Annotated in this window: 47 protein-coding genes (1 of these 47 running past the window's edge); 29 read left to right on the forward strand and 18 right to left on the reverse strand. The window is 51.4% G+C overall.

Annotated features, from left to right (window positions below; genetic code table 11):
- The first annotated feature begins 549 nt into the window (after positions 1–549).
- From C7A19_RS06115 to C7A19_RS06165, 11 genes are all read left to right on the forward strand, one after another.
- On the forward strand, positions 550–804 hold the full coding sequence (locus tag C7A19_RS06115; RefSeq protein ID WP_069363473.1) for an OadG family transporter subunit: 255 nt from the start codon (positions 550–552) through the stop codon (positions 802–804).
- Positions 805–836: 32 nt separating this feature from the next.
- Positions 837–2,627, forward strand: coding sequence for a sodium-extruding oxaloacetate decarboxylase subunit alpha (gene oadA / locus C7A19_RS06120; protein ID WP_077484410.1), 1,791 nt, complete (start codon positions 837–839; stop codon positions 2,625–2,627).
- A 9-nt stretch (positions 2,628–2,636) separates the two neighbouring features.
- Positions 2,637–3,767: a sodium ion-translocating decarboxylase subunit beta gene (locus tag C7A19_RS06125; RefSeq protein ID WP_069363475.1), complete on the forward strand. Its 1,131-nt coding sequence runs from the start codon at positions 2,637–2,639 to the stop codon at positions 3,765–3,767.
- Positions 3,768–3,950: 183 nt separating this feature from the next.
- Positions 3,951–4,907 carry an NADP-dependent oxidoreductase gene (locus tag C7A19_RS06130; protein ID WP_116644447.1) on the forward strand — a complete coding sequence of 319 codons (957 nt, stop codon included), beginning with the start codon at positions 3,951–3,953 and terminating at the stop codon, positions 4,905–4,907.
- 62 nt (positions 4,908–4,969) lie between these two features.
- Positions 4,970–5,392, forward strand: a complete 423-nt coding sequence (locus tag C7A19_RS06135) for a YqaA family protein (protein ID WP_116644448.1) — start codon at positions 4,970–4,972, stop codon at positions 5,390–5,392.
- A gap of 10 nt (positions 5,393–5,402) precedes the next feature.
- Positions 5,403–8,252 carry a pitrilysin family protein gene (locus C7A19_RS06140; protein WP_116644449.1) on the forward strand — a complete coding sequence of 950 codons (2,850 nt, stop codon included), beginning with the start codon at positions 5,403–5,405 and terminating at the stop codon, positions 8,250–8,252.
- A gap of 96 nt (positions 8,253–8,348) precedes the next feature.
- A complete protein-coding gene (gshA, locus tag C7A19_RS06145) occupies positions 8,349–9,926 on the forward strand; it encodes a glutamate--cysteine ligase (RefSeq protein ID WP_116644450.1) in 1,578 nt (525 codons plus the stop codon).
- Positions 9,927–9,940: 14 nt separating this feature from the next.
- Complete coding sequence (locus tag C7A19_RS06150; protein WP_116644451.1) at positions 9,941–10,558, forward strand: hypothetical protein; 618 nt, start codon at positions 9,941–9,943, stop codon at positions 10,556–10,558.
- Positions 10,559–10,587: 29 nt separating this feature from the next.
- Positions 10,588–11,106 carry an S-ribosylhomocysteine lyase gene (gene luxS / locus C7A19_RS06155; RefSeq protein ID WP_116644452.1) on the forward strand — a complete coding sequence of 173 codons (519 nt, stop codon included), beginning with the start codon at positions 10,588–10,590 and terminating at the stop codon, positions 11,104–11,106.
- Between the two features lie 302 nt (positions 11,107–11,408).
- Positions 11,409–12,455 carry a substrate-binding domain-containing protein gene (locus C7A19_RS06160; RefSeq protein ID WP_116644475.1) on the forward strand — a complete coding sequence of 349 codons (1,047 nt, stop codon included), beginning with the start codon at positions 11,409–11,411 and terminating at the stop codon, positions 12,453–12,455.
- Between the two features lie 3 nt (positions 12,456–12,458).
- Complete coding sequence (locus tag C7A19_RS06165) at positions 12,459–15,014, forward strand: LuxQ periplasmic sensor domain-containing protein (protein WP_116644453.1); 2,556 nt, start codon at positions 12,459–12,461, stop codon at positions 15,012–15,014.
- Between the two features lie 144 nt (positions 15,015–15,158).
- Here the strand turns inward: C7A19_RS06165 and C7A19_RS06170 are convergent, their stop codons facing one another.
- On the reverse strand, positions 15,159–16,445 hold the full coding sequence (locus tag C7A19_RS06170; protein ID WP_077484424.1) for a CNNM domain-containing protein: 1,287 nt from the start codon (positions 16,443–16,445) through the stop codon (positions 15,159–15,161).
- A gap of 106 nt (positions 16,446–16,551) precedes the next feature.
- Positions 16,552–17,349 carry an inner membrane protein YpjD gene (locus C7A19_RS06175; protein WP_077484426.1) on the reverse strand — a complete coding sequence of 266 codons (798 nt, stop codon included), beginning with the start codon at positions 17,347–17,349 and terminating at the stop codon, positions 16,552–16,554.
- Positions 17,350–17,530: 181 nt separating this feature from the next.
- On the opposite strand from C7A19_RS06175, the gene ffh reads away from it, so the two are divergent.
- The 7 genes from ffh to C7A19_RS06210 all read left to right on the forward strand — a co-directional run bounded on the left by ffh (position 17,531) and on the right by C7A19_RS06210 (position 23,266).
- On the forward strand, positions 17,531–18,913 hold the full coding sequence (gene ffh / locus C7A19_RS06180) for a signal recognition particle protein (RefSeq protein WP_077484428.1): 1,383 nt from the start codon (positions 17,531–17,533) through the stop codon (positions 18,911–18,913).
- 205 nt (positions 18,914–19,118) lie between these two features.
- The gene (gene rpsP, locus C7A19_RS06185; protein ID WP_069363486.1) at positions 19,119–19,367 is read left to right on the forward strand and encodes a 30S ribosomal protein S16; all 249 of its coding nucleotides are present in this window, start codon (positions 19,119–19,121) and stop codon (positions 19,365–19,367) included.
- A gap of 28 nt (positions 19,368–19,395) precedes the next feature.
- Positions 19,396–19,923, forward strand: a complete 528-nt coding sequence (gene rimM, locus C7A19_RS06190) for a ribosome maturation factor RimM (protein WP_069363487.1) — start codon at positions 19,396–19,398, stop codon at positions 19,921–19,923.
- A 25-nt stretch (positions 19,924–19,948) separates the two neighbouring features.
- On the forward strand, positions 19,949–20,704 hold the full coding sequence (trmD, locus tag C7A19_RS06195) for a tRNA (guanosine(37)-N1)-methyltransferase TrmD (RefSeq protein ID WP_077484430.1): 756 nt from the start codon (positions 19,949–19,951) through the stop codon (positions 20,702–20,704).
- 28 nt (positions 20,705–20,732) lie between these two features.
- Positions 20,733–21,086 carry a 50S ribosomal protein L19 gene (gene rplS / locus C7A19_RS06200; protein ID WP_046074125.1) on the forward strand — a complete coding sequence of 118 codons (354 nt, stop codon included), beginning with the start codon at positions 20,733–20,735 and terminating at the stop codon, positions 21,084–21,086.
- A gap of 218 nt (positions 21,087–21,304) precedes the next feature.
- A complete protein-coding gene (locus tag C7A19_RS06205; RefSeq protein ID WP_116644454.1) occupies positions 21,305–22,729 on the forward strand; it encodes a carbon starvation protein A in 1,425 nt (474 codons plus the stop codon).
- Positions 22,730–22,876: 147 nt separating this feature from the next.
- On the forward strand, positions 22,877–23,266 hold the full coding sequence (locus C7A19_RS06210) for a DUF2799 domain-containing protein (RefSeq protein WP_116644455.1): 390 nt from the start codon (positions 22,877–22,879) through the stop codon (positions 23,264–23,266).
- 19 nt (positions 23,267–23,285) lie between these two features.
- Here the strand turns inward: C7A19_RS06210 and btsR are convergent, their stop codons facing one another.
- Entirely contained in the window at positions 23,286–24,002 is a 717-nt protein-coding gene (gene btsR, locus C7A19_RS06215) for a two-component system response regulator BtsR (RefSeq protein ID WP_116644456.1), read from the reverse strand.
- Positions 23,999–25,696 carry a sensor histidine kinase gene (locus C7A19_RS06220; protein WP_116644457.1) on the reverse strand — a complete coding sequence of 566 codons (1,698 nt, stop codon included), beginning with the start codon at positions 25,694–25,696 and terminating at the stop codon, positions 23,999–24,001. The genes btsR and C7A19_RS06220 overlap by 4 nt, the downstream gene beginning before the upstream one ends.
- Before the next feature lie 179 nt (positions 25,697–25,875).
- Here C7A19_RS06220 and C7A19_RS06225 point away from each other — a divergent pair, with 179 nt between their 5' ends.
- Both C7A19_RS06225 and tyrA read left to right on the forward strand, forming a co-directional pair.
- Complete coding sequence (locus C7A19_RS06225) at positions 25,876–26,952, forward strand: 3-deoxy-7-phosphoheptulonate synthase (RefSeq protein ID WP_116644458.1); 1,077 nt, start codon at positions 25,876–25,878, stop codon at positions 26,950–26,952.
- A 3-nt stretch (positions 26,953–26,955) separates the two neighbouring features.
- The gene (tyrA, locus tag C7A19_RS06230) at positions 26,956–28,089 is read left to right on the forward strand and encodes a bifunctional chorismate mutase/prephenate dehydrogenase (protein WP_116644459.1); all 1,134 of its coding nucleotides are present in this window, start codon (positions 26,956–26,958) and stop codon (positions 28,087–28,089) included.
- Between the two features lie 74 nt (positions 28,090–28,163).
- Here the strand turns inward: tyrA and pheA are convergent, their stop codons facing one another.
- From pheA to C7A19_RS06250, 4 genes are all read right to left on the reverse strand, one after another.
- Positions 28,164–29,348 (reverse strand): prephenate dehydratase, encoded by a 1,185-nt coding sequence (pheA, locus tag C7A19_RS06235; protein WP_116644460.1) that lies wholly within the window; start codon positions 29,346–29,348, stop codon positions 28,164–28,166.
- A gap of 259 nt (positions 29,349–29,607) precedes the next feature.
- Positions 29,608–29,958, reverse strand: coding sequence for a ribosome-associated translation inhibitor RaiA (raiA, locus tag C7A19_RS06240; protein ID WP_046074133.1), 351 nt, complete (start codon positions 29,956–29,958; stop codon positions 29,608–29,610).
- Between the two features lie 394 nt (positions 29,959–30,352).
- The gene (gene dapD / locus C7A19_RS06245; protein WP_069363496.1) at positions 30,353–31,384 is read right to left on the reverse strand and encodes a 2,3,4,5-tetrahydropyridine-2,6-dicarboxylate N-succinyltransferase; all 1,032 of its coding nucleotides are present in this window, start codon (positions 31,382–31,384) and stop codon (positions 30,353–30,355) included.
- A 221-nt stretch (positions 31,385–31,605) separates the two neighbouring features.
- The gene (locus C7A19_RS06250) at positions 31,606–31,914 is read right to left on the reverse strand and encodes a YebG family protein (protein ID WP_077458969.1); all 309 of its coding nucleotides are present in this window, start codon (positions 31,912–31,914) and stop codon (positions 31,606–31,608) included.
- An 83-nt stretch (positions 31,915–31,997) separates the two neighbouring features.
- Here C7A19_RS06250 and C7A19_RS06255 point away from each other — a divergent pair, with 83 nt between their 5' ends.
- From C7A19_RS06255 to recD, 5 genes are all read left to right on the forward strand, one after another.
- Positions 31,998–32,681, forward strand: coding sequence for a DNA-3-methyladenine glycosylase I (locus C7A19_RS06255; protein WP_116644461.1), 684 nt, complete (start codon positions 31,998–32,000; stop codon positions 32,679–32,681).
- 134 nt (positions 32,682–32,815) lie between these two features.
- Positions 32,816–36,196: an exodeoxyribonuclease V subunit gamma gene (gene recC, locus C7A19_RS06260; RefSeq protein ID WP_116644462.1), complete on the forward strand. Its 3,381-nt coding sequence runs from the start codon at positions 32,816–32,818 to the stop codon at positions 36,194–36,196.
- Between the two features lie 515 nt (positions 36,197–36,711).
- Positions 36,712–38,958, forward strand: coding sequence for a CehA/McbA family metallohydrolase (locus tag C7A19_RS06265; RefSeq protein WP_069363500.1), 2,247 nt, complete (start codon positions 36,712–36,714; stop codon positions 38,956–38,958).
- A gap of 151 nt (positions 38,959–39,109) precedes the next feature.
- Positions 39,110–42,703 (forward strand): exodeoxyribonuclease V subunit beta, encoded by a 3,594-nt coding sequence (gene recB / locus C7A19_RS06270; RefSeq protein WP_116644463.1) that lies wholly within the window; start codon positions 39,110–39,112, stop codon positions 42,701–42,703.
- Positions 42,700–44,538: an exodeoxyribonuclease V subunit alpha gene (gene recD / locus C7A19_RS06275; RefSeq protein ID WP_116644464.1), complete on the forward strand. Its 1,839-nt coding sequence runs from the start codon at positions 42,700–42,702 to the stop codon at positions 44,536–44,538. The genes recB and recD overlap by 4 nt, the downstream gene beginning before the upstream one ends.
- A 15-nt stretch (positions 44,539–44,553) precedes the next feature.
- Here the strand turns inward: recD and argA are convergent, their stop codons facing one another.
- The gene (gene argA, locus C7A19_RS06280) at positions 44,554–45,879 is read right to left on the reverse strand and encodes an amino-acid N-acetyltransferase (protein WP_069363504.1); all 1,326 of its coding nucleotides are present in this window, start codon (positions 45,877–45,879) and stop codon (positions 44,554–44,556) included.
- Positions 45,880–46,112: 233 nt separating this feature from the next.
- Here argA and C7A19_RS06285 point away from each other — a divergent pair, with 233 nt between their 5' ends.
- Positions 46,113–46,469, forward strand: coding sequence for a DUF2850 domain-containing protein (locus tag C7A19_RS06285; RefSeq protein ID WP_069363505.1), 357 nt, complete (start codon positions 46,113–46,115; stop codon positions 46,467–46,469).
- Positions 46,470–46,498: 29 nt separating this feature from the next.
- Here the strand turns inward: C7A19_RS06285 and C7A19_RS06290 are convergent, their stop codons facing one another.
- On the reverse strand, positions 46,499–46,723 hold the full coding sequence (locus C7A19_RS06290) for a hypothetical protein (RefSeq protein ID WP_069363506.1): 225 nt from the start codon (positions 46,721–46,723) through the stop codon (positions 46,499–46,501).
- Between the two features lie 235 nt (positions 46,724–46,958).
- On the opposite strand from C7A19_RS06290, the gene mltA reads away from it, so the two are divergent.
- Positions 46,959–48,041, forward strand: a complete 1,083-nt coding sequence (gene mltA, locus C7A19_RS06295; protein WP_077599271.1) for a murein transglycosylase A — start codon at positions 46,959–46,961, stop codon at positions 48,039–48,041.
- A 78-nt stretch (positions 48,042–48,119) separates the two neighbouring features.
- Here the strand turns inward: mltA and C7A19_RS06300 are convergent, their stop codons facing one another.
- The 3 genes from C7A19_RS06300 to C7A19_RS06310 form a co-directional block, all read right to left on the reverse strand.
- The gene (locus C7A19_RS06300; RefSeq protein WP_069363508.1) at positions 48,120–49,091 is read right to left on the reverse strand and encodes a TAXI family TRAP transporter solute-binding subunit; all 972 of its coding nucleotides are present in this window, start codon (positions 49,089–49,091) and stop codon (positions 48,120–48,122) included.
- Positions 49,092–49,234: 143 nt separating this feature from the next.
- Positions 49,235–50,062 (reverse strand): 3-keto-5-aminohexanoate cleavage protein, encoded by an 828-nt coding sequence (locus tag C7A19_RS06305; protein ID WP_116644465.1) that lies wholly within the window; start codon positions 50,060–50,062, stop codon positions 49,235–49,237.
- Between the two features lie 40 nt (positions 50,063–50,102).
- Positions 50,103–51,428, reverse strand: a complete 1,326-nt coding sequence (locus C7A19_RS06310) for an aspartate aminotransferase family protein (protein WP_116644466.1) — start codon at positions 51,426–51,428, stop codon at positions 50,103–50,105.
- A gap of 99 nt (positions 51,429–51,527) precedes the next feature.
- On the opposite strand from C7A19_RS06310, the gene C7A19_RS06315 reads away from it, so the two are divergent.
- Positions 51,528–52,445, forward strand: coding sequence for a LysR substrate-binding domain-containing protein (locus C7A19_RS06315; RefSeq protein ID WP_162300252.1), 918 nt, complete (start codon positions 51,528–51,530; stop codon positions 52,443–52,445).
- A gap of 32 nt (positions 52,446–52,477) precedes the next feature.
- Complete coding sequence (tcdA, locus tag C7A19_RS06320) at positions 52,478–53,293, forward strand: tRNA cyclic N6-threonylcarbamoyladenosine(37) synthase TcdA (protein WP_116644467.1); 816 nt, start codon at positions 52,478–52,480, stop codon at positions 53,291–53,293.
- Positions 53,294–53,300: 7 nt separating this feature from the next.
- Here tcdA and C7A19_RS06325 read toward each other — a convergent pair whose 3' ends face one another.
- The 5 genes from C7A19_RS06325 to C7A19_RS06345 all read right to left on the reverse strand — a co-directional run.
- The gene (locus C7A19_RS06325; protein ID WP_077659553.1) at positions 53,301–54,080 is read right to left on the reverse strand and encodes a transporter substrate-binding domain-containing protein; all 780 of its coding nucleotides are present in this window, start codon (positions 54,078–54,080) and stop codon (positions 53,301–53,303) included.
- A 38-nt stretch (positions 54,081–54,118) separates the two neighbouring features.
- A complete protein-coding gene (locus C7A19_RS06330; protein ID WP_116644468.1) occupies positions 54,119–54,910 on the reverse strand; it encodes a transporter substrate-binding domain-containing protein in 792 nt (263 codons plus the stop codon).
- Between the two features lie 106 nt (positions 54,911–55,016).
- Entirely contained in the window at positions 55,017–56,840 is a 1,824-nt protein-coding gene (gene phaC / locus C7A19_RS06335) for a class I poly(R)-hydroxyalkanoic acid synthase (protein ID WP_116644469.1), read from the reverse strand.
- A 79-nt stretch (positions 56,841–56,919) separates the two neighbouring features.
- The gene (locus tag C7A19_RS06340) at positions 56,920–57,267 is read right to left on the reverse strand and encodes a phasin family protein (protein WP_046074153.1); all 348 of its coding nucleotides are present in this window, start codon (positions 57,265–57,267) and stop codon (positions 56,920–56,922) included.
- 58 nt (positions 57,268–57,325) lie between these two features.
- On the reverse strand, positions 57,326–57,671 hold the final stretch of the coding sequence (locus C7A19_RS06345) for an acetyl-CoA C-acetyltransferase (RefSeq protein WP_077484470.1). Its footprint extends 866 nt past the window's final position; 346 of the gene's 1,212 nt are visible here — the last part of the coding sequence; the start codon falls outside the window, past its right edge; its stop codon occupies positions 57,326–57,328.

Consider the following 57,671-nt stretch of genomic DNA (forward strand, 5'->3'; position numbering starts at 1 on the left):
CTACGAACCAGGCGGTCGGAGGTTCGAATCCTCCCGGACGCGCCATTTTGCTCGCTTCTCTGCCTTATCGCATACCATCCTTCGTTTACTTCTATCGCTTCGATAGTTATCGTTGACCTCTTCATGTCTCTCTGCGTTTCTTTTATATCTCCCTTTACGTTTTGATTGCTTGTCTGTCACGTTCAGTGCGTCGTTTGGACAGTTGATACAAATAATCACGATAGGAAAAAGGTTTTTTCCAAAAGTGCGATAGTCTGAAAATTGGTATCGTTCCCCATTTTATTCGGTGCTCGCGTCAGTGGCCCTCGGCCCTGTATTGACGGTAATTGTATATAAACACTTAGTTTGTTTGGTTTGATCGCGAAGTGGCTAAAAATGCCCATTGGTGGGCGTTATGAGGTAACAAAAACGCAATCGCCAGATTGTCATTGATACGAATTGTTAGTATTTTGAACGCCGTTGATGAGTTTGCCACCAAAATAAATGGATAATAATGGGGGCAATCACTGCTTAGAAGTAAGCAATAGTGAGTGTGACAAGGAAGAAACCATGGATTTAGGCCCGCTTTTAGAACAGGCAACGATGCTGATGTTAACCGGCATGGTTGTGGTATTTGTATTTCTTTCGATATTAATTTTTTTGGTCCGCCAACTGGAACGTTTTGGTGACCCTATCCCCCCTGCCGCGGCGAAAGCAGCCGCTCAGCCCAAAGCCCAAGCAGCACCTGACGTATCGCAGCCTTCACCGGATGTGATTGCCGCGATCACTGTCGCTGTTCAGCAGTACCGCCAACGTCACCGTTGAGTGGCCAGGCACATATAAAAAAGGAGTTTGTTATGTCTACGCCGTTAGCTATTACCGATGTGGTATTGCGTGATGCCCATCAGTCGTTGTTTGCCACACGTCTGCGTTTGGACGATATGTTGCCGATTGCCGCCGAGCTGGATCAAATTGGTTTTTGGTCACTGGAAACCTGGGGTGGGGCGACCTTTGATGCTTGTATTCGCTACCTGGGTGAAGATCCTTGGGTGCGCTTGCGAGAGCTCAAAAAAGCGATGCCAAATACGCCGATGCAGATGCTGTTGCGTGGTCAGAACCTGTTGGGTTATCGCCACTACGCCGATGATGTGGTACACAAGTTTGTCGAGCGCGCACATGCAAATGGCATGGATGTGTTCCGGATCTTTGATGCGATGAACGATGTGCGCAACTTCCAAGCAGCGGTGGGCGCGGCGGTGGAAGTCGGTGCGCATGCGCAAGGCACCATCTCTTACACCACCAGTCCCGTGCACACCATGGACACCTGGACAGACTTGGCCAAACAGTTGGAAGATCTTGGCTGTCACTCGTTGTGCATTAAAGACATGTCTGGTTTGCTAAAGCCTTATGAAGCCCATGAGCTGGTGAGCCGTATCAAAGCGGCGTGTGATATCCCCCTATCCTTGCATTGTCACGCCACCACGGGATTATCGACGGCCACCGCCGTCAAAGCGGTTGAAGCGGGCCTAGATGTGCTCGATACCGCCATTTCTTCAATGAGCCAAACCTACGGGCATACGCCGACTGAAACCGTGGTCGCGATGCTCGAAGGCACTGAGCGTGAAACGAACCTCGATCTGAATAAGCTTGAGTCCATTGCCGCTTATTTCCGCACCGTGCGTAAAAAATACGCGCAATTTGAAGGGCAGCTTAAAGGCGTCGACTCACGTATTTTGATTGCACAAGTGCCCGGCGGCATGCTGACCAATATGGAGAGCCAGCTTAAAGAGCAGGGGGCGACCGACAAAATGGACGAAGTGTTGGAGGAAATTCCCCGGGTCCGTGAAGATTTAGGCTATATCCCCTTAGTCACCCCGACTTCGCAAATTGTCGGCTCTCAATCGGTGATTAACGTGCTGACCGGTGAGCGCTACAAGAGTATTACCAAAGAGACGGCTGCATTACTCAAAGGGGAGTATGGAAAAGCCCCCGCGCCGGTTAATGCAACACTCCAGGCTCGCGTGTTAGATGGCGAAGAGGCAATCACCTGTCGCCCTGCTGATAAGCTGGAGCCGGAAATGGACGCGCTGACTCAAGCACTGACCGACAAAGCCGCGGCCGAGAATGTCACTTTAGCGGATCAGACCATTGATGATGTGCTGACGTATGCCCTGTTCCCGCAGGTGGGGTGGAAATTCTTACAAAACCGAGGTAACCCTGAAGCGTTTGAACCAGTACCAACCGGGGAGCCAACACCTGCACCCGCCGTACCTGAGCAATCAGGCAGGGGTGACGTGGAAACCTACAGCGTGCGTGTTAACGGTCAGGTCTATCAGGTCGATGTAGGGCCAGATGGGGCGCTGGGTGATATTCAGCCAGTGAGTCAGGCGCCAGTATCGACGAGTGCGCCAGCCCCTCAAGCTGCGCCAAGCAACCTTGAGCCGGTGACGGCCCCTCTGGCAGGGAACATTTTTAAGGTGATGGTCACCCCAGGGGAGCATGTCCAGGAAGGCGATGTCCTGATCATCTTGGAAGCGATGAAGATGGAAACCGAGGTGCGAGCTGCCCATGCGGGCACCGTCCAAGACGTACAAGTGAAAGAAGGCGATGCTGTGACCGTCGGCATGCCGTTATTGCACTTAGGATAAGAGGGCAGCATGGAAGGATTAATGATCCTGTGGTCGGAAACTGGACTGGCAAACTTCCAGTGGCCACAGTTGGTAATGATTGCCGTGGGCTGTCTATTGCTCTTTTTGGCGATTCGACGTGGGTTTGAGCCACTGTTGCTCCTACCTATCGGTTTTGGCGCCATATTGGCGAATATACCCAATGCCGGTTTTAACGAGCCAGGCGGCCTGCTCTACTATGTCTACCATGTCGGGATTGATACTGGCGTATTCCCCCTGCTGATCTTTATGGGGGTGGGGGCGATGACCGATTTTGGCGCGCTGATCGCTAACCCGCGCACCTTGTTGCTCGGTGCCGCGGCACAGTTTGGTATTTTTGCTACCTTGTTTGGGGCCATTTTACTTAACTTGGTGCCAGGCATGGCGTTTAGCCTCCAAGATGCCGCTTCCATTGCCATCATTGGGGGCGCGGATGGGCCGACAGCTATCTTCCTCGCCAGTCGATTATCACCGGATTTGCTCGGCGCCATTGCCGTCGCAGCCTATAGCTATATGGCGTTGGTACCCATTATTCAGCCACCTATCATGAAGTTGTTTACCTCTGATAGCGAACGCAAGATTGAGATGAAGCAACTCCGTCATGTGTCGAAGACAGAGAAGGTCCTGTTTCCGCTGGCAGTGCTGATGATGACCATCTTGTTCTTGCCCTCGGCGACCCCGCTGGTTGGTATGTTCTGTCTTGGCAACTTGATGCGAGAGTGTGGCGTGGTGGACCGTTTATCGGGCACGGCGCAAAATGAGCTGATCAACATTGTCACCATTTTCCTTGGTCTGGCGGTAGGCTCCAAATTGGAAGCCGATAAGTTTCTTCAGTTTGAAACCTTAGGGATCTTGGTATTGGGCGCCGTCGCATTTAGCATCGGCACCGGAACTGGGGTATTAATGGCCAAAATCCTTAACCGCTTTAGCCGCGATCCTATCAACCCATTGATTGGGGCAGCCGGTGTATCAGCCGTTCCGATGGCGGCCCGAGTGGTTAACAAAGTAGGACTCGATGCCAACCCGCATAACTTCTTATTAATGCATGCGATGGGACCCAATGTGGCCGGTGTGTTGGGCTCTGCGGTCGCGGCCGGGATTTTGCTGGCTTTGGTCGGCTAGCCTTCAGTGATTTGATACCGAATCGATAAAAAGAAAATAGCGGTAGGCATTGAGTCTGCCGCTTTTTTTGTTAAGACTAGAGGTTTACGCTTTGCAATGGCTCTGTGCTTTATCTCGTCGTCAAGGCGAATACTATTAATAGATACGCCAGCATAAGCACAATGGCATGCGAAAGGAGTCAATATGTCGAATAATCTCTCACTTGCAATCACTGAATTTGGTGCACCAGAGGTACTTACCCCAGTCAACCGTTCGATTCCGTCGCCCTCTGAAGAGCAGGTGTTGATTCAAGTAAAAGCGGCTGGGGTTAACCCCATTGATGCAAAAACGCGAGCAGGGCTTGGTTGGGCTGCTGAGCATAATCGCGATCATTTGCCTTGGGTGCCTGGCTATGACGTTGCCGGGGTAGTGGTGGCGAATGGCACCAATGAAAGCAAGTTTGATGTGGGGGATCGTGTCGCTGGGATGATTGGTTTTCCCACCGAAGGCGGGGGATACAGCCAATATGTGGTCGCCGATGCTGGCTTGTTGTCAACCGTGCCGCCGAGTGTGCCTATGGTGGATGCCGCCGCAGTGCCATTGGCAGGGCTGACGGCTTGGCAAGCACTTGAGCATGGTAAACTGGCGCGTGACGAAAAAGTATTGATTTTAGCCGGCGCCGGCGGCGTCGGGCACCTTGCGGTACAGTTAGCCGTTCGTCTCGGGGCCCAGGTTTTTGCCACGGCTTCTGAAAACAATCATGCCTTTTTACGTCAACTGGATGCGACACCGATCGATTACCATCAACCGCATTGGGCTACCGCCAATGGTGAATTTGATCTGGTGATTGATTTGGTGGGAGGAGACACCGCCATTGATGCATTAGCAGGCCTGAAAACAGGTGGGCGTATTGTCACCGTCCCCACTAATACGCGCGATACCATTACCTCCGCGGCTGCCGAGCGAGGGCTGAAGGCGACAGGTATGTTGGTTGATCCAAATACTTGGCAGACTCAGCGCTTGCTCGACATGCTTGATCAGGGCGATCTGAAAATAGATATCGCGGCCGTCTACCCGCTTGAACAGGGCGCACAGGCGCACAAAGCGTTAGAAACAGGTCATACACGTGGTAAGCGTGTGTTGGAAATGCCCTCGGCTTAACCATTCACCCCGGGGGAGCGCTTTGTCGTAGGCGCTGAACCAATGATACTGCATGAGGTCGAATGGACGATTGGATGCTGCTGGCAACCTTATTTGCCACCAGCTTTTTAAGTGCGACCTTATTGCCTGGTGGCTCTGAAGCCAATCTGGTGTATTTATTAACCCAGCACTCATTCGTGGATGGGATCGCTGTGGCGATTGCCACGGTCGGCAATACGCTCGGTGGTATGACCAACTACGCCATTGGGCGTTGGCTGCCCGATTATCAACCGCGTCAATCATGGCACCGCCGAGCGCTCGCTGGGCTGCAACGCTATGGTTATGCTGCCTTGCTATTAAGTTGGGTTCCGATTATGGGTGATCCGCTTTGCGTGGTGGCCGGTTGGCTGCGCCTTCGCCAATCTTGGTGCTGGCTGATTATCTTTGTTGCAAAAGCATCGCGCTACCTAGTGATTGTGATTTCATTTCGTTGGGTAGCCGGTTAGGAATGATTCTATGCCACGTTTATTGCTCGCCACATTTTTCTTATTATCTGTCTTGTCAGGGTGCCAACTGACTGGCTCTTCACCCACTCAAACGCCTGAGGGCATTACGTGGATCAAAACTGTCTCGCCCCCAGCGGGCAGTGCCCAAGTTCCTTATCAACAATTTAAATTAGATAATGGACTGACGGTGCTGTTGCATGAGGATCACTCCGACCCTCTTGTCAACGTTGATGTGCGTTATCACGTGGGCTCTGCCCGCGAGGAGCCGGGGAAATCTGGCTTCGCACACTTTTTTGAGCATATGATGTTCGAAGGCTCAGAGCATGTGGACGATCACGGCAAGCGCATAAAAGAAGTAGGGGGCTATAACAATGGCTCAACCAACCGTGACACCACCCAGTATTACCAGACCGTGCCGGCTAACGAGCTTGAGCGTGTCCTTTGGCTTGAATCTGATCGCATGGGCTTTTTGCTCGATGCGGTCTCTCAACGCAAATTTGAAGTGCAGCGTGACACGGTGAAAAACGAACGCGCATTTCGGATAGACAATGTTCCTTATGGCCGTGTAAACGAGACGATTAATCAAGCACTCTACCCTGAGGGTCACCCATACTCATGGCCGGTGATTGGTTACGTTGAGGACCTTAACCGTGTCGATGTCGGCGATCTCAAGCAATTCTTTCTGCGCTGGTATGGGCCGAACAATGCCACCCTCACCATTGGTGGCGACATCGATATTCAGCAAACCCTTGCTTGGGTGAAAAAATACTTTGGTGATATTCCTCAAGGCCCATCAATACCAGAGGCGAAACCTCAGCCCGTCACGCTGGACGGCCCTCGCTTTGTGACATTGGAAGACAAGGTCTCGCAACCGGTATTGGTAATGACCTTTCCTACCAGTGTGCCTGAGACGGATACCACGACGCGCTTGGGCGTGCTAGCCAATGTGTTGGGGCAAGGGCGTGACAGTGTGCTTTATCAATCCCTCGTGCAAACGGGGCAGCTATTAAGTGCAGGCGCATCGCATCAGTGCGGTGAGCTGGCCTGTACGTTTGAGATCTACGGTGTCGGCCGCCAAGGCCAATCACTGGCTGAGATCCGTACCTTGTTAACGCAAACTCTGACGCAGTTTGAGGCGAAAGGAGTCAGTGACGAGGATATCGACCAAATCCAATCCATGGTGGAAGCCGATAATATCTTTGCGCTGCAAAGTGTCGACGGCAAGGTCTCACAGCTGGCCAGAGATTATACGCTCTACGGTGATGCAAACCGTATGAATCAGCGCCTTTCACGCCTTAATGCGGTGACCCCTGACAAGGTGATGGAAAGCTATCGGCAATGGATAAAAGGTCAGCCCGCAGTGAACACCAGTGTGGTCCCCGTTGGGCGGACGGATTTGGTGGCGGCGCCAGCGAATTTTATCTATCAACGTCCAGATTATGGTCAGGCACAGACGCAAAACCCGCACGACACGTTAGCGCGACGTGATACGCCAGAAGACTTCGATCGCACCCAGATCCCGGCTCCGAATGGGAGTGTCACGGTGAATGTGCCACGCATTTATCGGGCGGACTTAGACAATGGTATTCACCTGGCAGGCACAGTGAGCCGCGAGACACCCACGGTCACCTTGCAGCTTCGTTTACCCGCCGGCACCTTGATGGAGCCTAACGATCAGCGAGGCATCGCTCACTTAACGGCCACCATGGTGACCGAGGGCGCGGCAGGTATGTCAGCCGCCCAGCTGACTCGAGCGCTAGACAAGCTGGGCAGTCAAGTCAATGTCGACGCAGACAGTTACCAAACACAAATCACGGTAACATCACTGAAAAAGCATCTGGGTGAGACCCTGAAACTGGTCAATAAAACCTTGCGCTCGCCGACCTTTGCAGAAAAAGATTTTGATCGTGTTAAAACCCAGTTATTGGAGGGCATGGCCTCTCGCGCTGATGATGCCGGTTGGTTAGCTAGCCAAGCGACAAACCAGCTGTTATATCAAGATGCCACCTTCCGTGCCCCAGAGGGAGGTGTCGCGGAAGATATTGCAGCGATGACACTTGATGATGTGAAACACTTCTATCGCCAGCACTACGTATTGCAAGGCAGCCAATTGATTGTGGTGGGTGATCTTTCGCGTGAACATGCGATCAATCTCGCCAACCGGATCACGCCGTGGCAAGCGCAAATGCCACCGACGGCTCAGGTGGCGCGTGCCGTTCCGAAAGACTACGACCAGGCACAAATTTGGCTGGTGGATAAACCGCAAGCCCCCCAAACCAGTATTCGTATGGTGCGCCATGGTATGCCCTACGATGCCACCGGCCCGATGTTTAAAACCCGCTTAGCCAACTTTAATTTAGGGGGCAATTTTAATGCGCGCCTGAATCAAAACTTGCGTCAAGATAAAGGTTATACCTATGGTGCGCATAGCGGTGTTTATGGAGGCCGGCAGACAGGCACCATAGAAGTCAGTACCGATGTGCGCGCTGATGCGACACACGATGCGATTAAAGCGCTATGGCAAGAAATGGCGCATGCACAAGAAAATGGCTTTTCCGCACAAGAATTGGCTTACTTACGCCAATCGAGTGGTCAGCGTGATGCGCTGCGTTATGAAACGCCATGGGAAAAAGCAGGCTTGATCGCGCATATTGAGGCCTTTGATTTAGACGACAACTACCGTGAGGCACAAAAAGCCTTATTGCAATCAATCACATTGCAACAGCTGAATGCCCAAGCGACACGTTGGTTTGATCCTAACGACTATCAAATTATTGTGGTCGGGGATGCGTCTCGCCTTAGCGATAGCTTACGTCAACTTGGCTTGCCAGTGCGCAGGTTAGCGCTTGATTATCGATAAGCCTATTTGGATAAACTTACTCCGCTGCGTGATGGCTTTTGAGCAATAGCTTGTTTATATTGACCGCCACGCAGCTTAAAAAATAAGAGATACATTTTGACTGACTTTACCCAACGGTTAGCGCGTTTAGCGCAAAACCCAGATGCCTTAAAGGGGATTGGCCGCGGATTGGAGCGCGAGGCATTACGCATTACGCCAACAGGCCACTTAGCGCAGACGGCGCATCCAGAGACACTTGGATCGGCGCTGACACACCGTTGGATCACGACGGATTTTGCGGAATCGCTGTTGGAGTTTATTACGCCTGTTAACACCTCGGTGAAAGGGATGCTGGATGAGTTGCAGGACATCCATCGCTTTACCTATCAGCAAATGGGCGACGAACAATTGTGGCCCATGTCAATGCCATGCGTGGTGGCATCGGAAGACGATATCACCTTGGCGCAATACGGCAGCTCAAATATCGGCCGCATGAAGACCTTGTATCGCCAAGGGCTCAAGCATCGCTATGGCAGTGTCATGCAAGTGATCTCAGGAGTGCACTTTAACATCTCTTTGCCTGAGACATTTTGGCAGCATTTGTACCACTCAGACACGGTAAGCCAAGCGTCAGTCACCCAAGGGTACTTTGATCTTATTCGTAATTATTACCGCCATGGTTGGATGATCCCTTATCTATTTGGTGCGTCACCTGCTTTATGTGGCTCGTTTATCAAGCATGCGGAAAGCCAATTGCCCTTTGAGCATATGCCGTCAGGGACGTGTTACTTACCTTATGCAACGTCGCTGCGCTTGAGTGACTTGGGGTATACCAACAATGCGCAAGCGGAACTAAAAATTGGCTTTAACACCCTAGAGCAATATCTTGAAGGTTTAAGAAACGCGATTCGTACCCCCTCACACGCGTTTGCCAAGCTAGGTATTCGTGATGGCGAGACGTATCGTCAGCTCAACACCAATGTGCTGCAAATTGAAAACGAGCTATATGCCCCCATACGCCCTAAGCGGAATGCCGAAAGCGGTGAAAAGCCGACCGAAGCGCTTGAGCGAGGCGGTGTCGAGTACATCGAGGTCCGCTCTTTGGATGTGAACCCATACAGCGCGGTGGGGATTGAAGAGGATCAGATTCATTTCCTTGATCTGTTCGTCGCCTGGTGTGCCTTGTCCCCCTCTGAGCCGATGACTGATCCTGAACTCAATTGCTGGCGTGACAATTGGAACAAAATTGTACTCGAAGGCCGCAAACCAGGGTTAACCCTGACCACAGGATGCGAAGGCGAGACCCTCACGCAAGCAGAGTGGGGATTACAAGTAATGGGTGAGCTTAAGCAGTTGGCGAAAGTGATGGATCAAGCCGTTGGGGATCATCGTTATGAGACCGTCTGTGACAAGATGATCACCTGCTTTGATAACCCAGAGCTCACACTATCTGGCCGTGTTCTCGCTGACGTGATAGCGCAAGGTGGAATTGGCGGCCTAGGGCTAAGCCTTGCGCGTGACCACAAAGCGGCGCTAGCGGAGGTGCCTTACAATATCCACAGTGATGCCGACTTTTTACAAGAAGCCAAACAAAGCGTTGCGCGTCAAAAAGCGGTAGAAGACAGTGATACACAAAGCTTTGAAGCGTTTTTGAATGCTTACTTTAAAGATGTGCCCATGGCTGAAAGCTGGTAATTGGACGGACGACGATGAGCAGGAAGCGCTTTTCCCGTCATATTGGTGCACTTTTCACCGTGGTGATGGTATCAGGATGTGCCACACCACCGCCGGATAATCCCAACAACCTCTGTGCGATCTTCGACCAACACCCCGACTGGTTTGAAGCGGCGGTGGATATGGAAGAGGAATGGGGGACGCCCATCCAAGTGGCTATGGCGTTCGTAAAGCAAGAGAGTGCATTTGTGCATGATGCTTTGCCCCCGCGTGATTATGTGTTAGGCATCTTGCCGTGGGGGCGAGTGAGTAGTGCTTATGGCTATGCGCAGGCGCAAGACCCGGCTTGGTCTGATTATCAAAAAGCCACAGATAATGGCGGCGCCCGTACTGACTTTGCCGACGCGTTACAGTTTATTGGCTGGTATACCGATGCAACCTACCGCCAACTCGGGGTGTCAAAGTGGGATGTGTATCGCCAATATTTGGCTTACCATGAAGGTAGAGGTGGATTTCAGCGCGGCTCGTTTGAGGGGAAACCTGGGTTAAAACGCGTGGCGCGCAAAGTCGAACAACAAGCAAAGGACTACGGTTGGCAGCTAAAAGGTTGCCGACAACGACTCGAGGATAATCTGAGCTGGTGGCTATTTTAAGGGTCGCCGCGAGGAACAAAGGAGGTAAGATGCCACTATTAGATAGTTTTACGGTTGACCATACGCGCATGCATGCACCGGCTGTGCGCATTGCAAAAACGATGCAGACCCCCAGCGGTGATACGATTACCGTCTTTGACCTTCGTTTTTGTCGTCCTAACGAAGAGCACTTGACGGAAAAAGGGATCCACACGCTCGAGCACCTGTTTGCTGGGTTTATGCGTAACCACCTCAACAGCGACAAGGTGGAGATCATTGATATCTCGCCGATGGGGTGTCGTACAGGCTTCTACATGAGCCTGATTGGTGAGCCCCAAGAGCCTGAGGTGGCGAAAGCATGGGAATTGGCGATGGAAGATGTGCTGGTTGTTCCGTCGCAAGACAAGATCCCTGAGCTTAACGAGTATCAATGCGGGACGTATGAGATGCACTCACTTAACGAGGCGAAAGATATCGCGCGTGCCATCATCGATGCCGGGGTGACCGTGAACAAAAACGATGATCTTTCCCTACCTGAGTCCATGTTACAAACGTTGCGTGTCGACTAGCGCGTCTCTGTTTTTGAACGCTAACGGCAGCCCCTATTGGGCTGCCGTTTTTGTTGGTATTGATGGTTTTTCCCTTTTTGTCTTGATTGCTAGATAAATGCTTGGGAAGTGTAGGCGTTGTTGCATCTTTTTTGCCTCATCAAGCACGCTTCTCGCTTTTCTCGCTGCGTCGGTGCACGGGTTTCGCTAAGCTGGCACTGATTCGGAAACAAAAGGGCTGTGGGATAAAAGTGAGTTTACGCACTAGACATCTAAATGACGCGATCCGTTTTTGCCGTTGGTTAACTGGGCTCACCTTGCTGATGGTGATGCCGAATGCCCACGGATCACTCAATGGTTTTTGGTCTTATGATGAGTATCTTGCCCTGCACCCGGAGCAAAAAAGGCTAACCACCGAATTGGATGCGCTCGTACAGCGTGATCCCGTGCCTTTTTTAGGTGCCATGGAGCCGATAAAAATCTCAGTGGTGGTGCCAGGCGAGCAAATATCCGATTACTGGCAACGTAATGTACGTGCCTTCGAGCGGCGGCTGAATGCGCTCAATATCCCATATGAGCTTCAGGAAGTGACGACGCGCCCCAATACTGATATTCGTGAGCAAAGTGCCTCGTTGTATGCGGCGTTACGTGATGGTGCCGATTATCTCATTTTTACCTTGAACAGTGTGCGCCACCGTAAATTTATTAACCATGTGTTATCCCAGAACCAAACCAAGCTTATTTTGCAAAATATCACCACGCCCGTAAAAGCGTGGCAAGACAATCAGCCGTTCTTATATGTGGGGTTTGATCACCAACGTGGTAGCCGTGCATTGGCAAGCTATTACCAAGAGCGATATCCTGAAGGCGTGAACTATTCGGTGCTTTATTTTTCGCAAGGTTATGTCAGTGATGCACGGGGAGATACCTTTATTGAGGCCATGAGCTCGCACGGTGATAGCAGCTTGCTGTCTGCTTATTACACCAAGGGTGATCAAGAATCGGGTTACCAAGCGGCGAAAGCGATGCTAAATAATAATCCACAGCTCGACTTTATTTATGCGTGTGCAACCGATGTCGCGTTTGGTGCCATCCAGGCCTTAGATGAATTGGGTCGTGATACGGTTGGCCTCAACGGCTGGGGCGGTGGCTCGGCAGAACTCGACGCGATTGCCGCCGGTCAACTCGATGTGACTGTGATGAGAATGAATGATGACACAGGTGTCGCCATGGCCGAGGCGATCAAGCGTGATATTGAGCATCAACCTGTGCCTGTGGTCTATTCTGGGCGGTTTGAAGTGGTTACTCGCTACGATGATCCTGAGCGAATAAAAGCGCTCAAAAAACAAGCATTTAGATACTCGGACTAAAAAATGGCCATATCGGGATCGCCGAAGCTGTCACTGTCTCAATTACTGACCCGTTTGATCGTGGTCTTCTTCCTCTTTGTGACGGCCGGGGTGTATATACAGAGTTATCAGCTGACGTTGGCGGGGATTAATCAAGAAATCACCCGTACCCTGACGCAGACGTCTCGTCTGCTGCAAAATGTGTTTGATAGTCGCTTGACCTCGTTGCAAATTCATCAAAATACCAATGCCGCGAGTATGACACTGCAATCAATGGTGGCGAATGAAGACAGTGCTGCCTTAGATGATTACTTTATCGAGCAAGAACAGCAAGACGTGGCCAATACCCCCGATTTTCGCTTTATCGCCAAAGACGACCGTGTGCTGTGGCATGACGGTAGCAGCCTCTTTCATGGTATTGATCGTGAGCAGTTAGAGCAGCTACGCCTCCAGTTAAGGGGGATTAATCGGTGGGCGTTAACCACCATCACCACAGAGATGGAGCAGAGCTACCTGTTAATGCGACGCACACCGATTGTGTTTCAATCTAGCGGCAAGCTGGGGGGCTACTTATATGTGGTGGTGATGCTTAATGGCAACTTCTCGTTTGTCAAAAGTTTGCAGCGCGCCAGTGGTACGCAAGCGGTGTGGTTGTCTGCCGATAACGTCACTCTCGCCTCGACGCTGAGCAGCAACGATGATATTGGCCGCGATCTCACGCTTCCCGCGCCAGGCGAGAGTCAAGCATTTCGCCACTATTTAGTCAGCCAAGCCAAGTTACGCATTGCCGGTGAGCCTTCAAAAATTACGCTGCTGTCGGCACAGCAAAATGACAATGTGGTGGCATTGCAGCGGCAAATGGGGATTAACCTGCTGCTGACCACGATGGTGATTATCGTGGCAGCGATCTGGGTTAATCGATTTGTGCAAACGCGCATCGCAGATTCACTGGAAAAGTTGATGCGTTATACCCAAGGCGCGCGCTCTCGACAGCGCACCTTGCCCTTTGCAGGATCGGATATTGAAGAGTTTAACCATATCGGTAAAACCTTGGAGTCCACGTTTGATGCCTTGTATGAAAAAGAGCGCTCCCTCCAAGACCTGTTTGATTATGCCTTGTCACCCATCATCGTTTGGGACACCCACTTTGACATTACACGGATTAACCCCGCGGCCAAACTAAAGCTTAACTATGACGAGCAAATCCATGCCTCGAGTTGGCTCTACGACCAGTTTATGTATGCGATTACCCCGCACCTACAACGCGCATTAAACGGGACGATTTTAAAAGGGGTGAACATAGAGATTGATCGTCGAGTGTATCGTTGGAATCTGGCGCCGTTAATGGTCGACAACCAAGTGAAAGCGGTGATTGGGCAGGGGCAAGAAATCACTTCTTTGATTGAGGCGGAACAACAAAGCCAACGCGCTAAAGAGGCGGCAGAAGCCTCTGCCCGTGCCAAGTCTGAGTTCTTGGCTAAGATGAGTCATGAAATTCGAACGCCGCTTAATGGTATCTTAGGGATTACCCAAATATTGAGTGATAAGGCAAAAGAAAAAGAGCAAAAAGATCTTTTAGGGAGTCTCTATCAAAGTGGTGAGCACTTACTAACTGTGCTAAATGATGTGCTTGACCTTTCCAAAATTGAACAAGGAAAGATGACCATCGAGCACGACGACTTTTATCTGCAAGATATGGTTCGTACCGTTGAGAATATCTATACCCCGATTTGTGAGAGTAAACAGATTGCATTGACCATTGATGCCCCCGTCGCGGGTGACACCATGGTGTACTCTGATCAATCACGTCTGACTCAAATCCTATTCAACTTGATGAGTAATGCGGTGAAGTTTACCCATGTCGGCAAGGTGGGGATGACCATCAAATTAGTCGAGTCGGGTGAGCAAACAAGCTTACATATAGAGATCACTGACACGGGCGTGGGTATGAATCAACAAGCGCTAGCATCCTTGTTTGACCCTTTTGTACAAGCCGACTCCAGCGTCACGCGGACATACGGAGGCAGTGGCTTGGGCTTATCTATCGTGAAAAGCTTACTCGACTTGCTGGGGGGGGAGATTGATGTGACCAGTGAGCCGGAAAAAGGGAGTCGCTTTATGGTCACTGTGCCTGTGACCGTGACACACGCTAAACCTGCACAAGCCGTCGAGGCTGATCCCTTTGATCCGGCGTCTTTGGGCATTGAGCGGGTGTTGCTGGTCGAGGACAATAAAATCAATGCCATGGTGGCTCAAGCGTTTTGCAACAAATACCAGATTGATGTTGATTGGGTGAAAGATGGGGAGCAGGCTCTCGAACGTCTCCAACAAGCGCCCTATGATCTGGTATTAATGGATAACCATATGCCGAATCTTGGCGGCATTGATGCGACCAAAGCGATTCGTCATACGTTAGGGCTCCGCGTCCCCATCTATGCGTGCACGGCAGATGCGTACGGTCATGTTCATGAGGCCTTTTATCAAGCGGGTGCCGATTATGTGATTGTGAAACCCATCAAAGAGGCTAGCTTTATTGAAGCATTACGGCATTACACCTCTACGGAAAACAGCTCTTCATGATGGCAGTGGTAACGGGCGATTAGGTGATGACCTAAAAAGAGGCAAGCACAAAAAAGGTGGGGAAGGCCCCACTTTTTTGTGCGTTCATCTCATGGCTTTTTCAGGGTGCTAGTGCCGTGATATAGCTGATGCGAAGGTGCTCAACTAGCTGTTTACACTCGCTTGTGGTTGCTTGGCCGGTAATACCTTAACTTGCTTAATCATATTGTCTGCAACGTCAACAATTTCAATATGATGGCCATCAATCTCTACACTTAAGCGGTTGTTAGGAATATCTTCTAGGTGCTCGAGGATAAGGCCATTGAGGGTACGCGGCCCATCGGTTGGTAGGGCCCAATTAAGGCTCTTATTCAAGTCGCGAATATTGGCGCTGCCCTCAATCAGATAGCCACCGTCGGTCAGTGGCGTAATTTCTTCTGCCAAGCTCGGTGACAATGAGGTGGTAAATTCACCGACGATCTCTTCAAGGATATCTTCCAAGGTCACCAAACCGATCATGTCGCCATACTCGTCAACGACCAAACCAATACGTTGCTTGTTGCGTTGGAATTTCAACATCTGCACGTTCAGTGGTGTGCCTTCCGGAATAAAGTACACTTCGTCGGCGGCGCGCAGCAGTGTTTCTTTATTAAACTCGTTTTTCTCAACCATTAAGCGGTACGCTTTGCGCACGCGCAGCATGCCAACCACTTCGTCGATGGTGTCGCGATAGAGTACCATCCGTCCATGCGGAGCATGCGTGAATTGGCGCATGATCGACTTCCAGTCATCATTGATATTAATCCCGGTGATTTCATTACGCGGTACCATAATGTCATCCACGGTCACTTCTTCTAACTCAAGAATCGACAATAGCATATGCTGGTGGCGGCGCGGGATCAGACTCCCGGCCTCATTAACAATAGTGCGCAGTTCTTCGGTACTTAAGCTGTCTTTGCCATCAGCCTTGGCGCCTAACCCCAGCATCCGTAAAAAGCCATTGGTTATGAAGTTCACGAAACTGACCAACGGATAGAACACTTTCATCAGAATGGTCAGCACAAAGCTGCTGATAAAAGAGACCCGTTCCGGGTAGAGGGCGGCGAGCGTTTTAGGGGTCACCTCCGCGAAGACCAAAATCACCATGGTTAGTACCCCGGTGGCGATTGCAATACCGGCATCACCGTACAGGCGCAAACCTAAAACGGTGGCGATCGACGAGGCCAGGATATTGACCAAGTTATTGCCGATCAGGATTAGACCAATCAATCGGTCTGGCCGAGTGAGCAGTTTTTCGACCCGCTTAGCGCCGCTATGGCCTGATTTAGAAAGGTGGCGTAACCGGTAGCGGTTAATGGCCATCATGCCTGTCTCAGACCCGGAAAAATAACCGGAAATGACGATAAGCAATACCAAAAGGGAAATTAAAATTCCCGTCGATATGTCGTCCAACGAACTGTTCCTTACGTTTGTTTGAAGATCAGAGCCTACGCTCGAGTGTACACTACTGCCACGCGCCTATGGGGCTGTTTGCCCTTTGCCATATGCGCGCACTGTCTTACCCCGCGATCAGGATCTCACGGACAAAACGGCTGCCAAAATAGGCTAAAGTGAGTAGAAAGGCGCCCACAATACTAAACCAGACCACCCGGCGTCCACGCCAGCCTGATTGATAATGTCCCCAAAGGAGCACGCCATACACGACCCAAGCGGCCATTGAAAGGAAGGCTTTGTGCGCTTTCCCTTGCGCGAACATATCATCGACAAAAATAAACCCAGTCACTAAAGTGAAGGTTAATAAAACCTGCCCCACCAAAATGATGTTGAAAAGCTGTCGCTCCACCATCATTAAAGGAGGAACATTGTGATTAATGACCTGGCGTTTTTTGTGTTTGAGTTGATAATCCAACCACGCCAGTTGCAGCGCATAGAGCGTGGCGATCATCAAGGTTGAATAGGCGAACAGCGCTAAAGAAATGTGCAACAGCACTTCTGGGTGCGATTCGAGATGGGTAATAAAGGCACCGGGCAGCAGGGTCGCACTCGCCAGGTTTAGCCCAGCGAAGGCGTAAACCACCGGCAGCAAGAACCACAGCCGCAATCGAAAAATTAGCCCTGTGGTCATCATCGCAATGATAAAACTCACCAAGGAGGCGACGTTGAGCATGCTAAGATTCTGTCCTGAACCGGATAAAATCAGGTCTTTTAACAAATAAGCATGCAGCGCCAGCGCAGCCACGGCGGTGAAAAAGACCGGCTTCGCACTAATTTGATTGTTGCTGGACAAGCCGGGGATGATCTGCAAAATGGCGGCCAGATAAAGCATTGATGCGAATAAGGCTGTCAGAATTTCCATCGTCACCGATCAGTCAGTTAATCAATAAGAATGAAGGTGTGAGTATACCTTGCCTCAATCTTCGTCGCTATCGATACATGCAAGCGATGGGGGGATTGCGGTATAATCTCAGTAATTTCGCGACAGCGATTGCACCCAGATGAAAAATCATGGGCCAATAGGACGAGTGGGCGAGTAACGCATGTTTGAAAACTTATCAGAACGTTTATCCCGGACGCTCAAAAATGTGAGCGGCCGAGGTCGGTTAACGGAAGACAATATCAAAGAGACCCTACGCGAAGTGCGTATGGCGCTGCTGGAAGCCGATGTCGCGCTCCCTGTGGTCCGTGATTTTGTCAAACGCGTCAAAGAACGCGCCGTTGGCATTGAAGTGTCTAAAAGCCTGACCCCTGGTCAGGAATTTATTAAAATTGTCCAAGCCGAGCTCGAAGCGGTGATGGGCGATGCCAATGAAAAATTAGATCTTGCGGCACAGCCGCCTGCAGTGATTTTGATGGCAGGCTTGCAAGGGGCGGGTAAAACCACCAGTGTGGGCAAGCTGGGTAAGATGCTTACCGAGCAGGAAAAAAAGAAAGTCTTGGTGGTGTCAGCGGACGTTTATCGCCCTGCGGCGATTAAACAGCTGGAAACCTTGGCGGGTGAAGTCGGGGTGGATTTCTTCCCATCGAGCGCCGACCAAAACCCTGTTGATATTGCCAAAGCGGCGGTTGATCACGGCAAGTTGAAGTTCTACGACGTGGTGATTGTTGATACCGCGGGCCGCTTGCACGTTGATGACGCCATGATGGGCGAGATCAAAGACGTTCATAGTTCGGTCAACCCAGTTGAGACCTTGTTCGTGGTTGACGCCATGACAGGTCAAGACGCCGCGAACACAGCCAAAGCGTTTAACGACGCTTTAGCACTGACCGGTGTCGTGTTGACCAAAGTCGATGGTGATGCCCGTGGCGGTGCGGCGCTATCGGTGCGCCATATTACCGGTAAGCCAATCAAATTTTTGGGTGTGGGTGAAAAAACCGACGCCCTGGAGCCTTTCCATCCTGACCGGGTGGCATCCCGTATCTTGGGGATGGGCGATGTCCTGTCGCTGATCGAAGATCTCGAGCGTAATGTCGATCAAGACAAAGCCGAGAAAATGGCCAAGAAGTTTAAGCAGAAAAAAGGCTTCGATTTGGCCGATTTTCGCGACCAGCTTGAGCAGATGAAGGGCATGGGTGGCATGATGGGCATGATGGATAAGCTGCCTGGGATGTCGAATGTGCCCGACAACGTGAAAGATAACGTTGATGACAAAATGTTCTTGCAAATGGAAGCGATCATCAACTCAATGACACCGCGTGAGCGCCAGCGTCCAGAAATCATCAAAGGGTCGCGTAAAAAGCGGATTGCTGCAGGTTCAGGTACGCAAGTGCAGGACGTGAACCGTTTGCTTAAGCAGTTTACCCAAATGCAGAAAATGATGAAGAAGATGCAAAAAGGCGGCATGCGCAACATGATGCGCCAAATGAAAGGCATGATGCCTCCGGGTGGTGGTCCAGGTGGGCCTGGCGGATTCATGGGCTAATCAGATAGCGGACTTGCCTGTCAGCCCAGTGCTGGCAGGCAGATCAACTCGCTGTGAGGCTTGGGACAACTGGTGGAAATTTGACTAAACCAGTTGCATTCACAGCAATAAAGAGTAAAATTCCCGAGCTTTATTTTGGCACGAGGCCCCGCATTGCTGACGCGAAACGGGGCCAATTTTATTAAGTAATGCAAATGAGGACGATATGGTAACCATTCGTTTGGCACGTCATGGCGCGAAAAAACGCCCATTTTATCAAATCGTTGTAGCTGACAGCCGCCAGGCGCGCGACGGTCGCTTCATCGAGAAAATCGGTTTCTTTAACCCTGTTGCTCAAGGCCAGGAAGAGAAGCTACGCCTTGACCTGGATCGTGTGAACCACTGGGTTGGCGAAGGCGCAACGGTTTCTGACCGTGTGGCTAAGCTAGTCAAAGACGCCGCGAAAGCAGCGTAAGTCTCCAGTGTCAGGGTTAAAAGAAGAAATGAGTGAGCAAGATACTATCGTGGTTGGCAAGCTAGGCGCGTCATACGGTATTCGTGGCTGGCTCAAGATTTTTTCTTACACTGAAGAAGCTGAGAGCATTTTTGCCTACTCACCTTGGTATATCCAGGTGCGTGGCGAGTGGCAACGTTTTGAGTTAGAAGACTGGAAACGCCACAACAAGGGGTATGTTGCCAAGCTCAAAGGGCTGGATCAGCGCGAAGATGCGCAGATGCTGACCAATGCTGAGATTGCAGTCGGGACTGAGTCGCTGCCTGCTTTGTCAGATCAAGAGTTTTATTGGCGTGAGCTGTTTGGCATGGACGTGGTGAATGCAAAAGGCTACCACCTCGGTACGGTGACTGACATGCTCGAAACCGGCTCGAACGACGTACTTGTCGTCAAAGCCAACCTCAAAGATGCTTTTGGCAAAAAGGAACGCTTAATTCCGTTCCTTGAAGAGCAGGTTATCAAGTCAATTGATCGCACTGCTCAACGGATCGAAGTTGACTGGGATCCTGGTTTTTAAACTCCAACAGTAAGCGAGCGGAAATATGTGGGTTGGCATTATTAGCCTGTTTCCTGAAATGTTCCGAGCGGTCACTGATTTTGGAGTCACGGGCCAAGCGGTAAAAAAAGGGCTGTTAAACGTCGAAACGTGGAATCCGCGTGATTTCACTCAAGACAAGCACCGCACGGTTGATGATCGACCTTACGGCGGTGGCCCCGGTATGTTGATGATGGTTGAGCCGTTGCGCGATGCTATTCACGCTGCCAAATATGCCGCAGGCGATAAAGCGAAAGTGGTTTACCTCTCTCCGCAAGGGCGCAAGCTCGACCAAGCGGGGGTTGAATCACTGGCGAGCAATGACAAACTTATTTTGATTTGCGGCCGGTATGAAGGGGTAGATGAGCGCATTATTCAAACCCATGTAGACGAAGAATGGTCAGTGGGAGATTTTGTGCTCAGTGGGGGCGAGCTGCCCGCAATGACGCTGGTGGACGCGGTTGCTCGGTTTGTACCGGGTGTACTCGGCGACATGGCGTCAGCAGAGGAAGACTCCTTTGCTAACGGGTTGTTAGACTGTCCACACTACACACGTCCAGAAGTGTTAGACGGGTTGGGGGTACCAGAGGTGCTAAAATCCGGCAATCACAAGGACATTCGTCGCTGGCGATTAAAGCAATCGCTAGGTCGCACTTGGCTACGACGACCAGAGCTCCTGGAAAACCTAGCTCTGACTGACGAACAGGAATCACTACTTGCCGAGTTCATAAAAGAACACCGTGCAAGTGCCGAATCAAATTGAGTTTCAGTTTATTCTAGGGTTATAAACAATGAGTAACATCATCAAGCAGCTCGAAGAAGAGCAAATGAAAAAAGACCTGCCTGAGTTTCAAGCAGGTGACACTGTCCTGGTACAGCTTAAAGTAAAAGAAGGTAACCGTGAGCGTCTGCAGCCATATGAAGGTGTGGTTATCGCTAAGCGCAACCGTGGTCTACACACTGCATTTACCGTACGTAAAGTATCAAGCGGTGAAGGTGTAGAGCGTACTTTCCAAATCCATTCGCCAGTTATCGACAGCATTACTGTTAAACGTCGCGGTGCAGTACGTCGTGCCAAACTGTACTACCTGCGTGAGCGTTCTGGTAAGTCAGCTCGAATCAAAGAGCGTCTTAACAAGAAGTAATCGCCCTCGGCGTTTATTGCTCAAAAAGCCCGTCCACTTGGACGGGCTTTTTTAATGTCCTCAACCGCTCAACCGCTCAACCGTGCTTACAACCGTTTACTCGGCCATGCGACCACTCACTGACAAAGCAGATGAATGTGGCGGCTATGTCGGCAAAATGGCATCTGTACCCTACTAAAAGGCTGGCAGCTTAGCCGCTAACGACATGGAGAACAGTGATGTCCTGGTTTTTATTATGCGTGGTGACCTTGATTGTGGGCTACTTCACTTACGGCACCTTTATTACCAAAATTTTTGGGCCTAAGCCGCAAAAAGCGACACCGGCCATGAGCATGAGCGACGGCGTGGATTATGTGCCGCTGTCGGACAAAAAAATTTACCTGATTCAGCTTTTAAATATTGCTGGATTAGGCCCCATCTTCGGCCCGATTCTCGGTGCCTTGTACGGTCCTGTGGCCATGTTATGGATTGTATTTGGCTGCATTTTTGCGGGGGCCGTGCATGACTACTTCTCGGGCATGTTGAGTGTTCGCGCCAATGGGGCCTCCGTGCCTTCTGTAGTCGGTGAGCATCTGGGTAACTTCGCTAAACATTTTATGAACTTCTTTGCAGTGTTGCTCTTGATGTTGGTCGGCGTGGTATTTGTGCTCGGTCCCGCCAAGTTGTTGGGTAGCCTGTCAGAAATGAGCGTGGCGATGTGGGTGGGGATTATCTTTGCCTATTATGTGCTGGCGACAGTGGTACCCATTGATAAAATCATCGGCCGTTTTTATCCCGTGTTTGGTGCCTTGCTTGTCTTTATGTCGGTCGGCTTGATTATCGGCTTGGCTGTGAGCGATCACAGCTTCTACAGCCAAGGGCTAGACTTTGCGACTAACTTCCACCCAACCGACCTACCACTGTGGCCATTGCTGTTTATTACTATCGCTTGTGGAGCAGTATCCGGCTTCCACGCCACTCAGTCGCCATTGATGGCGCGCTGCATGCAAAACGAGAAGTCAGGGCGTTTTATCTTTTATGGCGCGATGATCGGTGAAGGTGTGATTGCGCTTATCTGGTGCAGCCTGGGCTTGAGCTTCTATGAATCCAGTGAGGCGCTTAATCAAACGCTGGCCAACGGTGGTCCGGCTGCGGTGGTGCATGAGGTTTCCACCTCACTACTTGGCACCGTCGGAGGCATTATGGCGGTCTTGGGGGTGATTGTGCTGCCGATTACCTCAGGTGACACCGCTTTCCGCTCTGCGCGTCTGATTATCGCCGACTTTCTGAAAATTCAGCAAAAACCGATGGTGAAGCGCTTGATGATTGCGGTCCCCATGTTTGTGGTCGGTTTTTTGATCACCAAAGCGGAGTTTGGCGTGATTTGGCGTTACTTCGGCTGGGCGAACCAAACTACCGCGATGATCATGCTATGGGCCGCGGCAGCTTATCTGATTAAACGTGATAAGTTGCACTGGGTATGCACCATTCCGGCAATGTTTATGACTGCCGTGACCGTTACGTACTTGGCCAATGCTGAAATCGGGTTTAGCCTGCCGATGAATATCGCCACCATCATCGGTGTGGGGGCAACAATCGCTGCCACGATTGCTTTCTTTGTGGGGTATAAGCCTAATCCACAACTGATCGCGGATGAGAAGTGATTGCCACGCCATCAGGGTCTGCCGCCTTGGCTAGCGTCGATTGATTGTTATCTAAATGATTGGTCTTACGGCAATATCTGCGCAAATACGCTAAGATCTAAGCCTCAGCTTTTGCTGGGGCTTTTTTACGTAGGGTGAGGGGTAAGCATGATAAAAACATTTTTTTCATTATGGGTTGTCGCATTGTTGGTCGGATGCGCTGCATCGACCACCCAAGGCTTGGTCGATGAGCAGAACTGGTATGGACTTGGCGAGCAAGATGGACAGCGGGGGCTGCCTCAGCGCTCACTGAAAGATTTGCAGACTCTCGCCAGTCAAGCCGGTGAGCCCATGAACGCCAATTATCTCGATTATGAACAAGGCTATATTCAGGGTATAGATGCCTACTGCGATCCTACCCATGCTTACCAATTAGGGTTGGATGGCAACCCCTATATGGGTGTGTGTGAAAGTCGTCCTGGCTCTCAGCGCTTTAGAATGGAATGGCAGCGCGGCTATAACGACTTTCAAAACCAAGCCAATGGGCTTTTTTACTAGCGCCCGGTAAGCGCGGGGGTTACTGGCATAGCCCGAGCTTATCTTTTAATGATTTGAGATAACGGCGGCTGACAGGCACCACATACGCAGATTGAGTGATCACTTCGGCAAGGCCATTGTCGAGCAGCTGGATTTCGCGGATAGCAGCAGGGTGTACCAAGTATTGCCGATGGCAGCGTATCAGTGGTGTTTTGTCTTCCAAAACCTTGAGTGATAGGTGCGTGGTAGACTCGCCTTTTGCGGTGAGCAGTGCGACGCCACTTAAGGCAGTACGCGCCACCTCGACCTCCTGGTGCGGGATCAGAGTAATCCGGTTATGTCCGGCGCAAGGGAGTAAATCCAACGTGGGCGTGATCGCTTGGTAGTCGTGTTTCTGGCTCAGCTCGCGTGTGAGCTTTTCCAGTGATTTTTTCAACCTCTCAGTCTCAACGGGTTTGAGCAAATAGTCGAACGCATTCTCCTCGAACGCTTGCACCGCATATTCATCATAGGCAGTGACAAAGACCACTTTAGGCATGGTGTCGGGGTCGAGCATCGCGAGAAGTTCTAATCCGGTCACGCGTGGCATCTGAATATCTAAAAACACCACATCGGGGCGGCTTTGGTTGATGGTTTTTAGTGCGTCGATAGCATTGTTGCACTGTCCAACCACCTCAACGCCGCCAAGCGCGAGTAGCTCATCTTCCAAGGCTTCTCGAGCGTGTAGCTCATCATCAACAATCAGTGCCTTTATCATGCCTGTCTCTCCTTGTTGGGCGTTTGATTAGTTAAGGGGAGGGTAACGGTTGCCCGCGTCCACACATCGGGCTGACAGGTCATTTTTAGCGCATATTGGCCACCAAACAGACCGCGTACGCGTTTATCGACGATCCGCATCCCGAGCCCTGAGTGCTGTGCCGCTGGTTGATAAAGCCCAGCATTGTCTTCCACTTGTAAATACAGACATTCGCCTTCTTGCCAGCCACGGATCACAATTTTACCGTCTGCCATCAATTGGCTGATCCCATGTTTCACCGAGTTCTCAACCAAAGGTTGTAAGGTAAAACTTGGGATCACCGCGTGCAAGATAGCCGGATCAATCTGCTTCTCTACACTCATACGATCGGCAAAGCGGGCATGTTCGAGTTCTAAATACGCGTCAAGATGATTCAACTCTTGCTCAAGCGACACCGTCTCACGATTTTGCTTGAGGTTACTGCGAAAGAAGGTGGATAAGTGCTGGATTAACTGGCGAGCACGTTCCGGCTCACGTTTGATCACTGCACTAATGGTATTTAAGGCATTGAACAAAAAGTGCGGATTCACTTGGGCGCGTAATAAGTTTAACTCAGCTTGGGTGAGCAAGCTTTGTTGACGCTGATAACGGCCCGTCAAAATCTGGTTAGAGAGTAATCGTGCGATCCCCTCACCCATGGTGACATTGATTGCTGAGAAGAGCTTACGTTTCGGCTCATAGAGTTTCACCGTGCCCAGCACGTAACCATCGCCCCCGCGTAGCGGGATCACCAAGACGGAGCCGAGCTTACAATAAGGCGACAATGAACAGCAGTAGGGCGTGTCGGCACCATCAATATAAATTAATTGATCATCGGCAATCGCGCGACGGGTGTAATCTGAGGCAATGGGTGTTCCTGGCAGGTGATGATCATCGCCAATACCAGTAAAGGCGAGGATTTTTTCTCGATCGGTAATTGCGACGGCGCCGACACCGGTCTCTTGCTGAATAATAGCGGCGACCTGTTCACTGCTTTGCTGATTAAAGCCGCTACTTAAAATACCGACCGAACGTTCAGCAATTTTTAGCGCCTTACTGGAAAACGCCGCTGAATAGCGCTCGAACAGGGTTTTTCGGTCGACAATAATGCTCATAAACATCGCGGCGCCGACTGAGTTAGCGATCACCATGGGCGCCGCAATCGCACTAACCAGCTCATACGCGCGGCTAAAGGGCTCAGCCACCGCGAGAATGATGGCCATTTGCACCAGCTCGGCGACAAAGGTCACCCCCAACACCACGGTAGGAGAAAACAAACGGCTGGTTTGGTTGCGGGACACTAAGTAGCGGTGCATTAAGCCACCAATCAAACCTTCGGCAGTGGTAGAAATGGCGCAAGCGAGATCGGTAAAACCGCCTAAGCTATATCGATGCAAGCCACCGGTTAGCCCTACCAAAAAACCCACGACCGGCCCGCCCAGTAATCCCCCCATCACCGCGCCAATTGCGCGAGTATTGGCAATCGCATCTTGGATACTTAAACCAAAGTAGGTGCCGAGAATACAAAAGCCTGAGAAGAGGAAATAACAAACGACTTTATGCGACAGCCGCCCTGAGATACTCAGTAGTGGCATAAACGCCGGCGTTTTACTCAGCAAATAGGCGATCACTAGATAAACGCTCATTTGCTGCAAGAGGGAAAGAACCAGGGCCATAACCACCCACACAAAAATGACGGATAGGTTATAGTAACGATTGACGGTTTAAGACTCTATCTTAAATTCGAGTGTAAACTTAAATTTACTAAGTAAATTAAATGATACACTAACTATTGCTTTTAGAATAGAGCCTGGTATTGTCGTGTAAAACCTAATGAACAACTCAAGGCAAGGCTATGCAGCAAGACTCGGTAACCAATATCCACATTCGTGACGAGCAGGTGCTTCTCACACCAGAGCAGCTCCGTGCCCAGTTCCCGATTGAAAAAAGTACTCGTGCGGCGATCAGCCAAGCGCGACAAACCGTGGCGGATATTATTCACAAACGCGATCACCGCTTACTCGTGGTGTGTGGCCCTTGCTCCATTCATGATGTAGAGGCGGCCAAAGATTACGCGCGTCGTCTGAAAGCCTTGTCGGATGAGCTGAGTGGTCATTTGTTTATTGTAATGCGGGTTTACTTTGAAAAACCACGCACCACCACTGGCTGGAAAGGCTTAATCAACGATCCGCATCTGGATGGCAGCTTTGACGTGGAGTCTGGCTTAAAGCAAGCGCGTGGTTTGCTCACGGATTTAGCGCAAATGGGGATCCCGCTGGCCACTGAAGCGTTGGATCCTATCAGCCCACAATACATTGGCGATCTGTTTAGCTGGGCGGCGATTGGTGCGCGTACCACCGAGTCGCAAACCCATCGTGAAATGGCCAGTGGCCTATCGATGCCGATTGGCTTTAAAAATGGCACGGATGGCAATCTGGCCACCGCTACCAATGCGATGAAAGCCGCTGCGTCCGGGCACCGGTTTATGGGGATCAACCAAGCCGGACAAGTGGCGTTATTGAATACCCAAGGTAACCCGAACGGCCATGTGATCCTGCGCGGCGGTAAGCAAACTAACTACGACTCAGTCTCCGTCGCCGAATGTGAGCAGCAAATGGAGGCCGCGGGACTGAACCCGTCCCTGATGGTGGACTGCAGCCACGCGAATTCACGCAAAGATTACCGTCGCCAACCGCTGGTGGCGGAAGATGTGATCCATCAAATCAAACAAGGTAACCGCTCTGTGATTGGCTTGATGATTGAAAGTCACCTCAACGCTGGCAACCAATCAGCGGAACTACCGAAAGATGAGATGGCATACGGGGTGTCGATCACCGATGCTTGCATTGATTGGGCGTCTACCGAACAATTGCTCCGTCATGCCCACCAAGAGCTGGCAACCTCTCTTAAACAACGTATTCAACAGGGCTAAATCATGGTGGCAGAACTAAGCCGACTGCGCGATCAAATAGACGATGTCGATAAACAAATGGTGAGCCTGCTCGCGCGCCGTTTAGAGCTGGTCGCAGAAGTGGGAGAGGTAAAAAGCCAGCATGGCTTGCCCATTTATGCACCGGACCGTGAGGCGGCGATGCTCGCGTCGCGTCGTCAAGAAGCCGAGTCGCAAGGCGTGCCACCGGACTTAATTGAAGATGTGCTGCGTCGCACCATGCGCGAGTCGTACAGCAGTGAAAACGACTCTGGCTTTAAGTGTCTAAACCCGGATTTACGCCAGATCGTCGTCATCGGCGGTAAAGGGCAGCTAGGTGGTTTGTTTGCGCGCTTGTTTGCGCTTTCTGGCTATCAAGTCACGGTGCTGGATAAAGATGATTGGGGGCATGCCGACGCCCTACTGGCCAATGCAGGAATGGTGGTGGTGTCGGTACCCATTGACGTCACAGAAACTGTTATTAATAAACTGACCCAACTACCAGACGATTGCTTATTAGTGGATCTCACCTCTGTTAAATCAGGTCCGCTACAAGCGATGTTAGCCGCGCATTCAGGGCCCGTGGTCGGGCTGCATCCGATGTTTGGTCCAGATGTGGCCAGCCTTGCCAAGCAGGTGATTGTTTATTGCGACGGCCGCCACCCTGAGGCATACCAATGGCTGCTCGAGCAATTTCGTATCTGGGGCGCCGGGTTAAACCGGATCAGTGCCATTGAGCATGATGAAGGCATGACGCTGATCCAAGCGCTACGTCACTTTACGTCATTTGTTTACGGGGTCCATTTGGCAGAAGAAAATCCCAACCTCGATCAGCTTACCGCGCTAAGCTCACCGATTTATCGCTTAGAGCTTGCGATGGTGGGGCGTCTGTTCGCCCAAGACGCTGGCTTGTATGCGGATATTATTATGTCCTCGCCGCAAAACCTGGCGATGATCAAGCGCTTTTACCAGCGCTTTGGCGAAGCGATTGACTTGCTTGAACAACACGACAAAGCCACCTTTGTTGATGCGTTTGCCCAAGTCGAAAACTGGTTTGGCGACTATGCCCCACGTTTTTTACAAGAAAGCCAAGGCCTGTTGCGACAAGCCAACGATGCGACCCACCGCACCTCGACCTGACTTATGTACACTATCCCACTTGGCATTGACAAAAGCCCACATCGTGGGCTTTTGACGTTAATGGTCACTGGCGGTTACTCGTGGCTGTCCGGCAGCGATACCTCGGTGGGGGAAATGGTCTCTGACGGGTAGCAGCCGAGCACTTTTAGATAACGGGTCAGGGTAGTGAGCTCGTCTAATGCGCTTTGCATTACGTCACTAGCCATATTGGCTTCAACATCGACGTAAAACATCTCTTCCCAGGGGTTGCCGAGCACGGGGCGGGATTCGAGCTTGGTCATATTGATGCCACGCTCGCGCAGTACCATTAAACACTCCACCAAGGACCCGGCTTGTTGTGAGGTCGACATAATAAACGTGGTTTTGGCAGGGGTCAGTGACGACACTTTAACCGGCTTGCGGGCCACCACAATAAAGCGGGTGTGATTTTGCTGTTGGTTGGCTATCTCGCTCTTAATCGCGGTTAAACCGTAAAACTCACCACTGGCCGCATGGCCAATCGCGGCCACATTGGGTTGGTTTAAATCCGCCACTTGTTGCATGGCCTCAGCGGTGCTGGAGCAGTAGATTTTCTTCACGTTACCCAAGGTATCTATGTATTCGCTGCATTGCTGGTGCGGCTGCGGGTGGGCATACAAGGTATCAATTTGGCTTGGGTCTTGGTCGCCGACAGTCAGTAGGCAGTGGTCGATAGGCAGCGTAAGCTCACCGACAATCGATAAACGCGTGTGCTGCAGCTGATCGTACACTTCATTGATTGAGCCAGAGCTGGTGTTTTCTACCGGTAAGATACCGTAATCGGCATGGCCAGTTTCTACCGTTTCTACCACCTTTTTAAAGCTGTCACAGGCCATCTCCACCAGTTCGGTTTGCTTGCGGCTAAAGTACTGGCGCGCGGCGAGATAGGAGTATGAGCCTTGGTTACCTAAGAAAGAAACCCGTGCCACTGGACGTTGATTGTCTGGGTTGGCCAGGTTTTGCAGGTAGCGCTGCTGAATCAGCACCGAGTCTTCGATAATGGTGTGAAACAGACTCAGTACATAGTGGGCATCTAACTGGTGATCTTGCGCTTTGGTCACCAGTTTTTCTAATAAGGCTTGTTCACGGGCTTGATCGCGAATCGGTTTTTGCACGGCGACTTTGTTTTTGGCGACATCTAGGCTTAAGCGACGGCGCTCGGCCAATAGCGTCAGCAGCTCTTGATCAAGCTGGCTTATTCGCGTGCGTATCTCATCCAGTGGGCGTGGTGTGTCTGGCATACATTATCCTTGTTCTAATACAAAAAAACCTCCCGGTTGGGAGGTTAGTGCGCCAGGCTGATTGGGCTTAGCACGCTTCCTCCCGCGTTAGCGAGATAAAAAAGAAGCGAAAGAAACAAGCGAGAATCAGCATTGGGCGTTGTGTTGTTATGTTTGCGTATGGATTAACCATATGGGGCGCAGGCAGGCGTGTCAAGGATCAAAAAGCCCCGCGAGGGCGGGGCTAACATGTTTAGCGATTTAGGGGGTGCGCTGAGGGTTAGATTTCCTCATCGGCTGGATTTTCTTCCATCGCAACCGTCGCGGCTGATTTATCGTTACGGCGCGCTTCGCCTTTGTGTTGAACCTTATTCAGTTGCTTCTCGAGTTTTTGGCCCACCTCGTTAATCGCTTTGTACATGTCGTCGCTTTCGGCAGAGGCAACCAGTGTTGAACCTGGTAGCCCAGCTTTGGCTTCCACTTTGAACTGGTGGTTTGGCTCCTTACTGATCACAGCATGAGGATTGATGAGTGCCACCTGCCACTTGGCCAGCTTTTCAAAGCGGCTTTCGATGCGCTCACGGATGGCGGGAGTGATTTCGATGTTTTTGCCTGCAATTTCCACTCTCATACTCTTTCCTCTTTGTTCCCCTGTATTAGGTTCATCTTCAGATTACCGCTTTTCAGTATTGATAACGTGACTTAGCTCATGTTTAAAGGGGGGAAAGATGTTGATAGGAGGATCTGTGAGCACTCGCGAATCCTGATACCGAAAAGGCCGTAAAAGCCTTGAACTCAATGCCAAAAATGCTACGTTGGGAGAGATAACGAATGCTAATTCACCCGCCGGTCAGGGGCGCGTCGCGCCTATGTATTTCCCTACCTTTTACCTGTGGTTAAAAATGTGCCACAAATCTGCTGGTGCTTTTTGGCGCTTGCGGTGCTGCGATAGAGTTTAAAGCAACGTGGGTATAAAAAAGGCGACCAAGTGGGCCGCCTTTGACAAGAACTCAAAGAGCGCTTGATTAGTTATTAGCGTGTAGATCGTGGTTGAGCTCAACCGCACTTTTGTTGGTTAAACACTCAACCGCACCTGTTTTAGAGTTACGACGGAACAGCAGATCGGCTTTGCCCGCCAAATCACGCGCTTTGATGCTTTCTACGGCGTTGCCGTCGGCGTCGAGCATAGTCACTTTGGTGCCAGCGGTGACATACAGCCCTGACTCGATGGTGCAACGATCGCCGAGTGGGAAGCCAAGACCCGCGTTGGCACCTAATAGTGAATTCTCGCCAATCGAAACGACAATCTGGCCGCCGCCACTTAACGTACCCATAATCGATGCACCGCCGCCGATGTCGCTGCCTTGACCGACCATCACACCAGCAGAGATTCGACCTTCAATCATGCTCTTGCCTTCGGTGCCAGCGTTAAAGTTGATAAAGCCTTCGTGCATCACTGTGGTGCCTTCACCGACATGCGCGCCCAAGCGAACGCGGGCGGTATCGGCAATACGCACACCAGCGGGCACCACGTAATCGGTCATTTTCGGGAATTTATCCACGCACTCAACGGTCAGCGTTTCGCCTTTCAAACGCGCTTCCATCTGACGCTCAGGCAACTCTGGCAAGTCGATCGGGCCTTGGTTGGTCCAAGCAATGTTGTGCAGCAGGCCAAAGAGCCCTTCTAGCACCACACCATGTGGTTTCACTAAGCGGTGCGAGATCAGTTGTAGCTTGAGGAAGCCTTCTGCAACCGATGCAGGCTTGCTGTCATTTTCGAGGATCACCAGCACCAGCGGCTGTGTGGTTTGTTGAGCCTTGCTGGCAAAGTTAGCTGCCTCTTGCGCGCCAGCGGCGGCGAAGGCTTCACTGATTGCAGCGCAGGTTTCTGGTGCAATCGCTAGTACCTGATTACCGGCGCTATAATCGGTTAGCGCACTTAAGGCACTCACCAGATCATCGCTCGGGTTAAGCAGGGGCGCCGGGAAATAGGCTTCAATGATTTTACCGTCCTGGTTTTGAGTGGCGGTACCAAGTGCCAGAGCAAAGCTTGCCATTGGGGGAGATCTCCTTGTGTCGTTGGGCTTAAAACATCAAACACTTCATCTTAAAGACAAGCGGCGGTGGTTGGAAGCGCTTAACGGCGGGTGAAAGAAAAAATGCTTACAGGTCAGCGCACCGATTCACATTGATGCATAGGCATCAGAAGACAGGCATAAAAAAGCAAGCCAAATAGGCTTGCCTTTCGCGGATGTTAAAAGGGTCAGCAATCACAACATTAGGCCGCGTTGGCGTCTTTGTCGTCACTATTGGTGTCCGCTTTGGTCTCGCTTTTAGCGGGCTTTTTCTTAGCCGCCTTGCGTTTGGCACCGAGTGCTTCGAGGACGGAGTCTTTGTGTTGAGCAAGGTATAGCGACAAGGCTTCACGCTTTTCTTCGTCGTCTACCAGTTCGCTCTCTCCAATCAGATCGAACATGGCATCCGCCATATCTAACATTTTGTCGTAGGCGTCGGCTTCGGCTTTGGAGGTAAATGTCATCTTTTCTTCTCCCTCGCGTTCGACCACGTACTTGACGATAACGGCCATAATTACCCTCTCTTCGTTGATTCACTGTCTTTTTATACAGTAGGATAAGGGCCATTGTCCACTGACCCTGCCATGATTGTGACATGAGAGAAAAATTTAGCACCATTTATCAACGTGCCGCTGAGCGTAAAGGCGGTCAACGTGCGTTAGAGCATATGCTGGTGGCACCGCTTGAACATGATGCCTTGTGTGAGATACCGGATGATCGCTGGTTAGCGGCGTTTAGTCAGAAGGTGTTTCAATCGGGCATTAGTTGGCAGGTGGTCCGTAAAAAGTGGCCCGGATTTGAAGAGGTGTTCTGGGGCTTTGATATTGAGAAAATGCTGCTGATGCCGCCGGAAATGTGGGAAGAAAAAGCCACCAACCCAGCGATTATTCGTCACCTTACCAAGGTGATGACGATTCCGCACAACGCGGAAATGATCCACCGCGTGCAGCAATCGAACGGCAGTTTTAGCCAGTTTGTCGCCGATTGGCCCAGCGAAGATATTGTCGGTTTATGGCAGTATTTAAAAAAGCATGGTAAGCGTTTAGGCGGTAATACCGGTGCCTATACGTTGCGCCGAATGGGCAAGGACACCTTTTTGTTCACCCGCGATATCGAGCACTACCTGCGCGCGACCAAAATCGTTGATAGCGGCCGAGAGACCAAGCGGGCGATGCAAGCGGCGCAACAGGCATTTAATCAGTGGCAGCAAGAGTCGGGCCGTTCACTGAACCATATCAGCCAGCTGATCGCCTTCAGTGTGGGTGACAATCGGGTTTAATCGCTCAGCGATTTGCTGTGCTATCACACGCTTAGCAAGTCGTGTGCGAGGTCGCGGTGTGTCGGTGGCGGTTTGCGCTTATCACGGCAATCGGCCACAATCGATGCCAGTTATCTTTCCCATGTGAGCGCCTTGTGTTTACTGTTTATCACTCTAATCAGCTCGATCTGTTGAAATCGCTGTTGGTCTCTCTGATCCAACAGCGACCGCTGTCTGACCCTTTTCAAAAAGAACTTATTCTGGTGCAAAGCCCCGGCATGGCGCAGTGGTTAAAAATGGCACTCGCCCACGAGCAGCAGATTGTCGCTAACGTCGAATTCCCACTTCCCGCCACCTTTATCTGGCAGTTGTTTGTGCGGGTGTTGGATGGCGTGCCTGAGCGCAGTGATTTCAACAAAGAGGCGATGACATGGAAGCTAATGGATATTCTGCCCAGCTGCCTGGATGCCCCTGAGTTCGCTGATTTAGCCGCGTATTTGGAAAGTAGTCAGGATCAGCAGCGTGCTTATCAGCTGGCCGAAAAAGTGGCCGATATTTTCGACCAGTATTTGGTCTATCGCCCCGAGTGGGTGCTGGCGTGGGAGCAAGAGCAACCGGTGCCCGAGCTTGACGATGTGCAGCCTTGGCAGCAAAAACTGTGGCGTCGCTTATACGATCACACCTTGGCGTTGGGCCAATCGCCTTACCATCGCGCCAACTTGTATCAAGAGTTTATCGACACCTTAACCAGCCATCAGCACAAACCTGAGGGGCTGGCTGATATTGAGCGGGTCTTTGTGTTTGGTATCTCGGCGCTTCCACCACGCTATCTGGATGCGTTGCACGCCCTAGGTGAGCATGTGGAGGTGCATTTTATGTTCACCAATCCATGCCGTTATTATTGGGGCGATATTCGCGACAAGCGCTATCTGGCTAAACGTGCCGCATTGGACCGCGATAAAATCAGCCGAATTGAAGACATCCCCGCCGACAGCCAATTGGCTCTGGGGCTTGATGAGCCCGAGTACGGTGAAGTAGGTAACAGCTTGCTGGCGTCGATGGGAAAACTGGGGCGCGATAACTTACTGCTACTCTCGGAAATGGCCTGTAATGAGATTGATAGCGGCTTTGTACCTATTAATCGCGATCACCTGCTGCATCATCTCCAAGCCGATATTTTGGATTTGAATGAGCCGGGTGATCCCAAGCAAACCGAGACCAGTGCGGCGAAAACAGAAATCGAGCCAGATGATGCTTCCATCGCTATCCATGCCTGTCACAGCCCGATGCGCGAAGTCGAGGTGCTGCACGATCAGCTGCTCGCGATGTTTGAGGCTAACCCCTCACTGAGCCCCCGCGATGTGATTGTGATGGTGGCGGATATCAATGCCTACAGCCCCGCCATTCAAGCGGTGTTTGGTAATGCGCCTCGCGAGCGTTTTATTCCGTTTTCCATCTCAGATCGCAGCGCCGATCAAGAAAGCCCGGTGTTGGCGGCATTTTTACGCTTACTCACTCTGCCTGATAGTCGATGCAGTGCAGCGGAGCTGTTGGAAATTCTTGAGGTGCCGGCGGTCTCGCGCCGTTTTGCCATCGACAGCCAACAGTTTGATCAGATTAAACAGTGGGTGGAAGAGACCGGTATTCGCTGGGGGCTTGATACCCACACCGCGAGTCAATTTGCCTTGCCCGAACAGTATCAGAATACCTGGCTATTCGGCTTGAAACGTATGTTACTCGGCTACGCGATGCCGAGTGAGGCAGGGCTGTTTGCAGACACCGTGCCTTATGATGAAGTCCAAGGGCTTAATGCGGAGCTGGCGGGGCGTTTAGGGCTGTTTATCGACACCTTAATTCACTACCAGCAGCAACTGGCGATTGAATGCGATGGCAAGACGTGGGTGGCGCGGTTGACCCAAATGCTGGATGACTGTTTCGCCATTGAAGGGGATGAAGAGTTAGCAGTCAAATTAATCCGTACCCAGTTAGACAGTTGGCTGACACAGCTTAGCGATGCCGCCTTTACCCATACGCTAACCTTGCCCGTGGTGCGCGATTACTTTAATGGTCGCCTCAATAACGAGCGAGTCAGCCAGCGCTTTTTAGCCGGGCAGGTTAACTTTTGTACCTTGATGCCGATGCGCTCCATTCCCTTTGATGTGGTGTGCCTGCTAGGAATGAATGATGGCGTGTACCCGCGCACTGTGCCTAGCGTCGGTTTTGATCTGATGGTGGGCCGCACCCGGGCAGGGGATCGCTCGCGCCGCGACGATGATCGATACCTATTTTTAGAAGCGCTGCAGTCAGCACAGCAGCGTTTGTATATCAGTTATGTCGGTCGCTCAGTGCAAGACAACAGCTTAAAAGTCCCATCGGTGCTGGTCACCGAGCTGCTTGAGTATTGCACCCAAGGCTACTGTTTGGCTGGTGACCGCGACTTACCCGAACGCCAGTCACGTCAGCGGCTGGAAGAGACGCTTATCCAGACTCACCCCCTGACCCCCTTTAGCCCTGAGGCGTTTGCTCACGGTGGCAGTTATGCGCAAGAGTGGCTACCGGCCGCCCAAGGACAAGGGACGCAACTGCCGGCATTTATTGGCGATGCGTTAAGCCCTGATCCGGACAGCCACCAGGATCCTGTGATTGAGTTTGCTGAATTGCAGCGCTTTTGGCGGCTGCCCGTGCGCTACTTTTTCCAACGCCGCTTGAAAGTCTTCTTTGAGCAGTTAGAAGCGCCGTTAGAAGAATTCGAACCCTTTAGTTTAGATACCTTGCACCGCTTTCAGCTGCGCGATCAGCTGTTAGCGCACTTTATTGAAACCGATGACAGCCCCCAAAGTGTGCAGGACTTTATGGCCCGACAGCGTGGGCAGGGCAAATTACCCTTGGCGTACTTTGGCGAATTGACCTTGGATACGCAAGTTACGGTGATCCGTAACATGTACCAACGCTTAACGCCTTTGCTCGCCGCGCCGCGCCCCGATCTTGAACTTAATCTGACCCTCCCTACTGCGTTGGGCGAGGTGCAGCTGCAAGGCTGGCTCAATCGGCGTTATCAAGACAGCTTAGTCCGCTTTCATTGCGGCGATCTGACCGTGCGTCATCAGCTTGCGGTATGGATTGATCATTTATGCCAATGCGCGATGGGCGAAGCCGTACCGAGTACGTTGGTGGGGGTGAAAGAAACCATCGAGTTTTCGCCACTCAGTAAAGATGACGCGCTTGCACACTTACAAGCCTTGGTTGAAGACTATCAAAACGGCCTAAATCAGCCGCTTACCTATCTGCCAAGCTCAGTCGGAGCGGGGATAAAAGCCCGAGATGGCAAAAAAGGCTTTGATAACAGTGATACCGGCCAAGACAAAGCGCTAAAAGCCATGTGTGATGCCTTTGTCGGGGGCTTCAATCCTGGTGAAGTACAAGACCCTTATGTATACCGTGTTTGGCCGCAATGGCGTGAAAGCTTCGGCCAAGCGCTATTAGCTACAGGCGATCGCCACTTAATGCCGATGCTAGCGCAGCGACAAAAACACTAGTACTCAGCGAATCCTCCTCATGTGAGTCAGCGGCCTCTGTCTCCTCCCCATCTTCTCCCTATAGCCAAGTTGATGCTTGGCTTTCTATTGTGCGTCGATTGTCGTCAAAAGTATGACGAGTGATTCTATTGAATTTTTAATCTATTATTGTGAATTTATACTCAATGTGATGCCTCGAGTATTATAGGAGAGTGAGCGAGAGGTGCGTCCATATTTCTGCGCGTCGAGTGACAGTTGTTACCAATTTGTTGGTTAAAGATTGCGCATCGTGCGTCTCGTTAGGGGTCAATCTATTTGGGGTCTAAATATTTTTCAAACGATCATTTGAATAGCTGGCTTCGACAATAATTTCATTTAAAACAATGGTTTGTTGTTTTTATATTTGTTAGTGGACGTATTATTCATGTGGTTTTGTAGGCTTCTTTTGATGTTTTTTATTTGAACGTGTAATTAACTTAACGCACAATGTCATCGAAAATTCACATAACAAACCATGAAAAAAAGGAAGTGCCTTCATGCATAAATTCTCAAAAAGCGCAGTGGCAACCTTAGTCTCTGGCCTGTTGCTGGGTGCCTCAGCGCACGCCGACGTCAGTATTACTCAAGGCAAGACTGCGATCCCCGATGGCGAGGCAACCCACGCGCAAGACATCACGGTGAAGAACGAGCATGTCGCGTTCGCATTGGCGGTTGAGTCTGCGCCACCGTGGGGTGTGCCACGTGGCACCTTGGTGGATCTTGCGGCGGTGAAAAATGGCAAAATTGATCTAGACCGAGTCGCTTTTGCAGATTTCATCCCTAATAGCTGGTCGGCCTGGCCGAACGATCGCAAGTCGATTGATATTGTTGAAGACAGCGATGAAAAAGCGGTGATCAAAGTGAGCCGTAACTTCGACAAGGTCGACATTACCACTTGGTATACCTTGGAAGCCGGCTCTGATTCGATTGGGCTGAAAACCGTAATGACCAACCAAGGCGAAGACGATCTTGAGCTGGAATCAGGCCACACAATCTGGCCGGATACGGGTTATCAGTTCGCGGTGCCGGGCCTTGAAGGCAATGAAGAAGCGATGGCCGATAATGCCCTTGCCGATCGCATGGTCGCCTATGATCGTGATTGGGCCTTCGCACTGCATGCGCCTTATTTTGATCGCATCAAATACAATGGCCGCGATATGTATTTGGGCCACACGCTGAAAGCCGGTGAGACCCGTACCTTTGACTCAAAGCTGCAGGTTGTTCCTAACGGCGATATGGCACCGATTGTCAAAGCGGAAGCTGAGCGTCATGGCGAAGCAACGGGCACCATTACCGGTCAACTTCGTGCCGACAACGGTAACGTGCCGGACGATGCGATTGTGATGATTGAAAAAGACGGCCACCCTTACGCGTGGACGCTTGCTAAAGATGGCCAGTACGACATGGCATTGCCGGAAGGTAAGTACCAAGTGTATGGTACGGCAACCGGGCATGCGAATAGCCAGCCGCAATCTATTACCGTGAGTGCTGACAGTGAGCAGACACTGGACTTCACATCGCTGAAAAGCCCTGCAACGCTTGCACTTAACGTGGAAGAGGCCGCCTCTGGTGTCGCCAAAGACGCGCGTGTCACCATTATCGAAGGCCAAGCGCCACCGGTTGAGTTCTTGGGTAAACGCACCTTCTTCACTGACTTGCTGCCAGCCGGCCATGCCGAGCTAAAACTGGCACCGGGTGAATACAAGCTGGGCATTAACGCGGGTGCGGGCTTTACTGCAGAATCACAAACCTTGGATGTGACGCTCGAGTCGGGCAAAACCAATCAACAAGTGGTGAAAGTGCCTCAGGTGACTTTCCCGAACCGTAACCACTGGTATGGCGCTGACTTGCACCACCACGGCAATGTGCTGGAAGGGGTAACCCCACCAGAAATCGTGGTGCAGGCTCAGCTGGCAACTGACTTGGATCTGACCTTTATCAGTGATCACGACTCCACCATTAATCACAAAGTCTTTGCTGACTTATCAGCAAAACGTGGTGTGCCTTTCATCCCATCGATTGAGATTTCGCCTTCTTGGGGTCACATGAACCCATTCCCCATCGACAATGGCGCGGCACTAACGGTCGATCCGGGTACTGATGACGTGCATACCTTGATTGATGCTGCACATGACATGGGTGCAGAAGTGGTGCCGATGAACCATCCTTATAACGATTATGGTTATTTCACTAATATCGCCAAAGATGCGGTGCCGGGCGGTGAGACAGACCGTTTCGATCTGATGGAGCTTAACGCTCGCGTTGACAACGAGCCGACTCTGAAAAAAGCACATGATATGTGGGATAGCGGCGAAGCTATGTATTTCACGGCGGGTACCGATACCCATGATGCGTGGAACCAGCTTACTGGTCGTATTCGTATGATGGCTAACGTTGACGGTGAGTTGACGCCACTGGCCTTTGCTAAAGCGTTGAAAGCTGGTCACGGCTATGCCACTCAGGGACCAATTCTATATCCACAAAACATCATGTTTGGTGAAACCGCCAAGGCAGGTGATAAATGGGATATTAATGTGGTCGCTGCGGATGGCCTCAAAGAAGTGCGCTTAATCGGTCAAGGTGGCGAGGTGCTAAACAGCATCACCATTAATCCCGAAGAGAGCACCCAGCGTCTTGAGCTATCACTGCCTATTCCTGCGGATGCAGAAGGTTGGATCAACCTAGAAGTGGAAGACAAAGACGGCAGCACGGCATGGACCAACCCAGTTTGGCTTCAGTCGTAAACGTCGAGTCTCAATAAACGAACCAAGGCCAGCGATGCTGGCCTTTTTTGATCGTGATGTTAACCGGCGCAGATTGATGGTCTTGGTTAGAATATTTTTTACCCCACGGGGTTGCTACAATGGCGGGCAGACTAGGCGATGAAATAATGATATGGAACCGCAGATCCTCAACCCGCTCACCTTGCCACTTGATGGCGTCCGATTAATCGAAGCCTCCGCCGGCACCGGTAAGACGTTTACGATTGCTGGCTTGTACCTGCGATTGTTGCTTGGGCATGGCCGCGCAGCGCCGTGTCGGGTCGAGCAAATACTGGTGGTGACGTTTACCGAAGCGGCAACCCAAGAGCTAAAAGACCGTATTCGACGTCGCATTCATGAGGCGCGTTTTGCCTTTATGCGCGGTGAGAGTGACGATCCTATCATTGAACCTTTGCTGGCAGAGATTAGCGATCATAAAACCGCGGCGCAGCGACTGTTAGAGGCCGAACGCCAGATGGACGAAGCGGCTATCTATACCATTCACGGTTTTTGTCAGCGGATGCTGACCCAAAATGCGTTTGAATCCGGTAGCCTGTTCAGTCATGAATTTGTCACCGACGAGCGACAAATTAAAGCGCGTGCGGCGGCCGATTTTTGGCGTCGTCGTTTTTATCCGCTGCCAAAATCGTTAGCCGGTGTGGTGAGCAGCTACTGGCCCGCGCCAGAGGCCTTATTAAAAGAGATTGCGCCCTATTTATCCGGGCCGGAAGTGATGGTCAAGGCGCCTGATCTCGGCGAAGATCTATTGGCGGCACACCAAGCGGCGATAGCCAAAATTGACGGGGTGAAGCGCGCATGGCGCGAGGCGGGGGAGCAGATCACCGACCAGCTCAGCGCTGCCAAGCTCGATGGTCGCAGCTATCGCAAAGATCATCTGGCGAACTGGCTGAATGCGATGGAACAATGGGCCAATGCCGAGACGCTTGATTACCAGTTGCCCGACAAATTGGAAAAATTCGCCCAACAGACGTTGGCGGCCAAGAGTAAAGCTGAGCCACCGAGCCTAGCGCTATTTGATCAAATTCAGGCATTGGTTGATCAGCCGCCGACGTTAAAACCGGGATTAACTGCACTGGCGATTACAGAAGTGCGGCAGCTGCTCCGCCAAGAAAAACGCCGCCAAGGGTGGCTCTCGTTTGACGATCTCCTTTCTCAACTTGCCAGCGCACTTGACCAAGATAGCCAAGACCAGTTGGCCGCGCGTATTCGCAGCTTATATCCGGTGGCAATGATTGATGAGTTCCAAGACACCGACCCGCTGCAATATCAGATTTTTAGCACTGTCTATCAGCCACCAGTGGCGGACGATGCCCCTGTATTCGCAGACGCAGAGACAGACACAGAGGAAGAGGGTGAGCGCACCGGTTTAATGATGATTGGCGATCCTAAGCAGGCGATTTATGCCTTTCGTGGTGCCGATATCTTCACCTATATTCATGCCCGTGCGCAGGTGAGTGATCACTATAACCTGGCTACTAACTGGCGCTCGACAGATGGCATGGTGCGCGGAGTCAATGCCTTGTTCTCACGTGCGAAGGCACCGTTTGTTTATCAAGACAGTATTCCCTTTTTAGAGGTGGCCTCGTCGCCTAGCGCCAAACAAAAGGCGCTGGTGGTGGAGGGAAACGAGCAGCCCGCGCTCACCTTTTGGCATCACAGCCCGGATGAATTGTGTGGCAAGCAAGATTTTGAACAGACCTTGTCGGTGAGTACCGCACAGCATATCACGCAAGTGCTCAACCAATCGGTGGTGGGCAATAGTTATCTACAGACGCCTTCCGGCCAAGCCGAAATTCAGCCGCACAATATCGCCGTGTTGGTGCGCACCGGACGCGAGGCACAGCTGGTCAAGCAAGCGCTGGCCGAAAAAGGCGTGGCGTCTGTCTATCTTTCTAACCGTGATAATGTGTTCGCCAGCCCTGTCGCCAGCGATATTGAGCGCATCTTAGTGGCGGTGATGCAGCCTGAAAACGAGCGTAAGTTGCGGGCAGCGCTAGCCAGTCCCTTATTTGGCCTGACCGCCGAGCAGCTGGCATTACTCAATCAAGACGAAGCCTTGTGGGAGCAAGAGGTGGTGGCCTTTAGCCATTACCGTGATACTTGGCAGCGCCGTGGGGTGATGCCGATGCTGCGCCAAGTCGCCAGTGCCCGCCAAGTGGCAGAAAACTGGTTGGCGATGCCGCAAGGCGAGCGCTGTGTGACCGACTTTTTGCATATTGCGGAGTTGCTGCAAAGTGCCAGCCAGCAATTGGACAACCCCCACGCGTTGATCCGCTGGCTACAAGAGCGGATGGCCGAGCCGGCTCAACAATCGGAAGAGCAGCAGGTGCGCTTGGAGTCGGAGCGTGATTTGGTGCAAATCGTCACCATCCACAAATCGAAAGGCTTGGAATACGATTTAGTTTACTTGCCATTTGCTTGTCAGTATCGCGAAAGCAGCCAACCTTTTTATCATGATGAACAGTATCAGCCGGTGCTGGCGCTGGATAATGTCGATGAAGGCAAAGAGCGCGCAGAAAAAGAGCGATTGGCTGAAGATATCCGCTTGCTGTATGTGGCGGTGACGCGCGCCGTGTATGGGTGTTTTATCGGCTGTGCACCTCTTAAACAAGGTAACAGTCGGCAAAAAGACTCGGCCTTGCACTTAACGGCCCTCGGCTATTTGCTTCAGCATGGAGAGGCCGGTGATGCTGGCCTGCTGGCCGAGAGTTTGGCTGGATTGGCGAACACGAGTGATGCGGTGGCTGTGGTTGCGCCACCGGAGCCGGATGATAGCCGTTATGCCCCTCAAACGGGTGCGCACGAGGCGCTAAGCGCGCGTCAGTTTGACGGCAAGATTGACCGTCAGTGGCGCTTAACCAGTTACTCAGGGCTGTTAAAACAAAGCCATCATGTCAGCGCCTTGCCCACACTAGCCAGTTACGACTTGGACGCGGACGATGACCTCGCCGATGAGGAAACGCCGGATGTAGCGGTGGATCCTTGGTCGGTTTTCGCGTTTCCCAAAGGCGCACGAGCCGGTACCTTTTTACATACCTTATTTGAAGAGGTGGACTTTACCGCTGATTTGATGAGTGAAGAAGTCGCTGAGCTTATTACCCATCACCTTAGCTTGGAGAACTATGACCCGCAGTGGTGCCCGATATTACAGCAGTGGATGACACAGGTATTGAAACACCCGCTTAATGACCAAGGGCTGAGGCTGAACCATATTGATAACGCCAGTCGATTAACGGAGATGGAGTTCGTGATGCCTTTGGCCACACTAGACTGCCAGCGACTCAACCGACTCGCCGCGCGATATGATGCGTTATCGGCGCGTGCTGGCCAGCTCAGCTTTGACACGGCGCGCGGGATGTTAAAAGGCTTTATCGATTTAACCTTTCGCGCCGACGGCAAGTATTACGTGCTGGATTGGAAGTCGAACCATTTAGGGGACAGTGTGGACGATTATCATCCTGAGGCGCTCAAAGAGGCGATGATCGCGCACCGATACGACTTTCAGTACCAGATCTATACCTTGGCGCTGCACCGCTTTTTGCGCCAGCGGATCCCAGATTATGATTACGACACCCATGTGGGGGGCGTGTTTTATTTCTTTTTACGGGGCGCCAGTGATAGCGGCGAGACCGGTGTGTTCGCGCACCGTCCCGATAAGGCGCTGATTGACGCCTTAGACAACCTCTTTGCTGGAGAGTCGGTATGAAACAAGCATTAATGGCACTCTACCAGATCGGGGAATTGCGAGCGATTGATGTGCAATTTGCTTGTTTGATGGGCGAAGAAGAAACCCAATTAGATAAGGCTGCTATCACGGTATGGGCGGCGCTGCTGAGTCGCGAAGTGGGCAAAGGCCATGTCTGCCTTGATTTGCACCAATGGCAGCCACCCAGTGATGTCGCTTGGCAGCCTTTATTGGCGCACATTGATAGCCAAGCGCCAAGCGAGCAATTGGCACAGGCGTCGGTGGTGTCTGACGGGACGCAGGCGACGCCCTTGGTGCTTGCCGGACACCGATTGTATTTGCATCGCTACTGGCATGCCGAGCAGCAAGTGGCGGGGCATATTCGCCAGCGTCTGACGGCGCTGCCGGTACCGGATGAGGCCAGACAAACTCTAGATAATTTATTTGCTGCCTCTAAGGCAGAGATAGACTGGCAAAAAGTGGCGGCAGCCACCGCGTTGACCCAGCCGTTTGCGGTGATTTCAGGCGGGCCGGGCACGGGTAAAACCACCACTGTTGCCCGTTTGTTGGCGGCGCTGGTGGCGTCGCACCACGCTGAACGCGTAACGTCTGCAGCGCTCACTATCAAACTGGTCGCTCCGACCGGTAAAGCGGCTAACCGATTGACTGAATCTCTAGGACGGGCGATTGCCGCCTTGCCTGTTGATCATGACGTAAAAGCGGCGCTGCCGACCCAGGCCAGTACCATTCACCGGTTATTAGGGGCGATTCCGCAGCGGGTGGCGTTTCGCCATCATAAAAATAATCCCGTCCATGCGGATGTGTTGATTGTCGATGAAGCCTCAATGGTGGACTTGCCCTTGATGGCACAGCTGTTCGATGCCTTGGCGCCCTCAACACGCATTATTTTGCTGGGGGATAAAGATCAGCTTGCCTCTGTGGAAGCGGGGGCGGTGCTAGGGGATATTTGTCAGTACGCCGAGGCGGGCTATCCAGCGGCGCAGGCGGCGCGTTTAAGCCAGTTAACAGGCTTTGACGTACCCGAAAACTCACATGCGCCAGCGATCGCCAGTGCCCTGTGTCTGCTGCGAAAAAGTTATCGTTTTGATGCTCAATCCGGCATTGGCCAGCTCGCCTTTGCGGTGAACCGAGGAGAGATGGCCGAGGTGGGGGCGGTGTTAAAACGCGGCTATGGCGATATTACCCACCATGTGCTGAGTGATGACAGTTATCAGACCCTGATGCAACAAGCGGTGACAGGATATCGCGATTACTTAACAACACTCGATAATGCGACGCTCGAAAACCCGCCATCCATGGCGGACGTGCTGAGTGCCTTTAGCCAATTTCGTTTGTTGTGTGCATTGACCGAAGGCCCATTTGGTGTCGCTGGCCTCAACCAAGCCATTGAGCAGCACTTGGCGTCGGCGGGGCTGATCGCTAAAGAGCGTGATACTTGGTATCACGGTCGGCCGATCATGATTTTGCAAAACGACCATGCCCTAGGATTGTATAACGGTGATATTGGGATTGCGGTGCAACACGCGGGGATCACCCGGGTAGCGTTTGAAACGCACGATGGCGAAGTGCGCTATTTGCTTGCCAGCCGTTTGCCCGCCCATCAAACCGCGTTTGCGATGACGGTGCATAAATCACAGGGCTCGGAGTTTGCGCATACGGTGTTGGTGTGTCCGCCTACCATTTCACCAGTGCTCACCCGCGAGCTGATTTACACCGGCATCACGCGGGCGAAGCGCCAGCTTGATCTCTACGCGTCTTGGCCGGTGCTGCGCCACGGTGTAGGCGCACGCACCGCCCGTTATAGTGGTTTGCCGGATGCCTTGATAGCGCCTTGAGTGCAGTGACATCTGCTAAAGCGCTAAGGTCAGCACCTTAGAGCGACGCTGATAGTTGTACAGCTCTTGGCGAGTGTTGGGGAGTGCTGACACATCGGAGAGCAAAAAGCCTTGTTCCAGAAACCAATGCAAACTATGGGTAGTGAGCACAAAAATGGTTTCGAGCCCTTTGGCTTTGGCGCGTTGTTTGAGGTGATTGAGCAGCATGACACCGCGGTCGCCATCACGATAGTCGGGATGAATAGCGACACATGCCATCTCGCCGGTGCGCGCGTCACTAAACGGATAGAGAGCGGCGCAGCCTATCACCAATCCATCCCGCTCGATGATGGTAAAGCGTGGGATTTCTTGCTCCAGTTGTTCCCGCGAGCGGCGTACTAGGATCCCTTGTTGCTCCAAAGGGCGGATCAAATCCAAGATCCCACCGATATCGTCAATCTGGGCTTGGCGCACTTTTTCGGCACGCTCCATCACGATCTGGGTGCCGATCCCTTCAATCGAGAACAGCTCTTGGATTAATGCCCCATCTTTTTTATAGCTGATTAAGTGACTGCGGGTGACGCCCGCGCGACACGCAGCAATCGCGCCGCGTAAAAAGCGACTGGTGCCAGAGCCAGTATCGCCAGCAGCTTCTCTCGCCTCTAAAAGCGGTTGGGCTTGGGTAGGCAGTAACTCAGAAATCACCTCACTGTCTTGGTTTAAAACCCCTTGCTCGGAGCAAAAGCCAATCAACTTGTCTGCGCGTAACCGAATCGCAACCTGAGTCGCCACTTCTTCGGAGGTGAGATTAAAGCATTCCCCTGTGACTGAGCTGGCCACTGGCCCCATCAGCACGATTGCGTTTTGATCGAGCTGGCGCTGAATACCGTCAATATCGATGCGGCGAATTTTGCCACTGTGACAATAATCAATTCCTTCATCGACGCCTAACGGTTGCGCGATAACAAAATTGCCACTGATCACATTGATCTGAGCGCCGGCCATAGGCGTGTTATTCAGCCCCATGGATAAGCGTGCCGTGATGTCGAGTTGCACTTGGCCGGCCGCTTGTTTGACCACTTCAAGCGCGTGGTTGTCGGTGATGCGAATACCTTTGTGATAAGGCGTTTCCAGTCCGTACTGATTTAAGGCGCAATTAATCTGTGGACGGGCACCAAACACCAACACCAGTTTCATGCCCAGGCTGTTGAGTAGGGCGATATCATTGACGATATTCTGAAAGTTCTCATCCGCCATCGCTTCGCCACCCAGCATAATCACCGCGGTTTTATCTCGGTGAGCGTTGACATACGGGGCCGATTGGCGAAACCCTTTAACCAGTGCGGTACTTCTTATTTTCACGCGGACACCTGTTTAATTATTCACTATATATGCCTTTTTATTCTTTTTCAGGTCTGAGTGTCAAGTCCTGTCTGGTGTCAAGGCGCACGTGAAGTGATAAGGTTTCGCGCGCACTCTCAACACTGCCACTCGCAATGTCGGTAGATGAAGCAAGATCACAATCTAGCGTTCAGCGTCTAAAATAAAGTAATGAGTCAGTTATGCTGGAATAAAAAGCACTGAGAGGTAAGCGTGTGCGAAAAACGAAACAAGTGGTTCTATTAGTTCTTTTGATCTTATTTGGTGGGACGGGGTTTTTAGTGGCGACTCAGCCGGCCATTTTTGCGCCTGACGTGACGCAAGCCGATTTGTATGGCGAATGGGTAGAACAAGATGTGGCACCTTATGCCGCCGACCAGTTTGAAATACGCTCTGATGGTATTTACACCAATGGGAGCCGCGCCACCACTGAGTATCAGTTTGATGGCGATCTGCTCAAATATACGATAGGAACCGAAACCTACCTATATCGGGTTGAAGACGCAAAGACGCTCGAGCGTATTGAACCTGCACATTACACATCCTTTTTTGCCAAAGATAATCGCTCATGAGGGACGTGTTGGCCGCTACGCGGCCTGGATCAGAAGTGCTGTGACTCCAAGGTGGTGAGAAGCTCGTTGACCGAGCACTGTTTTGTTGCCACTTTCCGCAAGAGATCGGCGGTTTCAGCATCACCCCCCAGACAACGTTGAATACTGGTATTAATCACCTGGCGTGTACAGCCTTCGGTGGCCATCATACGAATCCATTGGTATTCCACTGCATCACTATCAAGTAGCGTTGAACGCCCAACTTTTAAATCCATCGCTGCTTTACTCCTTTATGTTGCACTTTCTATGCAGTTTTGTTGCAAGGTCAGTACATAATATTTATATGACAATTTGATGAATGTCGTCTTGGTAAAGGAAGTAAGCCGAATAGCGTCACAATATATCTGTATTGGTTTGCAGACAGTTACAAACTTAACCTCGAGAACTGATTGCCAAGCGGGGCGCTTTTTGCGAGCCTTAGCGCTATTAACTCACTGATTGGAATATGGTGTGAAAAAAGCGTTAGTTGTGATGGCGTGTGTGGCGATATTGGCAGGATGTGTGCGTCCTACCGACCGGGGTCAACAATATATTGATGGGCGATTTGAATCGATACTCACCCCGGTACCACAAGTGGCTTCTGAAAGCCCGCGAGACTTTAGTTTATTCAATGACCAGTTAGCGGCGGTGACCGCCAACTCTCCGTCGTTAGTGGCGGAGCATCAAGCCGTTTATCAGCGTTTGCAAGCCTGGTTAGACGCGGGAGGCAAGATCGAGGCGCTTGCGGATTATGGCTTGGAAGTGAACCAAATGGCAGGGGGAGATGACTTTGGGAACGTGATGTTTACCGGGTATTTCTCTCCGGTGATAGAAATGCGCCACCAGCCGGATGATTTGTTCCGCTATCCTGTCTACGCCAAACCCCCTTGTGATGACGACTGTCCAGATCGCGCTGCTATCTATGCTGGCGCCTTGGATGGGCAGGGCTTAGAGCTGGGCTACAGTGCCTCCCTTATCGATAGTTTTATTATGGAAGTACAAGGCAGCGGTTTTGTCCATTTTGGCGATAACGACCAACTGGAGTATTTTGCCTACGGAGGCAAGAATGGTCACCCATATGTCAGCATTGGAAAAGTGCTGATCGAGAGAGGTGAGGTTCCGCGCGAAAAAATGTCGCTGAAAGCGATCCAAGAGTGGGTGGCTGCCCACAGTAAAGATGAAGTGCGTGAATTACTCGAGCAAAATCCCTCTTATGTTTTCTTTACCCCAAAGGCGGCTGATCCTGTCAGTGGCACGGCGGGGATTCCGTTGAAAGCCGGGGCGTCTGTGGCGGCCGATCGACGTTACTTACCCATGGGCAGTGTGTTACTGGCTGAAGTGCCTCAGTTGGATGAGCAAGGCAACTGGACGGGCGAGCATGTGCTCAAGCTGTTAATGGCACTAGATACCGGTGGCGCGGTGAAAGAAAATCACCTGGATTTATACCATGGCATGGGTCGTGAAGCAGGCGAGCAAGCCGGGCACTACAAGCACTTTGGTCGGGTTTGGAAACTGGACGCCTTAGCGCCACAAAGAGTGAGCCAGTCAGAGTAACGGCCAAGATGAGGTCAGACCCTTAGGAAATAAAAAAGCGAGCGTTTAACGCTCGCTTGTTGGTAAGCGGGAGATGACTTATTCAATTAACCCGGCTTCACGATAGTAGCGCGCCGCACCTGGGTGAAGGGGAGCAGACAGGCCGTCTTTTACCATCTCTTCTTTCTTCAGGTTAGCGAATGCAGGGTGGAGACGGCGGAAGTCGTCAAAGTTCTCAAACACCGCTTTCACCACGTTATAGATCACATCCTCAGGAACTTGTGTGGAAGAGACGAAAGTCGCACCCACACCAAAGGTGGTGACGTCGTTGTCGTTGCCACGGTACATACCGCCAGGAATAATGGCTTGACGATAATAGTCACGATCTTCAATCAGCTGTTTAGCCGCATCATTCGCAACTTCAACCAATACGCTATCACAGGCGGTGGTCGCTTCTTGAATCGCACCACTTGGGTGACCCACGGTGTAAACCATGGCATCAATTTTGTTATCACACAGGGCTTTGGATTGCTCGGCCGCTTTTAGTTCAGAAATTTGGCCGAACTTGTCCATATCCCAACCCATTTGATCCATCAATACTTCGATGGTGCCACGTTGGCCCGAGCCAGGGTTACCAATGTTAACGCGCTTGCCTTCCAGATCATCGAAGGTTTTTACGCCCGCATCGGCACGTGCTACCACGGTAAACGGTTCTGGATGAATAGAGAAAACGGCGCGAAGCTCTTTAAATTCGCCCTGATCTTCAAATTTGCTAGTGCCTTTGTAAGCATGGTATTGCCAGTCAGATTGGGCGATACCCATATCTAGCTCGCCAGCACGAATGGTGTTGATGTTGTAGATTGAGCCGCCTGTACTTTCTACCGAGCAGCGAATGCCATGGTCATCTTTGCTTTTATTGACCAGACGGCAAATTGCACCACCTGTTGGGTAATAAACACCCGTGACACCGCCAGTACCAATAGTCACAAACTGGTTAGCTTGCGCGCTTGCCGCGGTTCCTAGTGCGGCAGAAAAGCCGAGCGCAATCAGAGTAGGTTTCATCGCTTTCATGCTTAAGATTCCTTTTTAAGTTAGAGGTTGCTATCCGGGCGCACCCTCGAAGTTGGTATGACACTCAATAACAATATGACAAAAAAGTGTCACCACGCTATTTTTTCAATCTTTTAACAATATTTGCAAGCAATTGTATTGGGTTAAAACGATTGGGTCATGGTTTGCCTTAGTGCTTGTACAGGTTTAGTACAATATCCCAGCTTTTCCAGTGTGTTGCGTAAATCTGTGATCTGAGATGCGTTATCTATGGCCTGACGTTGGTCAACGCGTTGGGTGTTGTTTTCAAAGCCGATTCGTATGTCTCCTCCTAGCAGTGCAGCGGTCGTCAGACAGCGGATCTCATGGTGGCCAAATGCACAGGCTGACCAGGGCAGGTTGTTATGGTCGGGGAGCGCTTGCCACATGGCGACGATGTCTTCTGGGTGGCCAAATGGGGGATTTTGATCCCGACCCGCAACCAAGAGTAAATGGTGCCCTGTAGGAGGGATCACGCCGGCGTGACGTAGCTGACGGTAGCGCGCCACATCTTGAGGGTGATAGAGAATAAACTGTGTGTAAACAGCATGGTGATGTAACCACGCAAAAAATGTTCTGGCTTCGGTCGTTTCGGAAGGGTCAGGTACTAGTTCTCTTAGCGCAATGGACACGGCCTCAGGCTTAACGGCCTTCACTAATCCGATTTGCTCTGACGGGCGATAGCGACCCACGGCTTCGGTGGTGAGTTGGATGACTATGCGATCACCGACCGCATCTTGGACTTGCTGGTAAAGCCGACGATTGAGAGTGGGGTCCAAACTATGCGCGCCAGACTCATCGCGTGCATGAATGTGCGCCATGGCGGCACCGGCGTCAGCGCATGCGTGCAGGCAGTCAATCAGTGATGGTGCATCAATAGGGACGGCGCTATGCTGCGAAGGCTGCAGCCGCGCGCCGTTGGGAGCAACCATGATGGTGCGTGTGTCGGTCATCTTTTTTCCTTGAGCCTAGTTTGAGCGCAAGACTGACTGCTTAGTGTGGCAGACAGGTGTCTAAGGTTATCCGTAGTTTGTCGGCTATCTCATCAATATGTGGCGGTTTAATGATGTAGGGAGGCGCCAATAAAATATGGTGACCTTGTTTGCCATCGATGGTACCGCCCATGGGATAGCACATCAGGCCGTTTTCCAGCGCGGTTTGTTTGATTTGTTTCGCTAGCGGCAATGTGGACGAAAAAGGCTGCTTTGACGCTTTATCCGCGACCAACTCGAGTGCCAAAAATAGACCACGACCTCGGATGTCGCCTACATGAGGGTGGTCATCAAATTGATGATGTAGCGCCGTTTTAAGCGCCTTGCCTTGTTTTTCCGCCGCGTCAACGAGTCCTTCTTGCTCAAGTGTGGTGAGTGTTGCTAAGGCGGCGGCACAGGCAGTCGGATGCGCCATAAAGGTGTGGCCATGTTGGAAAAAGCCCGAGCCGTGAGCGATTGCGTTATAGACAGGGTCAGCCACAAGCGTCGCGCCAATAGGTTGATAACCAGCAGCCAGCCCTTTCGCGATAGCGACTATATCTGGAACGATATGTTCATGCTCAAAGGCGAAAAAGCGCCCGGTGCGTCCTGTTCCGCACATCACTTCATCGAGGATCAGCAAAATGTTGTATTGGTCGCAGATCTCTCGAATCCGTGTAAAGTAGCCTGTTTCGGCGGTCAATGCGCCCGCAGTGGCACCAACGACGGGCTCAGCGATAAAGCCAATCACGGTTTCGGATCCTTTTTCTAACAGCATGGTTTCAAGCTCGCTGGCCACTCGCTGACCATATTGGTAAGCAGTCTCATCGGGACCTTGATCGCGATAGGCGTAACAGGGAGCAATCAGACTGGTGTCCATTAACAAAGGCGCAAAGGGCGCACGACGCCATGCGTTACCTCCCACGGATAGCGCGCCAAGCGTGTTGCCGTGGTAGCTTTGGCGTCGAGCAATAAAGTGTTGGCGCTGCGGCTGACCAACTTCCACCCAATACTGGCGTGCCAGTTTTAATGCGGTTTCCATCGCCTCTGAGCCACCACTGACCAAGTAAGCACGATTAATCAAGGGAGGCGCGAGGTCGGCCAATATCTTGGCGAGCGCTTCACTGCTTTCTGAGTTAAAAAAGCCAGTATGCGCATAGGGAATCGAATCAAGCTGACGGTGGATAGCCTCTAACACGGCTGGGTGGTTATGTCCGAGACAAGAGACGGCTGCACCTCCGCACGCATCCAGATACCGCTTACCCTGGGTATCCGTTAGATAAACCCCTTGACCACTGGCGATAGTGGGAAGAGCTTGATGACAGTGGCGATGGAATACGTGGCTCATACGATGGCCTCATAGTGACGTTTGCCCATGAGTATGAACCGATTGTATTTTGCGCGACAAAGGATATATTTTCACCAGGTATGAAGAAAAGGAATGGGAATGGAAGCGCGTTTGCCATCGATGCGAGCTTTACAAGCGTTTGTCGTGGTCGCCCAGCAAGGCAGCTTTTCGGAAGCGGCCAAGGTATTGCATGTCAGCCAAAGTACCATCAGTAAACAAATCCAACAGTTAGAGCAGTGGATTGGACAACCTTTGTTTGCGCGGACCGCGTATGGGGTGAGGCTTAATGCCATTGGAGAGACGTATCTTCAATCGGTCTCCTCAGGGATCCATGAAATCGCCAATGCCACGGCTTACGCGCGTCAACAGAGTGTCCAGCAAGAGTCGGTCAGCTTGCTGGTGCCGCCATCTTTTGCCAGTCTGTGGTTGATTCCGCAACTGCAAGACTTTAAGGCGCGTTATCCGTCGGTATCGGTGACGGTCAGTGCCAGTGATTCTATCCCGCAAGGGAAAGAAAAAGAGGTTGATATCCTCATTCGTTGCCAGCCGCGTCAACAAGCAGGCTCTCAGTCAATCTGCCTAGCTAATGAACACCTAGCTTTATTAGCCGCTGCCGCGATTGTCCCTGAGCCCATTGAACGTGCCGCGCTACTTGCCACGGTGCCGGTGCTTTCTCATCTGACTAGGCCGACACTGTGGGAGCATTTTTGGCAGCAATTTGGCTTAACGGATAGCAACCCGCAGTATGGCGCGGGATTTGAGCACTTTTTTATGGCATTGGAGGGGGTGCAGCAAGGCATGGGGATGGCATTAATTCCTACCTTTATGGCGACAACCAGTTTACGGCAAGGAAAAGTGGTTAACCCTTTGGGGCTGGGCATTGATAGCGGCTACGGTTATTACCTCTACAGTGCAAGCTACAAGCAGCGAGCGTCAGGTGTTAGCCAAGTGGTGCAGTGGCTTAGTGACCGCTTTGCACGGGATCCCGCTAGACAATTATCGAGCAAGTCGGTATAACGCCCCTCGGTTTGATGAACAAAGAGACGGGTATGACACGCCAGTTATCAGATGCCTATTGGCAACGTTTTGGTGGCACCGCAAGGCTCTACGGCCAGCGTGCGCTCGAGGTATTTAGTCAAAGCCACATCTGTGTGATTGGCATTGGTGGTGTTGGCTCGTGGGCGGCTGAATCGTTAGCGCGCACAGGGGTTGGAGCCATCACATTAATTGATATGGATGATGTGTGTGTCACCAACACCAATCGCCAAATTCATGCACTGAAAGAGACCGTAGGACAAAGTAAAAGCGAGGTGATGGCTGCGCGTCTAACGGCGATTAACCCAGAGTGTCAGGTCACCGTCGTCGATGATTTTATTAGTGCCGATAACCTCGCTGACTATATCCATTCTGGGTTTGATTATGTGTTGGATGCGATTGACAGTATTAAACCGAAAACGGCGTTACTTGCTTACTGCAAGCGGCATAAAATTAAGGTGTTGACCGTTGGAGGGGCAGGCGGTCAAGTCGATCCAACTCAGATCCAAGTGGCGGATTTGACTAAAACGATTCAAGATCCGCTCGCGGCGAAGCTGCGTAACAATCTTCGTCGTTTTCATGGTTTCACGAAAACCCAAGGGCGCAAGTTTGGCATTGATTGTGTTTATTCCACCGAGCAGCTCAAATATCCTCAGCCTGATGGCAGTGTCTGTGAAAGCAAAGTGTCAGCCGAAGGCCCCAAACGCATGGATTGTGCCAGTGGTTTTGGGGCGGCAACCATGGTGACCGCGAGTTTTGGTTTCGTCGCTGTTTCGCGCATTTTACAAAAGCTAATCGCGGCTGATCAGCGTCGCGAGCAGGCTGGCTGAGCCTGCTTTACTCTGAAGGGAGCGCGCGTACGCCAAATTCGCCCATGCGAAACGCAGTCCATGCTCTTTGGTAATCGCCACTGTTTTTGAGTTGATTAATACCACGGTTTAATCGCGCTACCCAGCGTGCGCTATCAGGATGTTGGCGACTCAATAAAACATGGAGGGGCGTAACACGCAGCGGTTTAGGGTGAAAGGTGATGTGCTGACGCGTGTCATCAGGCATCACAGTGCGTAGGGTGTTCATCACCACATATTGGTTACCAATAATCACATCCGTGTCGCCCGTGAGTAAGCTGCGCAGCTTTTCTACTTCGTTGGGGTAGCGTCGAACCACCACGTCGCCACCTTGCTGATTAAAGTTTGCCAGCATGGCATCCTCTATATAGCTCTCGCTAATCCCAACGCGTAAGCCGTTCAGGCTAGCCAACGATTGCCAATCAAAGTGTCTGTTTTTGAGGTGGAAAAACACCACGGTTTCGGTATAGATAGGCGCAGAGTATATAAAGTCTTTTTCACGTTTAGAGGTGTAGCCCCAGCCAACGGTCCCATGAACCGCGCCTTCTTGCGCCTTCATTTTTGCTTGCTGCCAAGGTGTAAACGCGATCTCTATCTCTAGTCCTTGTCGCTTCCCTGCTTCTTTAACGATATAGGCAATCACCCCTTGATGCACTAAGCGATCTGAGAGGAAAGGGGGATAATCGCCTGCCAACAATTTAAGCTGAACCTGTGCGGCGGCGATGGCAGGTAGATAAAGGAGCAGGGTCACGAGCAGTATTCGCCGCATAACACCTCCAAGATATAAAACGTCGTTACGGCCAAGGCCTAATGATTGTAGTGGGCTTGGCGAAAATGACTCCAAATCATTTGATACCGCCCATCCGCTTTGAGTCTTCGTAATGCTTTGTTAAAGCGCTCTGCCTGATCATAGTTTTGCTTTATTTGCCGACTAAATAAAATGTACAGTGGCGTAATTCTTATTGGTCGTGGATGATGGGCAAACTTTTGTTTTTGGTTGGGAGCCATCTCATGGGCGATCACTCTTTTGAGTACGTCTATATTGCCTAACGCCAAGTCAATTTGCTGAGCGAGTAGCGCATCGATTTTTGATTTTTCATCAAGGAACGTTTGGATCTTAACGTCGATGCCTGATTTTTGCATTTCAGTCAGCCGCTTAACGTCAATAAAGCCTTTGGTCACACCAATGGCAAAGCCATCGAGATCTTGAGGAGACTGCCAATCGAACTCGCGTTCGGCGAGATAGAAAAAGCCAACGCTCTCGGTATAGATAGGATCCGAATAGATGAAGTCATTCGCACGCTCTTGTGTGTAAGCCCAGCCGATGGTGCCGTCCCATTCGCCGGTTTGAGCGAGATTCATCGACTGATGCCATGGGAAATAACCTAAGGATATCTCGATGTTTGCCTCTTGCGCGGCTTGCATCACGATCTCCGTTATCGGGCCGCCATCAGGCATAGTCTGGGTGATAAAGGGGGCATATTCACCCGATGTGAGGCGCAGTGTTTGAGCCTGTATGCTCACAGAAATGAAAAAAAGAGTGGTGAATAGACAGTACCATGCCCATCTCATAATGACGCTACACCGTTTTGCTTCCATGGCGTTGAGTGTAGTTCAATCAGATAAAAAAAGGGGTGCGACTCAGCGTTTACCGCTGAGTGCACACCACTATTCTCAATATTGAGACGCAGGCTGGGGCGCTTAATTAGGCCTGTTCTTTTTCAGGGGCTGGCGCTGCCTGGTTTTGTTGGCTTTCCGCTTCGATAGGCAAAACGTGGCGAACATATTCGCCAGGCGCCGTATCAAGTACGGGGTAAGTCTCAGACCCTATTGAGTATGGTTCCACTTGCTCTTCCGGACTATAGCTACGTAACCATTTTTCCCAGTGGGTCCACCAAGAGCCAGTGTGATGTGACGCATTATCGAGCCACTCATCGGCACTATCAGGCAGGCTATCATTGGTCCAAAAACCGTATTTTTTCTTAACGGGATGGTTGACGATACCGGCAATATGCCCTGATTCGCCCAGTACAAAGGTTTTATTGCCGCCAACATTCAGTGCACCGCGATAGGTCCCTTGCCAAAGGGCGATATGATCTTCTTTGGTCGAGATGAAATAGCTCGGCACCTTGATCTTATTCAGATCAATCCAGACACCGCCGACTTTCACTCCCTTATCTTGCACCAGTTTGTTTTCAAGGTACAAATCGCGCAGGATAAAGTTGTGTGTCTTCGCGGCCACGTTGGTGCTATCACTGTTCCAATACAGCAAATCAAAGTCGACAGGACTGTTACCTTTGAGGTAATTCTCAATGTAATAGTTCCAGTACAAGCTGTTCTCGCGCAATAAGCTAAAGGTAACGCTGAGTGAACGGCCATCCATGTAGCCGCGTGCCGTATTTTGCGCTTCAATGGCTCGAATCAAGCTGTCATTGATGTAGGCACCAATTTCCCCTGGCTGCGAGAAGTCCAATAAGGTGGTGAAGAAACTCGCCGATTTAATCCGTGCTTTCATGCGCTTCGCCGCATAGTAAGCGATGGTACAGGCTAAAACGGTCCCACCAATACAGTAGCCAACGCCGTTAATCTGCGATTGACCGGTAATGTCTTCGATAGCACTGACTGCCTTGACGGTGCCTTGGGTCACGTAGTCTTCGAAGCCAATCTCTGCTTGTTCGGCAGAGGGGTTACGCCACGACATCAAGAATACCGTATGCCCTTGCTCAACCAACCAACGAATCAGTGAGTTTTTCTCGCGTAAGTCGAGAATATAGTACTTGTTAATGAACGGAGGCACGACCAAGATGGGGGTGGTATATACTTTTTCCGTTACCGGACGATACTGAATGAGTTCGAATAACTCATTTTTATACACCACGTCGCCAGGTGTGTTGGCGACATCATCACCCACGCGAAACGCGTTATTATTGGTCATGCGCACTTTAAGAATATCCGCGCTAGACTCCATATCCTGCTTAAGCTGTTCCATGCCGCGCAGTAGGTTTTCACCCTGAGACTCCAGCGTCATTTTGAGCAGTTCAGGGTTAGTCGCAATATAGTTACTCGGGGCCATGGCGTTAATCGCTTGGCGTGAGAAAAATGAGAGACGTTCACGGGTTTTGTCATCAAGGCCTTCAATGGCGTCGATGGTTTCCATATAGGTACGTCCAAACAGCAGATAAGACTGTTTGATAAAGTTATAAAGGACATCTTCCTGCCAAGCCTTATCCTTAAAACGTTTATCGTCACTGCCTTCGCTCACTACCTCTTCCGTGTTATCACGCGCGAGCATGGCGTTCTGCCAGATTTGCATTTGCTGTTCCCACCACTGCATTTGCACTTGTAGAAGTGCAGCGGGTTGTTGAGCCGCGCCTTCCAGCAACTGAGCAGTGTCTTGCAGGCTGACTTCCTGCATGGCTTGATTGAACGGTGTGTTTACGGCTGCCTTGCCCTGCTCAAGATCCTGCCACCATTGCTGGTTTTGTTCTTGCAGCCTGGCAAGGTAGTCCGAAAAGAAGTGATGAAACATAGTCTTGCCCTCTTGATCGGATAAGCACTACAAAGGCCTGCTGTCAGCGACAGCAGGCACTAGTGCAAAAACCCTGCCTTTATGCTGGGGTGCCGGCTTTCATATTTTCAGCCGTGAGTTTGTCGATATCTTCTTTAAACTCTTTGGCGATGTTTTGCAGCTTGGCGCTGTCATCCATCATTTGCTGAGACAGCTTGGTCAAAGCGGCCAGTTGCTGGCTGCTGAATGACGTCATGCTAGAGACATCCTTCACTTCGCTGGCTGCTTTCATCTGCTCTAGGCCGAGTTCGCTATAGGTGCGCATGGCATTCATTTGTAGCTCAGTCAGCGTCTCAACATTTTTGGCTACCAACTTGTTGAAATTAACGTAGGGAGCCAGGGCTTTTTCAGATTGCTCAGAAAACGCTTTAAACATATCTGTGTACATGGTGTATCTCCTGATAGTGTTGTGTATGGGTTTCTAACCCAAGGTCGCAAGTGTCCGTTTATGCTTGTGTACGCTTAACAATTAAAGCTGTACCCATGCCGCCGCCAATACACAAAGAAGCAACCCCGTGGGTTTCGCCTCTTCGCGCGAGCTCGTGTAGCAAGGTCACCACAATCCGATTACCTGATGCCCCGAGTGGGTGACCGAGTGCAATGGCACCGCCGTTGACATTGGCACGCGCCAATATCGCATCAGGTGTTGTTTTATGGTGCGTCGCCAATTGGTGTATGACCCCCAGCGCTTGTGCAGCAAATGCTTCGTTAAGCTCAAGTAAATCAATGTTGTCGAGGGTCAGGTTGGCTTTCTCCAACGCCGTATTGACCGCTCCCACAGGGCCTAAGCCC

Source organism: Salinivibrio sp. HTSP (assembly GCF_003390965.1).
GTDB lineage: Bacteria > Pseudomonadota > Gammaproteobacteria > Enterobacterales > Vibrionaceae > Salinivibrio > Salinivibrio kushneri.

What these genes read in the sequence shown, in the direction of transcription:
- C7A19_RS06115 (WP_069363473.1), top strand. Translation starts at nt 550, where the DNA reads ATGGATTTAGGCCCGCTTTTAGAACAGGCAACGATGCTGATGTTAACC.
- oadA (WP_077484410.1), top strand. Translation starts at nt 837, where the DNA reads ATGTCTACGCCGTTAGCTATTACCGATGTGGTATTGCGTGATGCCCAT.
- C7A19_RS06125 (WP_069363475.1), top strand. Translation starts at nt 2,637, where the DNA reads ATGGAAGGATTAATGATCCTGTGGTCGGAAACTGGACTGGCAAACTTC.
- C7A19_RS06130 (WP_116644447.1), top strand. Translation starts at nt 3,951, where the DNA reads ATGTCGAATAATCTCTCACTTGCAATCACTGAATTTGGTGCACCAGAG.
- C7A19_RS06135 (WP_116644448.1), top strand. Translation starts at nt 4,970, where the DNA reads ATGGACGATTGGATGCTGCTGGCAACCTTATTTGCCACCAGCTTTTTA.
- C7A19_RS06140 (WP_116644449.1), top strand. Translation starts at nt 5,403, where the DNA reads ATGCCACGTTTATTGCTCGCCACATTTTTCTTATTATCTGTCTTGTCA.
- C7A19_RS06150 (WP_116644451.1), top strand. Translation starts at nt 9,941, where the DNA reads ATGAGCAGGAAGCGCTTTTCCCGTCATATTGGTGCACTTTTCACCGTG.
- luxS (WP_116644452.1), top strand. Translation starts at nt 10,588, where the DNA reads ATGCCACTATTAGATAGTTTTACGGTTGACCATACGCGCATGCATGCA.
- C7A19_RS06160 (WP_116644475.1), top strand. Translation starts at nt 11,409, where the DNA reads ATGGTGATGCCGAATGCCCACGGATCACTCAATGGTTTTTGGTCTTAT.
- C7A19_RS06165 (WP_116644453.1), top strand. Translation starts at nt 12,459, where the DNA reads ATGGCCATATCGGGATCGCCGAAGCTGTCACTGTCTCAATTACTGACC.
- C7A19_RS06175 (WP_077484426.1), bottom strand. Translation starts at nt 17,349, where the DNA reads ATGGAAATTCTGACAGCCTTATTCGCATCAATGCTTTATCTGGCCGCC.
- ffh (WP_077484428.1), top strand. Translation starts at nt 17,531, where the DNA reads ATGTTTGAAAACTTATCAGAACGTTTATCCCGGACGCTCAAAAATGTG.
- rpsP (WP_069363486.1), top strand. Translation starts at nt 19,119, where the DNA reads ATGGTAACCATTCGTTTGGCACGTCATGGCGCGAAAAAACGCCCATTT.
- rimM (WP_069363487.1), top strand. Translation starts at nt 19,396, where the DNA reads ATGAGTGAGCAAGATACTATCGTGGTTGGCAAGCTAGGCGCGTCATAC.
- trmD (WP_077484430.1), top strand. Translation starts at nt 19,949, where the DNA reads ATGTGGGTTGGCATTATTAGCCTGTTTCCTGAAATGTTCCGAGCGGTC.
- rplS (WP_046074125.1), top strand. Translation starts at nt 20,733, where the DNA reads ATGAGTAACATCATCAAGCAGCTCGAAGAAGAGCAAATGAAAAAAGAC.
- C7A19_RS06205 (WP_116644454.1), top strand. Translation starts at nt 21,305, where the DNA reads ATGTCCTGGTTTTTATTATGCGTGGTGACCTTGATTGTGGGCTACTTC.
- C7A19_RS06210 (WP_116644455.1), top strand. Translation starts at nt 22,877, where the DNA reads ATGATAAAAACATTTTTTTCATTATGGGTTGTCGCATTGTTGGTCGGA.
- btsR (WP_116644456.1), bottom strand. Translation starts at nt 24,002, where the DNA reads ATGATAAAGGCACTGATTGTTGATGATGAGCTACACGCTCGAGAAGCC.
- C7A19_RS06220 (WP_116644457.1), bottom strand. Translation starts at nt 25,696, where the DNA reads ATGGCCCTGGTTCTTTCCCTCTTGCAGCAAATGAGCGTTTATCTAGTG.
- C7A19_RS06225 (WP_116644458.1), top strand. Translation starts at nt 25,876, where the DNA reads ATGCAGCAAGACTCGGTAACCAATATCCACATTCGTGACGAGCAGGTG.
- tyrA (WP_116644459.1), top strand. Translation starts at nt 26,956, where the DNA reads ATGGTGGCAGAACTAAGCCGACTGCGCGATCAAATAGACGATGTCGAT.
- pheA (WP_116644460.1), bottom strand. Translation starts at nt 29,348, where the DNA reads ATGCCAGACACACCACGCCCACTGGATGAGATACGCACGCGAATAAGC.
- raiA (WP_046074133.1), bottom strand. Translation starts at nt 29,958, where the DNA reads ATGAGAGTGGAAATTGCAGGCAAAAACATCGAAATCACTCCCGCCATC.
- dapD (WP_069363496.1), bottom strand. Translation starts at nt 31,384, where the DNA reads ATGGCAAGCTTTGCTCTGGCACTTGGTACCGCCACTCAAAACCAGGAC.
- C7A19_RS06250 (WP_077458969.1), bottom strand. Translation starts at nt 31,914, where the DNA reads ATGGCCGTTATCGTCAAGTACGTGGTCGAACGCGAGGGAGAAGAAAAG.
- C7A19_RS06255 (WP_116644461.1), top strand. Translation starts at nt 31,998, where the DNA reads ATGAGAGAAAAATTTAGCACCATTTATCAACGTGCCGCTGAGCGTAAA.
- C7A19_RS06265 (WP_069363500.1), top strand. Translation starts at nt 36,712, where the DNA reads ATGCATAAATTCTCAAAAAGCGCAGTGGCAACCTTAGTCTCTGGCCTG.
- recB (WP_116644463.1), top strand. Translation starts at nt 39,110, where the DNA reads ATGGAACCGCAGATCCTCAACCCGCTCACCTTGCCACTTGATGGCGTC.
- recD (WP_116644464.1), top strand. Translation starts at nt 42,700, where the DNA reads ATGAAACAAGCATTAATGGCACTCTACCAGATCGGGGAATTGCGAGCG.
- C7A19_RS06290 (WP_069363506.1), bottom strand. Translation starts at nt 46,723, where the DNA reads ATGGATTTAAAAGTTGGGCGTTCAACGCTACTTGATAGTGATGCAGTG.
- C7A19_RS06300 (WP_069363508.1), bottom strand. Translation starts at nt 49,091, where the DNA reads ATGAAAGCGATGAAACCTACTCTGATTGCGCTCGGCTTTTCTGCCGCA.
- C7A19_RS06305 (WP_116644465.1), bottom strand. Translation starts at nt 50,062, where the DNA reads ATGACCGACACACGCACCATCATGGTTGCTCCCAACGGCGCGCGGCTG.
- C7A19_RS06310 (WP_116644466.1), bottom strand. Translation starts at nt 51,428, where the DNA reads ATGAGCCACGTATTCCATCGCCACTGTCATCAAGCTCTTCCCACTATC.
- C7A19_RS06315 (WP_162300252.1), top strand. Translation starts at nt 51,528, where the DNA reads ATGGAAGCGCGTTTGCCATCGATGCGAGCTTTACAAGCGTTTGTCGTG.
- tcdA (WP_116644467.1), top strand. Translation starts at nt 52,478, where the DNA reads ATGACACGCCAGTTATCAGATGCCTATTGGCAACGTTTTGGTGGCACC.
- C7A19_RS06325 (WP_077659553.1), bottom strand. Translation starts at nt 54,080, where the DNA reads ATGCGGCGAATACTGCTCGTGACCCTGCTCCTTTATCTACCTGCCATC.
- C7A19_RS06330 (WP_116644468.1), bottom strand. Translation starts at nt 54,910, where the DNA reads ATGGAAGCAAAACGGTGTAGCGTCATTATGAGATGGGCATGGTACTGT.
- phaC (WP_116644469.1), bottom strand. Translation starts at nt 56,840, where the DNA reads ATGTTTCATCACTTCTTTTCGGACTACCTTGCCAGGCTGCAAGAACAA.
- C7A19_RS06340 (WP_046074153.1), bottom strand. Translation starts at nt 57,267, where the DNA reads ATGTACACAGATATGTTTAAAGCGTTTTCTGAGCAATCTGAAAAAGCC.